Below are 48,767 nucleotides of genomic sequence, written 5' to 3' on the forward strand. Positions count from 1 at the left end.
TGTCCATCATCGCCCTTATGATGGACAGTTCCTCCCTTTTACCGGCAGCTTTTGTCCATCATCGAACTCATGATGGACAGTTTCCCACTTCCTCCGGCAGCTTATGTCCATCATCGCCCTCATGATGGACAGTTTCCCACTTCGCTCGGTGGATTTTGTCCATCATCGCCCTATGTTCTGCCGGCAATGCCTCTCAAGTTTCTCTTAAAGGGACGCCCCTGTTTTTCAATACTCCCTCAAGGGCCTGCCTGAAATCTTTTGCGGCTTTCACCCTCCACTTCTCTTCAGACGGGTAGAACATTTGCAAATAACGGTTTTTGATGATTTTCCCGGTCGTTTTATTATTTGTGCCATCCTGAAATAGCCGGTTTTCATCAATCGTATTCTTCAACGATTGAATCGAGGCCATTGTGCTGGTCCCCATTGTCCCGAATTCAAAGGTAGTTGAATAGACCTTCTTTCCTGGATGTTTCTCTTTTTGGAGCCAGTACATGTATTCAGTGTTGTCTCCGCTTGTCACATAATATTCATCAGAATCCGGCGTGAAAACGAGTGGGTAATCAAACTCCTTTTCAGCTTCCGCTTCCTTCATCGTTTCACTGCTCGAAGCAAAGATGCTCATCTGATATTTTGGGCCATAGCCTGTATGAAGGTCGATATGGACAATATTTGGGTAATCGCTTTTTAAGATTTCCTCATATATTTTTTTTACAATCACCGTTGATGGCTCATCACTACTACCTCCATAATACACACCCTCAGGGGAGCTGTATTGCCCTGTCAATAATGCCTTCTCAATTTTTCCGGTCCCGGAAGCAATGACCTCCTTGCCAAGGCTTCCAAAAAATCCAATTTCGTGCAAGGTACTATTTCTTAAAGGACTGTCTTTCTCGAAAAAGCGGCGTAAATCCGTATAATCCTTATTCGTATTTAATGAGAAGCTGTCCCAATCAGGGATAAAGTTGCGGTTCAAGTCTACATTATTTTCGTTGTATCTGCGGAAATGTTTCATGCCCCATGGGTTGATGGCATGAATATAGATGACCCCGGTCGTTTGCGGGTCGAGTTGTGACAGGTATTCTGCTTGAAAAAGATCGATCATCGCCGAACCCATATGCGCCTCAATCCCATGCACGCCAGAGGTTAAAACTATTAAATTCTCCTTATTGTTATTTGCGTCTGCCCACAAAACATCCATATTTAATTTTGTACTGCCTACCTCATAAGACTCGTGCCGGACTTGTTCCCAACTGTTTTTCAGCCTTTCAGGGTAGGATAAAAAACGGCTCCGTGATTGTTCATATGTATCAATATAGTGCGACAGCTCGTTACTAGCCTTGCCCTTTGAATATGCTTCTGGATGTGACAATTTTAGCAGTGCTGCCGGAATCACCCATTGGATGAGCACGATGGCTATCATTACTGCAACCAAAAACACCTTCCATTTTCTCAATATCCTCATTTCAGCTATTCCCCCATTTAAGCGCAGTTAGTTTTTATAATATTTCGACAAAAGCACCGACAGACCTTTTTCCCCCGTTTTGAAACTAATTGAAATAGCAATATCTTCAACCACAGATAAGGTCAGCAGTGTCACTTTGCAGAACACTATTTTATGTGGGATGGCAGTTAATTTTGGTGTATGATGGAAAAAGTGAGTTTATAAGAAAACTAACTTCTATGAAGACTAGGAGAAACAGCATGCTGAAAAACTGGAAAACGATTTTATCGCTTGCCATTCCGTCAATTGCATCATTCGCATCTATGACAGTTACTGGTATGATCAATCTTATTATGGTTGGAAAATTGGGTGCACTGGCAATTGCCATTGTCGGCGTCTCCAATATTGTCATGTACAATGCCTGGGCCATGTTCTCCGGAATTGGCCACACAGTTAACTATCTTGTTGCACAGAATTTTGGATCAAACGACATGAACAAAGGGGTTGAGCGCACCTATATCGCTTTAATACAGAGCGTGCTGGCTGGCGTGTTCATTTTGGCGGTCGGATTGTTTGCATCAGGATGGATTCTGAGTATCCTCGGAAGCTCAAGCGAGATGATCGAAGAAGGCACCGGCTATTTAAGAATTCGTTTTTTTGCAATGGTCTTTTCAATCCTGACTTTTGCGATGCATGGTTTTTTCCGTGGAATCGGCAATACAAAAACACCGATGGTTACATCCCTCATCGGAAATGCGCTCATGATCTTTTTCACCTATACATTAACCTACGGCAATCTCGGCTTTCCTGAAATGGGGCTGGCGGGCGCCGGCTGGGCCCTATTTATTGGAGAAGTGACTGTAATGCTTCTCAGCGCCCTTGTATTCTTCAGGGAACTGATCCGCCGGTTTGGATTGCTTCCAAAACTGGCATTCCACATGGCTGAATCAAAACTGATGCTGAAGGAAAGCTTCAAGCTTGGCACACAGGAGTTTTCCAAAAGCATGGCGATGTTTGTTTTCACGGCATTTGTTACCCGCCTCGGAACACACGCCCTGGCGGCGAACGAGATTGCCCTCAGTATCATGAGTTTTGGCTTTATGCCAGCTGCTGCGTTCGGCTCTACGGCCACCATTTTGGTGGGCCAGGAAATTGGCAAGGCTAAACCAATGTTAGCCAGGAAAATGGGGACAGAAACAGCGATAATGGGTAGCTTGTTTCTCCTCATCCTTGGTGCTGTTGAGTTCTTCTTTGCCGAGCCGATTGCGCGAATCTATACGGATGACCCGCAGGTTTTTGAACTGACAGCTACACTCATCATGATTTCGGCTTTCCTGCAGCTGTTTGACGGATTTTTTAATTTTTATGGCGGAGGATTGCGCGGAATTGGTGATACAACCTTTTTGCTTCGTACCTCCCTCATCCTCGCCTGGGGGTTCTTCATCCCGTTGGCCTATGTAACGGTTTTCGTATTGGATATGTCGAGCTACGGGGCGTGGATTTCTCTTTACACATACCTTGCCGTGTTTGGCCTGACACTGTTGGCGAGATTTTATCTCAAAGACTGGGAACGGATCCGCGTCAAACTCGCAAGTGAAAGCTGATATCTTTATAGAAATTTTATTAGAAATGCCTCATAGTTTTGTAGTTTGGTGTTACAAAAAAAGAATGGCATCCCTAATGTATAGGAATGCCATTTTTAGCAAGACCAGAATATAATAGTTTTTCAACTTTATCGGAAGGCAACGGCGGACTATAAAAATAACCCTGACCGACACCGCAGGCGTTTTTCCTTAAAAAATCCACTTGTTCCTGATTTTCAATTCCTTCAGCGATGACCTTGAATTTCAAATTATGCCCCATATCAATGATGGTTTTTACCATCGCTCCCTGATTTGAATGATGGATAATATCATCGACGAAGGACTTATCAATTTTAATGCTGTCAATCGGAAGATGCTTTAAATAGCTTAAGGAGGAATAACCCGTCCCAAAGTCATCCATGGATATCTTGACACCAAGATCCTTTAATTGATTGAGCACAAATGTTGATCTTTCGATGTTTTGCATAATGCTTTCGGTAATTTCAAGTTCCAGATAACGGGGATGCAGCCCTGTTTCATTCAATATCGTTTTAACTGTAGCAACAAAATCATCATCCTGGATCTGCCGGACAGAAATATTGACCGCTATTGGAATGGCTGCTAATCCAAGCTTTTGCCAGGCCTTATTATGCTCACAAGCTGTTTTCAAGACCCATTTGCCGATGGATACGATAAGCCCGGTTTCCTCAGCAAGGGGAATAAATTCCAATGGAGAAATGAACCCATGATCCGGATGCTTCCAGCGCAGGAGGGCTTCTACACCAATTATTTTCCCTGTTTCCAAATCCACCTGGGGCTGATAGTACAGCGAAAGCTGATCCTGTTCAAGCGCTTTTCTCAGCCCGTTCTCCAATTCCATTTTTCGTGAGGACAGCCCGTGGAGTTGTGAGGTATAAAATTGAAAATTGTTTTTACCTCGTTCCTTAGCCAGATACATGGCGGTATCTGCATTTTTAATCAAAGTTTCTTCGTCATCACCGTCTACCGGGAACAGGCTGATTCCGATACTTGTCGTGACAAAAAACTCTTGATCATTAATTTCTATAGGGTTGGAAAATTCGTCTAATATCCGTTGCGCGATTTTCGTTACTTCTGGTTTATCAAGATTCTCCAGTAAAATAATGAATTCGTCGCCGCCCTGGCGTGAAACCATACCATCGCCCTGCACAGCTTGCTCGAGCCGTTTCGCAACTTTTTGCAATAAAATATCGCCGACGGAATGTCCCTTTGTGTCATTTATAATTTTAAACCGGTCCAAGTCCAGAAATAAAACAGCCAGCATTTTATTTTCCTGCTGTTGCAACACGTCATTCAGATGCTGACGGAATCTATTCCGGTTTGGAAGTCCTGTCAGGGTATCATGATAGGCCATCAATTGAATCGTTTTTTCCGCTTTTTTTCGTTGGGTGACATCTCTCCCGACAACTTGTGTTGCAGGCCTTCCTTCAAAAAGGATCGGCATTGTCGACATCTCCACATCAATAAACTGACCATCAAGGCGAACAGCTTTAAATTCGAAATTCTTCGTGTCTTCAAGTTCCTCAGCTGCCAGTTCTTTATCGGGAATTTTTTCGAGTATGTGGGGATGGGCAAATTTCCAGATGGAGGTTCCAATCAATTCTTCAGGACTCGAAGCCCCGACCAGCCTGCTGCCTGTCTCATTGATATAGTCGATTTTCCCTTTGCTGAAAACTGCGATGATATCCGGCGATAATTCTACTAAACTCCTGTATCTGCCTTCACTCTCTTTCCGGTCGGTTATATCGAACAGCACGCTGTTAAAATCAACAAGTTCCCCATTCTCATTCAGGGTAGGTATGCCACGATCCTGGATCCACCTGACTTCTCCATCGGGGCGGATGATCCGATAGATGCTTGTAATGGCTTCTCCCTTCGCAAGCACCTTTTCCCTGTGGCTTAAAATGGATACATCCTCAGGATATATAACCTTATACCAAAGGGAATGATTCTGGTAAAATTGTTCCTTGGAATATCCGTATAATTTTTCAATTCCTGGTGTTATGAGCAACGTATCATTTTTCAAATCATGGGACCATATCGCAACATCAAGAGAATCAAAGATATTCTTTAACCTGTTCCTGTTTTTTTGCAATTCATTTGCTGTTTTTTCTATCCCCTTTAACATGAAAAATGTCATCGAGGCTATGATCAGGATAACAGCTGCGTCTAACAGATAATCAATAAAAATATTTGTAGGGAAAATTTCAGTAACCACTTCATGCATCAGTTCCAAACAAACTAAAATACCTAAAATAAAAAACACTCTAAACTTATTTACCGTTTTCATCTGTGTCCCCTCTGGATTCGCTGCCCGAATGTTTGATAATTTCTCCGTTGCACCTTGTTTAAAAATATCAAAAAACTGGTAGCACCACAATGCACTATTGCACACTTTTTAATAAAAAGGGGTCTGACCCCCAGCGCGTTAATGCGCTAATGCAGGGGGGCAGGCCCCAATCCAATTATTTTTTCCTCCAGGCCATTGCGGGAAAAGAGGAATGAGGGATTTTCAATCTATCCACAAAATCTATGACTCTTGTAGAAAGCATTTGGCAAATGGTGGCATATGCGACGATTTTTATGTCTATTACTAATGCATTGAGCACGAAAACTGACATGTTTACCCAAAACATCGCTTTCCCTGGCGACCAGCTGTTATAGGCCGCAATAATAAGGGCTAAGACAACAAGTCCCCCGCTGGACGCCCGGTAGCGTATCAGGATTCCGACGCCTATTCCATATAACAGGGCTCCCAGGAATATTTCCACTCCAAGGTTGATATGCGGGATATGCCAAAAAGCAGTACACAAGCTGACAGTGACAGAGGTGATCGTTACCGAAAACATTGTGCGAAGCGTCCATGTATAGCCAAAATATCTGAAAGCAACAATAAGCGCGATAAAATTGACAAACCATAAAGAAAAACCGATCGACAGGGACAGCCAATAGTTTAGGAGGATCGCTAGCCCGGCTGCCCCGCCGGATGGAATCGTATTAGGAAATAAAAACAGTGCCATTCCAATGCCCTGGATGATTGCACCGCATGCGAGATAGCTATAGGTCAAAATAATCCTTTGGACTATAAAAGCAGGTAGCCTATTTTTCCTCTTTCCCTGTAATGACAATTTTATCGCCAGCCTCCGAATTTTCATCTCTTGTTTGGTAAAACCGCTTCTTGTCCCATTTTATGTTCAAGCCCGGAAAAATATGTTTAGAGGTCGGCTTATGAAAATAGTAATCGGTTCAGGTCATGTTTCAGCACCTAGAGGGGCAACGGTGCGGAAGCGAATCTGGGTAAGATCACCGTCAATTTTCGGTTTTTCTCGATGCACCCAGTTAAATCCATTTCGCCTGAGCAGCCTGTCTCCTTCTAGAAGGAAAACCTCCTGTGTCTATGGTTGACTTCGGTTTGAATTCCATGTCTGATTAATGTTGTTCACGGAGGAACTTCAATGGACAAAGACACACCTGAGTGCCAGTTTCCAGGAAATAACCACTACAGCTAGCATGACTGCCAGGTAAATGTACACACCGAAGTCAAGTAAAGTAACCAGGTAATGCACGCCGGCGAATATCCCGATGAGTACAATGTAGGGAAGCATCATCCACCCATCACTTTGCTGGATTGCTTCGAATGATTCTGAAAAAGGAACTGTACGTTTGATTAACAAAGTGCTTATAAGCGTGAAAAAGATGGCAATCAGAAAGACAAGTATGAGGTCTGGCAAAATCCTCAGCCCATAAATAAAGAAAAATATTATACTGACAACCACGTAAACTGGCAGGAAAAGCTTCACGATAAATGCCTTTAAAGTCCCGCTGAATAATGGGGCAAGATTTTCGAGCGGGACTGTTTTGAAAACCCAGGCTCCTTTGTACCTGCCTGAATACTTCAGCATCATGACGGCGCTAGGAATCATGATCAAGCAGAAATACACATTTAAGTATCCCTTCCCGGTGCTAATTTCTGCAAAAGAACCAGTACTCAGCGAATTAAAGATATATAGAAATGGAAAGAATAGCGAAAATCCTAACGAGGGATAAACCTTAAGCCGGAATTCCCGTTCAGTTCTCATCATATTACCAGCAAAACGGTAGAACGCCCGCTCTTCTTTGCTGGTGCAAACGACTTCCGTGAACATTTTCGATAATGTCCTGTTGGCCCTCCTGCGTTCTCCCCCCTGTTCGGCGAGTTTAAGGAGGTTTCGTTCAAAGGCCGGCATCATTTTTATATAAGCTGCAAAAAAACTGAACGGCGCCAGTATCACCAGAGTTGCCATGGTGATTATGCAGGCGTCTGTGTTACGGTGCAGCAAAACCTCAAACGGGGCTGCGAACCATAACGGCGGAAGGATGAAGTGCCACCACGCAGGGTCAAATACGACCTTGATGTCTACTATTTCAAACGATCTCCCCACAAACTGAAAGCCCACAACTATTGCCACCGATAAGCCGATCTGGACGTAGTTGATGATATCCTTCAGCTTTTCACCATCAAAGAAGCGGAGGATAAAAAAGTAGATAAAGGCAGTCACTGCCACGATAAAAAAACCCAGCAAAATAGTTTCGGCCAAAAAGATTGTGAAAAATATGAGGCCATGCTTAACCAACCCTGCCACCAATGGTCCTATGGCAAGGGAACCTGTCAGAAAAAACAGATAAATACAGACATGCAAGGTCTTGGCCATGCTTACCGTTTTTCCATCAACCGGCTTTGAATTTAAAATCGTTTTATCCCTTATGTCCAGAAGCACAGCTGAAAAATCAGAAACCATTGAAGTCATGACCAGAAACATAATGATCCCGAAAAGGATGCTCATCTGAAATATATAATTCTCGCCAAAAATAACAAGCGGAATCATGAACAGGCCCAGCAATCCATACATCAACAAGGATTTATTGAACTGGTTTTCCTCTGCCGCCTTCTTCTTTTTGTTTGCCTGGTTGAAAATGGTAGGTTTCCTTCTTTGGTCCATCGTCAGCTTGACTTGAAGAATTTTCCTCATCACTGGATAATCAATGTCCAGTTTTTCAAACACTCCATGAAACCGGTCGAGAAATAGAAGTGTCCTAAAATTGTTCATGCTCACGCCCCCTTGACGATGGAAACAAAATCCTCCGCGATTCCCCTGTATGCATCAAAGCCGGTCAATTGATTGAAAATATGCTCCAATGAGCCTTCCTTATTCTGCTCTTTTAAATCATCAAAGCTTCCATCGGCAATGATTTGTCCATCTTTGAGCAGCACAATCCGGTTGCTGATCTTCTCAACGACATCCATGATATGGGAGGAGTAAAAGATTGTTTTGCCTTCGGCAGACAGCAGGGCGAGGATTTCCTTAAAGACCATCACACTGTTTGCATCAAGACCGCTTAGAGGTTCATCAAGGAATAGTAAATCAGGATTATGGAGCAGGCTTGAGATAATCAGCACCTTTTGCTTCATGCCTTTGGAAAAAGATGAAATCCTGGAATCGTACACATCGCCCAGGCCGAATTTTTCCATTAACCTTCTGGCCTTCTCGTCTGTTTTGCCAAAAGCCATCCCGTACAATTCCCCGATGAACGTCAAGTACTCCCGTGCAGTCAGGTTATCATACAGTTCAGCAATTTCCGGGACATAGCCGATTCTTCGTTTGTATTCAATTTGTCCAGCACCAATCTTTTCACCAAAAATCCTCACATCACCCGAATATCCCTCTTCCAGCCCTAAAAGGATCTTTATAGTGGTGCTTTTGCCTGCCCCGTTCGGTCCAATATATCCAATTATTTGCCCCCTGGATACGGACAGGTCAATTCCCTTTAAAACCTGTTTTGCCCCATAATTCATCCATAAGTTTTCAAATGACAGCACTTCTTCCCCTGCGTTTCCGATCACAATCACCAGCCTTTCTATTTAATTTAATTTAATTTTAACATAAATTCCCTTTTTGAATTGCAATATCACCGAAAAACGGGGCTCACCCTATTGTGATGCTATGTACCTGGAGCCTGACCCCCTTCGTTTGCTGGGACCTGAACCGCCGCGTTAATACGTTAATACACATGGGGCCTGACCCCCGGCGCGTTAATGCTTTACCACAACGGTTCATGCATCAAAAAAGCGGTGCTCCTTTCCTGTACGATCACAGGAAAAGACCACCGCTCTATAAATTCCAAACTCTTACGATTGTACCGCCAGATTCTCATGTACATCATGTTTTACAAGGGCATGCTTCTCCCACGCCCTGCTCTTCCAGCGGAGGGACATGATGATCGCACGTGTCCATTCATCTGCCGAAATGGCCAGCCAAATTCCAACTAATCCTAGATCGAGGTGGAACACCAGGAAGTACCCGAGGGGAAGGCTCATCAGCACCATGGAAAGCAATCCGATCCATACAGGATATTTCGCATCCCCCGACGCCCGCAACGAGTTAATGACGACAATATTCAAGGTTCGCCCTGTTTCCAAAAAGATACTGTACAACAAAATATTCGATCCAATCCGCAGAATCTCTGGATCTTTTGTAAAAATCCCCATCAGCGGCTCTCGGAACAGAATCACAACCAATACCATCAACAGTGTTACGGCACTGGCGGACTGGGCACTTTTCCACACCCGCGTGTATGCCTCCCCAAACTGGTTCGCACCCACCAGCCTTCCCACGATGATGGAAGTTCCGACACCGATTGCAATCGCAAACAAGAAGATAAACATCGAAATATTGGATGCATATTGCCTGGCTGCCATCGATGATTCACCAAGGAATGTTGCATAGTACAAAAATACAATCTGGCATGCCTGGTACATGACCTGTTCGAAAGCGGACGGTACGCCAATCTTCAAGATTTTGCCGATAAACTCCTTGGACAGCGTAAAGTAATATTCAAGCTTAACCCTAACTTCCATGATGCGGTACAGGAGCCAGAAGAAAACAACCAGCGCAAGTACACGGCTTACCACCGATGAAACTGCAGCACCTTGAACGCCCATTTCTGGAAAGCCGAAGTTGCCGAAGATAAGCAGGTAGTTTGCAATGACATGGAAAACATTCATTCCTAAGGACACGAACATCGCCTGTTTGGTGAACCCGTGAACCCTTATGATCGCCGCCAGGGAATTGATCATCGCCTGAAGGAAAATCGCACCGCCGACAATGGCTAAATAACTTTTGGCATATGCGAGGATCTGCCCCTGAAGGTTCAGCCCCTCCAGCAGGCTTCCACCAAATAAAAGGAAGAACACACTGATGACCAGGCCAACCATTAAGTTAAGCGTCAACGCCAACGCTGAAATTTGGGCAGCGTCCCTGAATTTTTTCGCACCAATATATTGAGCAACGACAATAGACGCCCCATTGCCAATCACTTCAAGTATTAAAATGGAAATATGGAGATACTGATTGGCCGCACCAACTCCTGAAACGGCATTGTCAGAAATCGCGCTCAGCATCAAAGTATCCGCGATACCCATTAGCATAAACAGAAAAACTTCTAAAAAAATCGGCCAGGTGAGGTAAAACAGGTTAAGATCCTTCGGCCGTTTATCGATTTGAACAACTGACATTTCGTCACCTCTTTACCTTCAAACAAAGAACATAGTAACACAGGTGAACTTCAGTTGCACTAATAATTTTCCAATTAATTTCGACCTGTATCCCAATGGGCTCGTTCCCGGTCTTGTTCAGTTTCATCTGAAATCCGGACACCTTCAGGAACAATTGTCGATGAAATTTCTTCAATTCCATCCGAGCCTTTTTCATAAACAAAAGATGCTTTCGTTGTTATGTCAGCTCCTGGTTTCGTTACGAATGGAACCACCCGGTAATCTGTTTGCCAGTTATCAGGTGTGACACGGCAGCGTACATAGCCGCGGTTGCCGTTAAAGAATTTAATATGGGGGTTTTGTGCGAGAATGCGGTCAGTGTCTTTCCGTTTATCCGCCCCGTTTCCTCCTGATGTAATGGACGTTCCGGCGAATTCAGCACCTATGATCCTCGAGTGGGGATTATTGAAGTTGGTTAATATGTTGGATGCCCAGTTTGAGTGGATATCACCTGTGAGGATGATCATATTTTTCAATTGGATGTATGCGGCGAAATCAATAATGCGTTGCCGTGCGGCCCAATAACCGTCCCATGAATCCATGCTGTATTTTGGAAACGCAGCTGTCCCGTAGTTCCTCTGGCAAAAGAAGACCTGCTGGGCGAGGACGTTCCAGTGTGTTTTAGAATGATAAAGATTGCCGAGCAGCCACTGTTCCTGCCCGGCCCCAAGCATGGTACGCGCCGGATTTAACGAATCATACGTATGAGGCTTGCTTCCGTCACCATTCGCCTGGTCATGCCGGTATTGGCGTGTATCCAGCACATTAAAAGATGCAAGATTCCCATAAGAGAAATTCCGGTACAGCTGCATATAAGCCCCGTACGGAATGTGAGACCTGCGGAGCGGCATATGCTCGTAATAAGCCTGATAGGCAGCGGCCCTCCTGTAGATAAAAGCAGCAACCGACTGCCCCTTCTGTGGAATGATATTGGCGTAATTGTTCTCGACTTCATGGTCATCCCACGTGACTACCCAGGGGAACGCCGCATGGACGGATTGAAGATGTTCGTCTGAACGATATAGTGCATATCGGTTCCGATAACCTAAAAGCGTAGTCACTTCGGGGCTATTGTGTGGCCGGACATTCCCTGTCGGCGATAAGTACTGATTCGGCCCGTATTCATATATGTAATCCCCAAGATGGAATACCAGATCGAGATCCTCTTTGGCCATATGCTGATAGGCCGTATAATAGCCGTGCTCATATTGCTGGCACGAAGCAAATGCGAAGGCCATTTCCGAGACATTGGATCCATGTGCAGGAAGTGTTTTCGTTCTGCCAACCGGGCTCAATTCATTGCCGCTCTTGAAACGGTAGTAATAAACATGGTTCGGTTTCAGCCATTTTGCTTCTATATGTACCGAATGAGCGAGCTCGGGCCTGGCCAATTCTGTACCCTGTTGGACAACATTGCGGAAATTTTCATCCGTGGCAACCTCCCATTTTACAGGCATCGCTTGAGAGGGCATACCGCCTCCGTTAAGTGGGTCCGGGGCAAGCCTTGTCCATAAAACCACGCTGTCCGCAAGTGGGTCACCTGAAGCAACTCCAAGTGTAAACGGGTTATTCCTGAACCTCGGTGCATCATTTACCCCGTAACCTTCCAACCGTGGCCGGCTGGCAGCCTGTCGAAAAAATTGCCATGCAATGCTGTTGGCTGCCTGCATAAAACTTCGCCGGTCAAAAGAATCAACCATCCCCTTCTTCCATTTGTTCAACCAATCATCAAAAGGCATAGGGTTCATCATAAAACACCTCCACAGCTGTTGTTCATAACCTAGATTAAGATATGAAAACGAACGTGAAAGCATGACAGAAGGGTAGACACTGATACTCCCACCCCTAAAGGAGTGGGGTTCCAAGGTACTTTTCACTTACAACAAAGGCTTCCCTAAGTCCGGCAGTGTGTTCTCTTAGACTTTATTGACCAAACCACGTGAAAAGGAATATTAACAATGTACGCACTTAAAGGATAGAGAATGATCCATTGGGAAAGGTACAAAAAAGACCTTGATTGCCCAATTAAGCCTGACCATTCATTCGTAATAGATAAATCTAGACAACTAGCCACCATAGCCGTTAATTATTATGGAGCTAATTGGATTTTAATTGTTAGCATATGCTTTTGGGCGGTTTCTTTATTTTCATCAATACGAATAAAAACAACAAAGATAAAAGAAGCAAAGAAACGGCCGAAATGGGAAGTCATTAAGGCTGGTTGGTATATTCTTTTTAGCAATGGCTCTGTTAATGTTTAATGTTGATTTTTCGATAAAATGTTAGGAAACCATTTTTTGGTTCCCCAATTCTCAATAAACCAGCCTATTATATATTTAATAAAGCTAGTTGTTTTAAATGGGCATACTCATTGTAATGGTTCTATTTTTGAATCCCAATTTTTCATACAGTTTAATGGCTTGATTTCCTGCATATACGCTTAAACGAACCTCTGAAAATCCATCTTGTTTAAGATGTTCGATACCAGTCTCCATCAATCGTTTTGAAATTCCATTCCCTCGAAATTCTTCTAACACAAACAATTCATAAATAAATCCATATATCTTTTCAGTAAATTGGTCTTTACTTGTTCCTATAAGAATCCAACCCATTAGATTATCGCCTACAGTTGCTATTAAATAATAGCTTCCTTTCTGCAATAATGGTTCAATAAGTTGTTTCACTTTTTCATCTGACGGTTTTGCCTCGCCTAATGTACCATCGAATAATGCCTCTGGTGAAAGTGATAAAATCTTTTTATATTCCGAGTCGTTTGGTTTCCTTATTTCCATATATGAGTTCTCCTCTCCCAATATTTTTAAGCCGATTGCCCGTTAATGACTTTTGTAAGCACTGAACTTAGATAGACGTAAACTATCCATAAATTTCTGTCATTTCAAATACAAATGATGTAAACAGAAGCTCTTTTATATGTTGCTTAGTGCTTTCGTTCTGCGGCTAGCTACAATTAAGAACCAAGCAAGGTAATTGTCAAGATATTTGGTAGCGACACCTTTAAAACGGTCAATCCACTTTTTCATCCGAGAGTGAAAACTATTGACATTTTGAATGTGATATAAGCCCTTTATAACGTACTTTCCATCATCGGAGTTGATTCGGTAATGCTCTAATCCTTTTTCTTTTGCATAGGTTTTGTATGCTCTCCAAGCATCGGTAACAAGCACATTATCAGACGACAGTTTAGAACCAATGATATTTTCAACTTTGGTTTTCACAATACGCCCCATACAAGATACTTTGGAGACGGTTGCTTTTGTACGGTCTCTTGCAACAAGAACACATACTTGTTCGTGGCTGATTCCTCTATGTTTAGACTTACCGCCACGCTTACGAGGTTTACGTTCCGTAATGCCAAGTTGCCCTTTTTGAGAGTACAAGAAATAGGTCTCGTCAATTTCAACGATACCTTCAAAATGGTCAAAATCCATTTGTTTTAAGGCGGATAGTAGTTTATGTCTCCAGTAAAAAGAGCGTAACCCAAGTAACCCCTACGATTTCAGCCGATTTCCGCAGGGAGTAGCCTTTGAACATACCACAAATGTAATCCATTCATCACCTTTTCGGGTGCGATAAAGAACAGTGTTAGTCGTATCCGTAAGGGTTTTAAGGCAACTTTTACAACGATACCGTTGACGACCCTTGAATTTTCCGAATCGAACAACGTGTCCAGATGTACAATGGGGACACTCGAAACCATCTTTAAAACGGGTTTCCCGCATTTCGTTAATTAATCGACCACCAACGGAAGAGGTGGGGTCAATATAACGTTTTACCCATTGATATACTTGTTCCTTTTTATTATGGGGTAACTTGTCGATGTACTTTAATAGGTTACTGAACGCTTTGTCCATCATTAACACTCCCGAACCTTTGTTCTAATTGTAATTATAGCAAGAACCTGGATTGGGTTTATATCAACAATATTCTTTAATAGAGCCCTTAGCAATAAAAATCACATGAGAACTATCACTACTATGGATATATTAGAGGGTATTGCCTCGGGAATATGGATAGGTGGTATAACCCTAGTATTTGTAAAGGAAGTACTAAACAAAGGAGAACAATGGTGGGGTTTCATAAATACGAGTTATTATGCTGGCAGTATTTTAGGTAGGATCCTCATCACTTTATTCTCCATTAAACTGCAAAAACACTTAATCAAAGGGATTATAATCAGCTCGTTTATAGTCAGCATATTGGTACTTGTTTATGCCATTAATACTAATGCATGGATTGCTCTTGTCCTAGTAGTTATGATGGGACCTTTTTATCAATTAAGAGATATATCTCAACAGACTTATATACAGAAAGTAATTGTAGACGATACATTATCCAAATTATACGCAGACTTATATTATTTAATCTTTGCCCTTTCTGTATTTTATTACCAGTGTGATTTCTGATTATGTAGGCGTAGTGTATGTATATTATTTGGCGTTTATTTTGTATTTGGCCTCAACAATTTTTGCAGTTGTTACATTACGAAAAGGAAAAAGCCCATATATTGTCAAGGTTAATAATGGGTACCACTAAAAGTTGTAGCAGGCAAGTATGACTAGAAATTAATAACAAAGCTGAGCCTTCCATAGTGTAGGAAAAATTGTTTTTTTTAGTCATATTTGCTTAGAGTATGTTTTCCACCTTTTGTTGGTAGGACACCATCAAGCAGTCTTTCAATACATACCCATTCAAGATGACTTTTAACGCATTGTGTGGCGACACTTTTTGCTTATGATTTCCGGTACGAAACGCCACTTTTAAGAGAATCACTACACAAAAAGCGGAACATTGAGACAGAGCGAAAAAAATGTTTCTAAAGTCACAACCACCAACTTCCCGCTTCCCATTCATAGAAGAATTCTCTTTTGTAAATCCATCTAAAAGTGTTAAAAAAGGATATTGTTAGTGGAAAAATGAAGACAACATACTGGCTAAAGGTGTAGTGTGCAAAATGCTCAAAGCCATTTTCATCCTCTGTGGTGAAGCGCCGATCTGCGGCTAACGGTGCTGACTTGAACAAACAGCTGCCAACTCGGCGGCTTTTTTTAGCCAATGACTAATTTTTTCTAAACGCCCAATAAAGTTCAGTTTTTTTGTAAACATTTGTTTACATAAAATGTTTACATTTGTTTACAAGGATGATATTCTATTTTTACGAGGTGTTAAAAGTGTCTGATTATAGAAAAAAATTGTTTCGCGGAGCCAAGATCGAAGATTGCATTTTAGATTTTATAGATATGGAAAAAGAACTCAGTAGAACGCTTGATACTGCTAATGAACAAGAAAGACAATTGTTGTTAGGGATGAGTAAAGCATACCGTTTAATTGTTAATCGATTAGTAAGAGAATTTGATTATACAAAAGGGGGAGACATAGTGAATACAAAAATCAAGGATTTAATTAATTCGTTAAAAAGAAGGGCATCTGAAGCAAAAGAACAAAGTAAGAATAATGTATTGGATATAGTGAATGGAATGTACTATAACGATATACCTGAAGAAGCCAAGGACGAAATAGCAAGTGTTCCTCAAGAATTACAAAGAGGTTTATTTGAGGGAATGGCTCTTGGTTATGAAAAAATTGTTATTGATCTGGAATTATTATTGGACTCCACCGATAGTGACAAGGTAGTTCAAATCGAAAAAAACCTGGCAAAATATAAAAAACTTGCCGAAATGTTAAAAGACAAGTTTAAAGAAGATGAAGTAGATTTTAGAAGTGGTTATATTCAAGGTGAAATGTCTGTTTATCATATGGTAAGAGAAGAACTCCTAGTGATTTTTAATATTAATGAACAAAAATAATAAAATCCTGTGTTTTAAATACGAAGTATCTTTAATTTAATAATAGGGGTGATTTAATGGACTTTTTACATTGGTATGATTGGATTCAACCGACTAATCCCTATGCCTCAATATTCTTTGGGGTAATTTTCACCTCTATTATGGGATTCGTTGTATGGTGTGATACAAAGAAAATTAAAACAGTTGGTACAGCGATAGCAACAGGATTAAGTGTCACTATTATTGGGGTTATAATCTTACACATGGTCGGTTTTTATGGATGAACTTAAAGAGATAGTCTTATTAAACAAGTGGGTGGAAAGTTAAGAACAGGAGCTGCCGTGAGGGTGGCTTTTTTGCTTATTCAACTATCCTGAAAATAACAAAGGGTCATCGTCGATGTTTTGCAATACCAAACTTTACCCGTAGGGGGAGTAATGTTTGTATGCTCTTATTTTCATTTACAGTGGTCTACTATCTAAGAAAAATGCTGAAGACAATGATGATGAGGAGTAACTGTTTTGTCCAACCTTATTCCACTAACTTTTAATGTGAGTTTTGGCTTATTCGCAGGACTTCAAATATGTACTGAGTACCAGATTTCTTAAACAAAAGGGCACTGACCCATCAGGTTAGCACTAATCATGTCAATACTTTAATTTCTTTGAACACCTGGTAAGTTAATTCACTCACCAGGGTTTTTTAGTTCACGACTGAGTTGTCTTAACACAGGTGGGTACATTACACCATCTCTTTTTCAACTCTTAATTATTCGAAAAATATTCATTTTAGGAACGGATATAGTTTCCGATTGTTTTGCTGGTACGCTGCAGAATGGCAGCGATTTGCTGGTGGTTTTATAATGATTAGTATTTTACAAACGTAGTCACACTTCGCTTAGAAGCAATAGTCCGTCTCACCAGTTCTTCCTTCTACTTTTTTTCACTTAACTGATATTCACCATATTGATCCTTATAAGTCTTTTTTAAAAGGTTTATCGTTCTTGCTTCCTCTGGGTAATTAAAAGACAATGCTTTACCGTGACGGCCTTCTTCATAGATATATAGCTCAATAACGTCACCAATTCCCATTATTTTATCTAAAAAGGTTATAAACTCAAAGTCTTCTCCACCAAATTCATACACATACGGCAGTGTAAACGGTAAATGCGCCTTATAATTTTCACCACTAATAAATGGGAAGTTGTTACCCTCTTGATGGAACTCTTGTATCGGTCTTAAACTTGCAATAAAATAATGACTTGTCATTTTAACACCTGCCAACCTAGAATTTTCCTGATCTATCAATATAGGCCATATAGTGAGTGTATTTTTTGGTCTCTTTAAAAATTCTGAGATAGCTAAATAAGTCACTCCGGAAGGAACCATTGCAAGACCAATAGAAATTAGATGAGCTAATAGGCTTCGCCATTTACAACTCCAATTTGTATAGCAAACCAAACAATTGATAAAGAAGACAGAGCGCGAAAATATACAATATAAAGACATTACTGTGTCGAAAACAGGCATATTCATGTGGTATATTATAAAAAAATACACTCCCCTGGCTATTGCTTTAAACAACGATCAGGGTCCAATATAAATATGCTGGATATAAGAAGGAGAATCCAAATGACAATTGCCATTTCACTAGTCGTTATAACGCTGATTGCATCGTTGATAGGCACTATTTTACTTACCGGCAAATCAGATGAAAACTATGAAACCGCCGCCAGAAGCAATACGCTACGATTAACAGCAATTTATGCTGTAGTCATTTTTCTTTCTCTTGGTGCATTGGCATGGTTTATTAGAAGCTTATAAGTTTTGCAGGGAGAGGGATAGTATGCAATTAGTTCTTATGATCATGCTTGTAGCTGCCATGACAGTGCTGTTTTTTTCTGGATATTATGTTGGAATGTTACGGGAGCGGCACGGCAAAAGCTGGGTAATGGTTGTACCCATCTTCATCGCAGTATTCATGTTCAATATCATTTGGGCCCTGACCGAGTTATCAAAATCAGCACGCTGGCAATAGCAAAAATGGGGCCTGACCCCCAGGGCGTTAATGCGTTAACGCGCCGGGGGCCAGGCCCCTTGTTTCTATTTTGCATTCAATAATTTTTCCATTTTTAATATTGTAATGCTGTTTGAACTTCCCTTTATCCTTCAACATATACGGCAGATAGTAAGGGACCATGGCTGGTATGCCCATATTATCCTTATCTAATATCCAGCTTATATCTTTCCAGTCCAGTATTCCTTCCCTGGTTGCTATTGGAGTAATAAATGATTGATTGGTTTCAATCTCAAAGAGGAAGACATAAAGGCCATCTTCTTCTCCAGAATCGCTGCTCCAGGTAATTATGCCTTCTGATTCTGGTTCTCCCACTTCAATTCCTGTCTCCTCCAAAACCTCCCTGATCGCACCGTCCCTGGGCGTTTCATCCCGTTCAATCTTGCCGCCCACCCCGTTCCAGATCCCCATAATCGGAGCTTTTGCCCGGTTTAGCATTAAAATCCCGTCGCCCTTCTTTACAAAACAAACCGTGTACTTAAACATCTGCAAAACTCCTTTTTAGCAATTGCATCGGCTCAAGATTTACCGCGGGGGCCTGACCCCCACTATGTTAACGCTTTACAGTGCGTTGGGCCTGACCCCCGCCACGTTAATGCGTGACCATGCCGGGCCTGGGACGGCCATCTGGTTGACAACTATATTGTCCATGCTATAGTATTATTCTTCGAGTGCTTGCTCGAGCGTGGTTCGAAAACCTCCCACGGTAAAAAACTAAGGAGAGAAATGCATATGAATATTAAAACACTTACTGTCAATGGCATTCTGGCTGCCTTGTACATCGCTGTCTCCATGCTGATCCAGCCATTTGGCTTTACCAACATCCAGTTCAGGGTATCCGAAATGTTTAACCACCTGGTTGTGTTCAATAAAAAATATATTTACGGAATCGTACTCGGCGTCTTTTTGACAAATCTGTTCTTTTCCCCAATGAAAGCCTATGATTTAGTGTTTGGTGTCGGGCAGTCCGTCATTGCGTTATTAATCACAATTGTGTCCGCACGTTTCATTGAAAATATTTGGGCGCGGATGGTAGTCAATACCTTCGTCTTTACGTTCACCATGTTCCTGATTGCCATAGAGCTGAATCTGGCGTTTGGCTTGCCATTCTGGCTGACCTGGCTGACAACAGCCATTGGCGAATTTGTGGTGATGGCAATTGGCGCACCAGTCATGTATTATTTAAACAAACGCGTGAACTTTAAAGAACTCGTTGAAAGATAACCAAGAGTTGCCGGCGAAACCGGCAGCTCTTTTTTTATCTTAACTCTTGTACAGCAGCTTGCCAATCAATTATGTAATCTAAAAGGCAGCTACCGCCTGCGGTGAGCTGCCTTCTTCCGTTAAAATAATTTCTCATAACAATAGTAAAGCTGATGTCCGGGGCGCTTTTGGCCCATGATGACTTCACCGGTCTTTCTGTAGCCCCTCTTTTCGTAAAACTTAACCGCGCTTTCATTTCCGGAATAAGCATCGAGCCGTAGTGCAGAATATCCTTGCTGCCTGGCAAACTCCTCCGCAAACTGGAGCATTGTCCCGCCGTAGCCTCCTCCCTGTGAGGATGGGTGCACGCAAAAGGAGTGAAGGATCAAAGGCTTCCCATTTAATTCAGTCCAACCGGCCTCTGACCATTCCGGAGCCTGCCATTCGTCAAGCACCATGGTGCCAAGTATTTGGCCGTCCATTTTCAGGATAAAAATTTCTTCCCCTTCTAGCGCTTTTTCAAAATACTCCCTGTTGGGATATGTCTCATCCCATTGCAAAATGCCCCTGCTTTCGAGGTATTCCTTGCAATCGCCAAACATGACATCAATCGAAGCCAAATCTTCGTATGTGGCCCGAACGATCCTTTTTTCTGCCATTGCTCTATTCTCCTTTAATTCGTCCCACAATTTCCTTTGTTGAAAAGTCCAATTCATCGTTTTTTAGCTTGTCCATATCTCATTAGGGGATACATAACGCCCTGCGCCATACTCTAAACCCATAATCCCCAATGTTTTATGAAAATTTAACAAATATTAGTGTTTACTTTACAAATAATGGTTGTTGCTTCATATTCCCTTTAAATACGCATGCTACTCTGTTGTAGAGACCAGGCAGTCGGTGACCAGCCTCCGTCTCAAATGCAAAAATCGCCAGACTGCATAAATGATGAGACAGGGGGGGTTGGCGTGAGACGTCCTTCAGCTTTAATCCTTACAGCCCGTTACGGTAGCGGCCATATCCAGGCAGCAAAAGTAATTGCCAGTGAACTGCAAAATCAAGGATTTCAGCCTGTTATATCCGATTTATTCGGGGAGTCTTATCCTGCAATCTCTAAATTCACCCAGTCATTATTAATAAAAAGTTTCAATAATGGACCTTATTTTTATAAGTGGTTTTATTATGGGACAAATAAAATCAACTCTAAGGGGCTGGCTCAATTCTCGTGTTTCCTCGGACGTAAAAGGCTCATGCAGCTGATCGCCGGGCATCGCCCCCAGTTTGTGATTTCAACTTTTCCCCTTCACTCAGCACCTTTTCTAATTAATAAATACAATGAATCGATACCGGTTTATACCGTCATAACAGACTATTGCGTGCATCCCTACTGGATCAACCCTCTCATTGACCACTATTTTGTCAGTTGCGATTCTGTTAAAAGCGGTTTGTTAAAACAGAACGTGTCTGAAAAACAGGTTACAGTAAGTGGAATTCCCATTCGGGCTGATTTTGAAAAGCGGATGGATACAGGAGCAGTTTTTCAAAAACATGAACTTTCCCCCTATAAAAAAGTGGTTACGATTCTGGCCGGCGCCCAGGGGGTTTTAAAGAATGTCAAGGAGCTATGCCTGGCTTTGCTGCAAAATCCATCGGTACAGGTCATCGCCGTCTGCGGAAAAAACCGGAATTTATACGAAAAGCTTCTGCCGCTAATTTATGTGTTTCCGGGTACATTCCGTTTATTCGCTTATACAGAGGACATCCAAGAGCTTTTTGCCATATCACACTGCTTAGTCACCAAACCTGGGGGGATAACAGTGACTGAGGCAGCTTCATTGAAGCTTCCCCTCATTCTTTATAAGCCCGTCCCCGGCCAGGAAGCTGAAAATGCCAGGCATTTCGCAGAAAAAGGGGCCGCCCTCGTTTCCCATACATTGGTCGACACCATTGACCACGTCCAAAGGGTTTCCCGAAACGAAGAATTGGCAAACAGCATGAAATGGGCATTACAGCAGATTCACAAAGCCCATTCTGCAAAAACCATTACTGACTATGCGATACAGCAAACACATATGGCATCCGACATACCAGGCTAGGAGGAACTGAATTGGATACAATGTCTCACATTATCATCGGATTAGGTTTAGCTGCGCTGGCGCAAATTGATCCAGTGGTGGCTAGCGATGCAATGCTGTCACAAGCCGTCACCATTGGTGCGGCAGCCGGGGCAAATGCACCTGATTTTGGCTTTTTTTATAAACTGAAAGGGAATGGCAGCTATTCACAGAATGACCGACATTGGTCTCACTCATTGCCTGCACTTCCTTTGTGGGGGCTCGCGGTTTCCGGTGCCGTGTATCCATTCTTTCCGGGCATTTCCTTCCTTCATCTGTTTATATGGACGCTGTTTGCGGTACTCATCCACGTTGTATTGGATTTATTCAATGCATACGGTACGCTGGCGGTTCCCCCTTTTCCATCGAAATGGATTGCCTGTGACTCAACCCGATCATTCGATCCGTCTATCATTATCCTCCATGCCATCGGATTTAGCTTAATCTCGTTTTTCGACACTGGTAAGATATTTTTATTTGTGTACATAGCAATGTTTTTCTACCTTTTTGGGCGGACATATTACGCAGGAATGACGAAGAAATTGCTGCAGGAGCACTTTCACAGCGCAGTCCAAATAAAACTGACCCCGCGGACTTCCATATTTAAGTGGGATGTATTAATTGAAACGGAGACAGATTATTTATTTGCAGTTTATTGTTGCAGGGAGCTGTCTGTCGAGCACACAATCCCTAAAATAACAGAATTCCCGGCATTAGACTCAACAGCAAAAATGACACCGTTGAGGAAAGTAAATCATATAACTGGGTAACTTGTATTCTTTCCCCAACCTGTGCCCAGCAAAGGCTATTCTCCACAAGGTCATTTGCTATTCAAAAGTAACGAAGTCCTGAAATAAATAAAAAAAGGAAAAAAGCTGCAGGAAAACCGTGCAGCTTTCATACGCTTACTTGAATTTCTTCTCTTTTATTACCTGATGAAGCCTGTCGGGGTAATTCGTGAACATTCCTGTCACTCCCCAGTCCAAAAGTTTTCTCATGTCTGCCTGCTCATTGACTGTGTACGGATGGATCAGCAGGCCGTGCTGCCGTACCTTCTGGACATATGCCTGGTCGATCATGTTGAAGTTCATGCCGACTCCGATTGCATATTTTTTGACTGCCTCCAGCTCAGCATCAGAAATAACAGCAGGGCCGGTATACCATAAAAGCTGTACGAGAGGAATCGTCGGGTCCATTTCGTGTACCTTCAGCAAACTTTCCGGGCTGAATGACTGGATGAGTACCTTGCTTGAAGCAGCATTTTTTCCGATCAGCTTATACTCACGCAAAATCTCCAGCAGCTTTTCTTCCATGCCCGGATACACTTCAGGTGATTTTGTTTCAATATAGTAGCGCTCTCCCCGGCCGAACCTTTCAATGACTTCCTGAAGAGTCGGAACCTGTAGGCCAGCGTATTCCGGTTTCGCAAACTCCGGATATGCTTCATTAAACCAGGACCCTGCATCAAGCTGCTTGATTTCTGCAAGTGTATAATTTTTGACGAGGCCGGTGCCATTTGTGGTGCGGTCGAGTGTTTCATCGTGCATCGCGATGAGCTCTCCATCCTTGGTCATCTGAAGGTCGATTTCGATATAATCTCCCTTCATCCTTTCTCCGAGTTCATATGCCGGAATGGTATGCTCTGGTGCGTATCCGGAAGCTCCGCGGTGTGACACATTCAAAATCTGCTTTGGATTAATTGATGGTTTAGCATCATCCGCTGCTGCCTCAGATTGTAAAAATGTGCCTGATCCTGCTGCTACTAATGCTGTTGATAAAATAATGCTGCGAAATATTCCTCTCATTCAACTTCTCCTCTCAATATTTAGTTCGTTAATAGAATAACTATTTGATTTTGAGAAGCCATGAATTTGATTTTAAGAAATAATTACAAATCTGTATCAGCTGGACCATTTTACATAGGTGAAAACGACCACAAGGGACATCTTTTGATAGGAAGCTAAACGAAAATCCCGGTAAGTCTGATTTTTTTCCCAGTAACGGAAAATATAATGCCGGTAAGTCTCGTTTTTATCCCGGTAACTTCTATTATATTCCCAGCAGCTGTAATTTAATTGAAAATATTACAGTGGCCACCCAATAAAAAATCAAAAAAAAACTGATCCAGAAAAAAATAAATTACCCTTGGATGGCCAAGGGTTGGAGATAAAAACATAAAGCACCCATCATTTTCTCGAAATCGCTACTACTGACGGCCGCGGGATGTCCCCGTGAGGCCAGCGGCTTGTTGGGTTGTCTGGATCCTCCGTTTCTTCACCAGGATGCTGTACTGATAAAAACAAGGTTTTTTCATCGGGGGTGAACCATGGCCCTGTCAATTCAGCCTGCACTGGCCCTGAAGCAAACTGAAAAGCTTTCCCACGGTCACGGCCCGCTGTCGGTATCATAAATAACCCGTTATTGCCAAAATGCCTGTAAGCCCCTTCATTTAATGAACCCGAAGAAATATCTGTTGTTACCCACAGGTTTCCTGCCGAATCGAAGGCCATGTTGTCCGGACACGCAAAACCGCTTTGCGGACCACCAGCAGCAAATATTTCATAGTCGAAATTAACGCTTTCGTGGTTGTTATTCCTTTCAACCAGCCGGATGATTTGGCCGTAATAGTTGCCGTGCTCAATATTGTTGGTCAGGGCGATGTATACTGAGCCGTCCCTTGGGTGGATTTCAATATCTTCCGGACGGTCCATTGGAGTTCCTTTGACCATTTTGGCAGCTGCCCTCGTATTGACAAGGACTTCCCCCTGGGTACGATATTTTTCCCTTAGTGCAGGTGTTTTTTCCAGATCAAGCGGAACCCAGCGCCCCGATCCGAAGTCCGCTACATACAGCGTGCCTTCTTCAAGAAGCCGGCTGTTTTCTTTCCCCGCATCACGGCGGTATACGCCGTCACTGATAAATTTATACACACATTCATCATTCGCATCATCCCCTGAGTACACCACAACCCGTCCGTTCCTGCCGACAGTCATTACGGCATTCTCATGGGCAAAACGGCCAAGCGCTGTATGCTTTTTCGGGATTGAATTAGGATCAAGTGGGTCAATTTCAACGACCCAGCCGTAATGGGTCGGGTCAAGTTCACCCGCCGGCGCCCAGTCCTTGATGATGCCTTCATAATTTTCTTCACCACTCAGCGCGGTATTCCACCACGTTTTGCCTCCGGAACAATTGGCAAACGTCCCTGTTACTGCTGTTGCGCCCTGGACGGCAGCATCTCCCCGGGCCGGGCCGGTGAGCTCAATAGGAGTGTTGGCCGTAATCCTCCGGTTATAACGGGAACCTTTTACAATATGCCATTTTCCATCATCGGTTCCCTTTCTAATGTGGATAACGGAACCGCCAACATTGTATTTTTCAATCCTGATCTGTTCCGGCGTACGCTCGCCCTCGCCAGTGTAGCCGGTAACGTACATGCTTAGATTGCCGATATACTCATGATTCACCCACAATACACCATCATTCGGGTTGTTTCCAAAATAACAGGTGAAATCATTGTTGAAACCAAATTTTTCATCGTTTCCGAGGTCATCGCCCCAGCTTGCGACGATATCATATTTGTACCCTCTTGGCACAATCAGCTGGTCCCTGGTCGAATGTTTAATCGGCCTGAACTGGTGGAACCTTTGCCGTGCCCGTTCTTCAGACTGGTCCGCCCAATAAGGTGTTTGGTCATGTGGATGATAAACAGGGACTGGTGAATAATAGAAGCCTCCATCCGCCGGGTTATACACAAACATTCAGCAACACTTCCTCATTATTTTCTCTAAAATGCATCTGTACTAAATTATGCCAGGACATTCAGGAAGTTGTTTTGTACATATTTTTGGGCGTGCAAAAAAAGCCTGCGAGGACTGTAACTGCAGGCTTTGAAAGGATTATAATTATTGCCGCTTATTAATTTGGCTCTATGTGGACATGCACATCATAGACGTCATGTTCTGCAACCAGCGCTTTTTCAACTTTGGTTGATATGTCGTGTGCATTACGAATATCCAGGGTGGAATTTACTAAAATGACGACATCGACGACTGTATTATTGCCATAATTCCTCGCTTTAATATTTGTAACGCCTTTTACTCCTTCGATGCTTTCAATTGTTTCTTTATAACTCTCCATCTTTTCCTGATCAAAACCATCCGTCAATTGGTGCGATGCAATCCGGAAGATTTCCCATGCGGTTTTGCAAATGAGCAAACCTACGATGAAGGCAGTTAAAGGGTCCAGCCAGGGCAGATTAAATTGGGAACCGAAAATGCCGATGGCGGTCCCGATACTTACCCATGCGTCAGAAAGATTGTCCTTGGCCGCTGCCATAACTGACTGGCTATCAATTTTTTCGGCCAGCGCCTTATTAAACCGATACACAGCGTACATCACAAAAGCAGAAAATACGCCTGTCCATGCAGATATGACATCAGGTGACTGGGCATCGCCTTCAAACACAGACCTGATTGCGTCAACCAGTACTTGGATGCCGACAACCGCCATGACAAATGATGCCATCAATGAAGCGATCGTTTCAGCTTTCCAGTGGCCGTACGGATGGTCCAGGTCTGCAGGTTTCCGGGATAATCGAAGCCCAATTAAAACGGCGACTGAAGCGATAATATCAGTCATATTGTTCAAACCATCCGCTTTTAAAGCATCCGAATGGCTGTTGATTCCGACAAACAGCTTTAATGCCGACAAACTGATATAAGCAATAATGCTGATGATGACCCCGCGTTCACCCATTTTCAAATTCTTGAATTTTTGCTCATCCATGCTACTCACCCTTCAAACTGTATCACTTGCCCATCTTATCAATGCAGATGCGTGTGGGTCTATAGCAATCTTTTTTCGGCATCTCACAATTGTAAAAACTGACTAAAAATGTTTCTCCAGGTCAATATATAGGGTGTCCTTTGTTTTGCCCGGCCAAACTGCATCACAGGGTTATGCTGCACACTTGCAAAATCCGTTTTTGTCAGCTCCAGCATTCAAAATTGGATTCTCCCTTACTCCCTATCATCATCAGCCGCCTGGTATGCCATGCCCAGAAATATCATTTGACTGTCGGTCTCGAGGTCGTCAGCACATTTTGAAACATAATAATAATTTCCATATTGGTCTTGTATGCGGGCTTTAACATTATCTCTTAATTGGATAGAAAGTATTTGTTTAATCCGGTCCTTCTGTTCATTGTCCAAAACAGGGAATGCAATTTCAACCCGGTTTTCCATGTTCCTCGTCATTAAATCTGCAGATGACAGGAAAATCTTTTCCCGGCCGTTGTGATGAAAATAATAGACCCTGCTATGCTCTAAAAACCGGCCAACAATGCTGATGACCCTAATATTTTCACTCACCCCATCGATGTCCGGGCGGAGGCAGCAGATTCCGCGCACAATCATGTCGATCCTGACACCAGCCCGCGAGGCTTCATACAGCTTCACAATGATTTTTTTGTCGGTCACAGAATTCATTTTAGCAATGATCCTGCCATTGCCAAATTGCTGATGGAATTCTATTTCCTCGTCGATCAGCTGGATAAAATGTTCGCGAATATCGATAGGTGATACATAAAAATGCTGAAAGTCCGGCTTTTCCATAAAACCGCTCAAATAATTAAAGAAATTGGTTGCGTCCACCCCAAATTCAGGGTTTGACGTGATCAATCCCAGATCAGTGTAAACCTTGGCTGTTTCTTCATTATAATTTCCGGTTCCAAGATGCACGAACCGCTGGATGGTATCATTCATTTTACGGACGATGAGCGTGATTTTGCTATGGGTCTTCAAGAAAGTCTTCCCGTAAATCACGTGGCAGCCCGATTTCTCCAGTTCCTTTGCCCAGTGTACATTATGCTCCTCATCAAACCGCGCCTTCAGTTCAACCAGGACAAGCACTTGCTTCCCGTTTTCAGCCGCTCTTTTCAAATTTTCAATAATCGGCGAGTTTCCACTGACCCTGTAAAGAGTTTGCTTAATGGCGAGTACATTCGGGTCCTCGGCAGCACTTCTGACTAAATCAATAACAGGCTCAAAAGATTCATAAGGGTGATGCAACAGGATATCTTTAGTTTTGGCAATATCAAAAATATTTTTTTCTCCCCCGTTCACCACCTGGATAATATCCTTCACAGGCTGGGGGTTATACTTTTCAAAAATGAGGTGTTTCTTTAAAGGCGCAAATTGTTTATAAAAACTGAATAAAAACGTTAAGTCAAGAGGGCCGTTTATCAAATAAGCATCTTTTTGATGTATTTCCAGTTCATCCAATAAATAAGATAATATGTCGGGATCAAAGAAGTTTTTTGCTATTTCCAACCGGACGGTAGCGCCCCATTTTCGCATTTTCAACTCTTCTTCAATTTCCTCCAGCAGGTCTCTTGCGCCCTCCTCGTGTATTTCCAGATCTGCATTCCTTGTAATTCGGAATTGTGTTACGGATTGCACATGCAAACCATGAAAAAGTTTATGTACAAAGTGGCTGATCACATCTTCAATTAATACAAACTGCTTCCTGCCATGTTCTCCATAGCCTGCAACCTCCACAAATCGCTGGAACCCTCTTGGTACTTGCACAATAGCTAATTTTTCCGGGTCTGTGGATCCTTCTTCATGTTCAGACAGCACAACGGCAAGATTCATGCTTTTATTAGCCAACAACGGAAAAGGCCGGTAAGCGTCGATTGCCATCGGTGTCAATACAGGAAAAATAACCTCGTCAAAATGCTTTTCCAGATAAATTAACGCATCTTGGGGAACTTCCCTGATTGAAAGAAGGGAAACATCCTCTTTTTCCAACAAATCTAGCAGATGTTTATAATTGCTGTATTGCCTGGACATATTGTCATGGGTGATTTTTGTAATTTCCGTTATCTGTTCCTTCGGTGTCAGTCCCGCCTTATTTTCAGGTTTCATAAACCTTGCTTCTATCTGATCCTTGAGACCGGCAACCCGGACCATAAAAAACTCGTCGAGGTTCGAGCTGAATATGGCCAGGAATTTGAGCCGTTCTAGCAGCGGATTACGTTCGTCCATACTTTCTTCCAGGACTCTGTCGTTAAAAGCCAGCCAGCTGAGCTCCCTGTTATTGAAAAAAGCAGGTTGATTCAAGTCTGCGTTGTCTTGCACTTTAATCTCTCCCTTTACGGATCAAGAATTTTTACGTTGAAAGCTACCTGCGTGAAGTAAAATGCAGGGTTATATTTTTGCCTAACGCATGCTCCAAATGCTTCACCTGTTTGCTGGCTGCCTGTTGTTCCACCTGCCAGCTTTTATTGCAATAAATCTCCATAGCAACCATATCTTTTCCTTCTGAAAAGCGTATATCCTGAATAATTTCTCTCTTCGTACTGCTTAAAATGAATGAAAATTTTAATATTGCTCCAAGCAGCTTTATTTTTTGTTTTTCCTCATTTGTGTACCATTCTTTAAACGGTTTTATATTCTCTTTAAAAGAATTTTTGGAATGGTAGGCAGCCAATAAAGCAAGTTTGATCCGGTCGCGATGGGAAATCCCGTCCAGGCTACGGTTTGACAACAAATAAAATGTATGTGAACCCGCAGAATCTCTATCGAAAAATTCTCCTAATTTATAAATCGATCCCGCATTTCTCAGGTCAATTAATTCATTCCCGTTTAATTCACACACATCGCTTTCACGGATGGCATTGAAGATCATCTCGGCGGTTTTAACTGTCTGCGACCGTTTATCTACATCCACATCATGCTCAAATGCCAATTGATAAAGGCTTTTCTCAAGCGGCTCCTGATTTTCGTCTTCGGCTCCATCGTTCAGCAGCTTTTCATATAAAATCCCGTCCCTGATTCCTTTTTGGGAGAATTGAAAAAAAGGTGCATTAACAATCCGGTACATCGACAGAAAAACTTCAATAGCAGGGATTATGATGTCTGAACGTTCTTTGGACAGCCCTTCGACCCGTTGTATTTCTTCAAACGATAAAGAAGACAATTTTTCTTTTACCGCCACGATATCATTGAGATTAATTTCATACTGATGGATCGAGTCAATTGGATAGTTCCTGCCGGCCTGATCCATTTTCGCTAAATTCCGCGCACTGCCGCCAATACCGATGATTGGCAGCTGACAATCTATCAGCCAGTCAATTTCCTGGAATTTAGTCATTAAATAAGCAGACAACCTGTCTAATTCTTCGATGGAAGGAGTTTGTCCTTTGATAAACTGCTGCTTTAAGCTGATGACCCCAAAAGGAAAACTGTGGGCGTGCACCATTTTTCGATTTAAGAATAGGGTAATTTCCGTGCTGCCCCCGCCAATGTCAATCGTGACGCCATCTTTCAGGTAAGTTGAGTTAATGACACCAAGGAAACCATAATACGCTTCGGATTGTCCTGGTAAAACCTCCACGGAAAACCCTGTTTTCTCGTGTATCACTTGTTTTATTTCCAGCTGGTTTTTCGCCTTCCTTATTGCTGCGGTGGCAAACACTTTAATTGATGTCACTTTATGCAGGGAGACAATTTCTTTAAAAACAGCTAATGAGTCGAGCAGGATATTAAGACCTTCAGAGGTTAACATTTGATCACTATCCAGGTAGCTTTGCAGCCGAGCTGAAACCTTGATGTTCTCAATCTCTTTCAAAATACTTTTCGCTTTATAATTGTACACAGTCAGCCTGATTGTGTTAGAACCAATATCAATCACTGCCAGTTTTCTTCCCATCTTTATCATCCTTGCTTTCTTTATTTCCCTCTCCATGGTGAAAGTGCCGGTTTTGAGGCCTCCATTGATTTTCATATATATACATTTAAGATACCCAATGGCCATCATTTTGAAAAGCAGCGTAACTGCGTACAAGCAATATAATACAGATGGATAAAAAAAGGCTGCTTCATTCAAGAAGCAACCCGTTCTCAGGAATCGTACATTGATTCCTGCTCCTTACAATTTTCTTGCTGTAATGGTCCATTTATACATCTTCCAGATAATTGACAGGAAAAAGAGATAACCGAAAAAAGAATAGGCATGGCTCCATGCTTCACCATGGCGGAACAAGCCCAATTGTTCCGCGATCCTTTCAGCAGCCGGAGCAGCGGCACTCACTAGGGCGATGATGGCCCATCTTTTCCAGCGCTCTAGCCTTTTTACAAAATTAAGAAAACAAACCGTCAACAGCGGCAGCGCAATAAGGGTAAAAGCAATATTGACATGAAATATACCGGCAAAAGGCCTTGCAGGGAATTCATATGCCCCTTTCCCGACAAAATAAAGGTCTGAATACGTCCCAAACAGGGAAGCAAACATCATCGCTGGAAAATAGGATAGTAAACGGTTAAATATAGATCGCTTTTTTCGCGAGGGCGGCAAGTTCGAGCTTTTCAAGGGTTGAACAATATTCATCGGTAATCCCCCCGTCGATATTTTCCTCTTGTTCCTCAAGGTAATCCACAACATTTAAATCTTCGAACCAATCCCCGGGCTCAGCATCCGGATGGTTCACGTTTTTCCAGGCAAATTCTAGCCTTGGGCTATACAGGCGCCCGGCACCTTTGCGAAGCTGGCAGCCTTTGAGCCGCCGTTTTAGTCCTGTCCCTGGCAACCCTTCATTCAGGTCGTTAAAGATATGCGGCCAATAATCCTTTCGCGATCCGGTATGTGGATGTGCGTACGCCCACTTGATAACATTTTGGAGTTGGGCCTGGTCGTGAAAAAGTATTTTGTACAGCCGTTTTCCGAGCAAAATCCGTTCGTTGAGTGACCCAAAATGGTCCAGGGTCTGGCCGGCCAGTTCAGCTTTTCCCGTCTTTCCTCCAAACGGAAACAATATATGATTGAACGAAAGAAGCTCCTGAAGCAGGAATTCCACCGTATAAAATACTTTATCCTTGTACACCGGGTTTTGGACTATTCTTTTTTCCAAATAACTCTGCTCATTTATAACGAGGCCGATTGTTAAAATGTAGTGGTTGCGGCATTTCCAAAAATGCTCCCAGATTGTTTCCATAAAGACCGAAATATTGAGATAGCGCAACAGGTAAAACAGATTCTGTTTTCGCTTCATGCATACATCGTAAAGCAGGAATTGCCGGTAAGCATCCTGGAAGATGAGCCAGTTGCCCCTTTCCAAAAACGCGAAAAAGTCTTTCTTTGTTTGTTCACTAAGAAGCCGGCAAAGCAGCTCCCCCCTTAAATCGGTCATATTCCATCCCCCGTTCCGTGACACCATATGCCCGAGAAATGCCCAGTGAATTTCAGGATAGTGACGGTAAAAATCGAGGTATGCCTTTGTTCGCGTCACATTGTTGATATTCAGTTCCTCTGTTTTTTTTCGAATTTCCTCAATTAACAGCCTGTCTTTTTTTGAAAGGGCAATGTCTGCTGATAGCTGTACCTTTGCCGCCGCCCGCTTTTTCTTCAAATCCTGCTTTATTTCCAAAAGTGTTTTAGAGGGCTTCCGCTTTTTTTTAAGAAAAAAAATGATAGCTCCCCTCCTTGATGTATTCTTTTTTATAGCAAGAATATGTTTTAAAAAGCAGGTCATTGAAGTGGGGTGAGAAGAATGAAGCTAGAAACAGAAGCCGTGATACGCAGGATTTTTGAAACGCTAAAATCCGGCCAGGCCGAGGATGGTTCCTGGAAATACCCGTTTGAAACAGGCATCTCGACAGATGCTTATATGATCATTTTATTAAGGACATTGGAAATAAATGATGAAGAATTAATCTGCGAATTAACTGAAAGAATCATAGGCAGGCAAGGGCACAATGGCGCCTGGAAGCTGTTCCATGACGAGGGTGGCGGAAATTTATCTGCTACAGTAGAAGCCTATTATTCTCTTCTATACTCCGGCTTTGTGTCGAAGGAAGATAAGAGGATGAGGGCGGCGAAACGGTTTATATTGGCGAATGGCGGCATGGAAAAAGCCCATATGTTCACAAAAATTATGCTCAGCTTAACCGGCCAATACAGATGGCCGCGGTTTTTCCCGCTTCCGGTTGAAATGATCCTGCTACCGCTGTCATTCCCGGTCAATTTCTTCGATTTCTCTGTTTACGGGCGGGCCAATCTGGCGCCGATGATGATTTTGGCTGACAAAAAATTCAGCAGCAAAACAAAAAGAAGTCCCGATCTTTCCGATTTAGTTGTTTCAAGAGCGGACGGTGACGAGTACTTTAACTGGAGCCGGAGCCAGGAGTGGAGGCCATTTTACTCGGCTTTCGAACAAGGAATGAGCCGCCTGATCGGATACCCGGAACGCATCCACAGGGCCGCCATTGAACGTGCCAAGGAATACATGCTTAACCGGATTGAACCGGACGGTACCTTTTATAGTTACTTCAGTTCGACCTTCCTGATGATTTTTGCGTTACTCTCGCTCGGGTATTCAAACAGGGATCCTATTATTTTGAAAGCTGTGGACGGGCTAAAAGCGATGAAGTGCGAGATTTACGGACAAACCCATATGCAATATACGACTGCATCTGTCTGGAATACGTCATTGATCAGCTATGCGCTGCAGGAAGCCGGAATTTCACCATCAGACCGTGTTATTGCTGATGCAAACCGTTTTTTGATGGAGCGCCAGCATTTTAAATATGGAGACTGGATGATCCATAATCCAGATGTCCTGCCGGGTGGCTGGGGATTTTCAGAGGTGAACACGATCCACCCCGATGTGGATGACACGACTGCATCACTTCGGTCGTTATCCAGAAAAGTCCGGCTGGATTCCGCTTTCCATCAAGCCTGGGACAGGGGAATCAATTGGCTGTTCTCGATGCAAAATGATGATGGCGGCTGGCCTGCCTTTGAAAAAAATGTGGACAAAAAAATATTGAATTTGCTTCCTATTGAAGGTGGTAAATTTCTGCTCACGGATCCAGCCAGTGCAGATTTAACTGGCCGGACACTTGAATTTTTAGGGAGATACACCAATTTATCGAAAAACCATCCATCGATGAAACGAGGTGTTGATTGGCTGGTGGGAAACCAGGAAAAGGATGGTTCCTGGTACGGACGCTGGGGGATTTGCTATATTTACGGTACATGGGCAGCGGTTACTGGGCTTATGGCATCTGGAGTATCCCAGCATCACCGGTCGATTCAAAAAGCGGCCAGCTGGCTGGTGCGAATCCAAAATGACGACGGGGGCTGGGGCGAGTCCTGCAAGAGCGATATCATGAATACGTACATCCCCCTGGGAGTGAGCACTGTAACACATACCGCCTGGGCAGTCGATGCTTTGATCGCCGCTTCTCGCAAGCCGACCCCCGCAATCCAGTCAGGAATAAAATATTTGCTTGAAAATCATAGCAAAAAGGACTGGACGAGCGACTATCCAAAAGGACAGGGAATGGCGGGCGCATTCTACATCCACTACCACAGCTACGACTACATTTTCCCCTTGCTCACGCTCGCCCATTACAAGCAGAAATATTAAAGGCCCTTTCACACTATACTCAAGTGGGGGTCAGGCCCCCACTGTGTTAACGCGTTACTTGGCTGGGTGTCAGGCCCCCACCGAATTAGGGGCTTATAGTCACACAATAACTACTGTTCCGATGGTAAATCATAATATAATGTAATCAGCAATTAATCAGTCAAAGGGGCTTAAATCAGATGACTATGGCACCAAACAGCAAACCTTGTGCAGAATCAAGAGTATTCCAGACAAACAGAGTACTGCCTCCGGATACAAATAACCACCAAACACTATTTGGCGGAAAATTGATGGCATCCATCGATGTGGTGGCTTCCATTTCGGCAGCTAAGCATTGCAGGTCTGAATGTGTAACAGCATCAATGGATTCAGTTGATTTCCTGCATCCAATCCGACCAACAGATGCAGTGCATCTGGAATCCTTCGTTACCTTTACAGGCAGCAGCTCAATGGAAGTGTTCGTGAAAGTAATAGCGGAACATTTAATAAGCGGAGAAACAAAAGTCGCGGCCACAAGCTTCATTACCTTTGTTTCATTGGATGAACATGGTAAAACAAAAAAAGTCCCCGCTGTATATCCGGAGACCGACGAAGAAAAATACTTATTTGATTCCGCACCGGACAGGATGAAGTTAAGGAAAAACAGGCGAAAATTAAGCATCTACCTTGCCGAACAGATTGAAAAATACTAACGGGCCAGCATCGGTGTTCACGCATAATATAACGCTAATATGATCGGCGGATACCATATAAAAAGGGTAAAGGCACGGATAACGTGCCTTTCTCCTTTACGCTGGCAAATCACACAAACTAATTTATTTGTTCTTTTAAAAAAGAATCTATTTGTTCTTTATGCTTTTGATCATGCTCAATCATCCCGCTAAAATATTCTTTTACTGTTAAATGTTCCTTGCCGGGGCAGGGCTGGTCAAACAGGGCATCCGGGATTTGCTCCAAATGCGATACTAATCGTTCACGGACAGAGACAAATTCATCAATTAAATCATCCTTCAGAATCCCGGCACGTGCGTAGTCAGACGCTTTTTTATTCATCTCCTCTACATCTACAGGAACACTTGGAAAGCTTTCATCTTTCAATAAGTAAGATATCCTGTAATCAATGATAAATTGATCCCAAGAAATAAAATGCGATATCACATCTGCTGTTCCCCAGGAGCCATCTTTAAGCGGTTTGAACCACACATCTTCGGACAAGCTCTTTAAAGTATCAGCCCATTCGGCCAGTTTGACTTTTTCTGCTATAATCTTTTCTTTATTCATCCATAGCTCCCCTGGTTTTTTATGTTTATTCTATCGTATGTTTCATAATATTTCCATTATTTTCTTGAGTGGAATCTCCGAGTACTAACAACAAAAGAGGCACAGCCCAATGTATGAAGGCTGTGCTCCCCTTTTATTCAAACAGCCGTGTGAACTGTCCATATCCCTCTTCATCGAGCTTTTCCTTCGGCACAAAACGGAGGGCTGCGGAATTAATGCAATAACGTGCCCGGTCAGGTCCTGGTCCGTCATCGAACACATGGCCGAGGTGCGAATCGGATGTTTTAGCCCGAACCTCGATCCGCCGCATTCCGTGTGACGTATCAAACCTTTCCTCGAGCTCAGTGCGGCGCAGCGGCTTCGTAAAGCTTGGCCATCCGCAGTGTGCGTCATACTTGTCCTTTGAACTGAACAGCGGCTCCCCTGAAATGATATCAACATAAATGCCTTCTTCAAATTGTTCCCAATATTCATTACGAAAAGGTGGTTCTGTCGCATTATTTCTTGTGACATCGTATTGAATTGAAGTCAGCTCCTGCCGCAATTGCTCATCACTTTTTCGGTTTTTCCAGTTTTCACGGATAAAGGGCGCGCGGCCGGAACCTTCCTTGTAAATATTATAGTGAAAGGGATTCTTTTTATAGTATTGCTGCTGCTTTTCTTCGGCCGTGTAAAAACGGCCCGCCGGCAGAATTTCAGTTACAACCGGCTTTTGAAAACGGCCGCTCGACTCAAGCTCGTTCCTTGATGCTTCAGCCATCTCCCTTTGTGCCTCATTATGATAAAAAATGGCCGTCCGGTACGCAATCCCCGATCATTGAACTGGCCGCCCGCATCAGTCGGGTCAATTTGCTGCCAAAACAGCTCAAGCAATTTTTCATAAGGGAAAACAGCAGGGTCATACACAATCTGGACCGCTTCATAGTGGCCGGTTGTATCAGAGCACACTTCCTCGTAGGTTGGGTTTTCGGTATGACCGCCTGTATAGCCTGAGACAACTTCTTTAATCCCTGGCTGCTCCTCAAATGGCTCCACCATGCACCAGAAGCAGCCGCCCGCGAATGTGGCGAGTTCGGTTTGTTCCGACATTATGATACCCCCTTGCTTTGTTTAACGTTTCAGTATTATAAAACCATAAATCATAAGGTCGATTTGTCGCCATCAATCCCGTTTTTATTACCATTTTCACCGTAAATTTTACAATACATCATTTTTCCTAAAAATAACAGAAGCAGGCACTGAGTATGTGTCCTGCTTCCTGAACGACTATCTGTGAAAACACTCCAGCCAATTGAACGCGGAGGCTTCGTCTGCATGTACCCACCCATCAGACCTTTTGGGGTGCAGTCAATCACCGATAGATTTCTTTATGCAACGTTTTTAATATCTCTGTTTTTTCCTTGCTTACGCCGCTCTTTAAATTCAGCTGCTGCTGTGAACAGTACATCTGTAGATGAGTTAAGTGCCGTTTCAAAAGAGTCTTGTAACACCCCGATGATAAAGCCTACACCAACTACCTTCATCGCAACATCATCCGGGATCCCGAATAGGCTGCAAGCCAGAGGTATCAGCAATAGGGACCCTCCAGCAACCCCTGAAGCGCCACAGGCACATACAGCTGCCAGCACACTGAGGATTAATGCAGTAGGTATGTCCACCTGAATGCCCAGTGTATGGACCGCAGCCAGTGTCAAAACAGAAATGGTCACCGCGGCACCGGCCATATTGATGGTTGCGCCTAATGGAATAGATACTGAATAAGCATCCTTACTCAAGCCTAGATTTTCACACAGTCTCATATTTACAGGAATATTTGAAGCTGAACTGCGTGTAAAGAATGCTGTAATGCCGCTTTCCTTTAAGCACTTAAATACAAGTGGGTATGGATTCTGGCGGATGGCAGTGAACACAATAATTGGATTCACAACAAGGGCCACAAAAATCATGCAACCAATCAATACCGCAAGTAATTTTCCATAGCTTAGCAGCGACTCAAGCCCGTTTGTCGTAATGGATTCAAACACCAGGCCCATGATTCCTAATGGAGCAAACCTGATCACCCATGCAACGAATTTAGATACTGCATCTGAAAAATTGGCAATCATCGTTTTTGTCGTATCAGCGGCATTTTTCAGGGCAACACCAAGAAGGATTGCCCAAGCTAAAACGCCAATATAGTTAGCATTGATAACAGCATTCACCGGGTTATCGACAATGTTCAGCAATAAAGTTTTCAGGACCTCTACAACACCGCCCGGAGCCGTCACGTCCTCAGGGCCCGCTGCAAGTTGTAGGCTCACTGGAAATATAAAACTTACAATAACTGCTATAAGTCCTGCCAGGAAAGTGCCTAAAAGATAAAGCACGATAATGGTTTTCATATTTGTCTTGTTGCCGCGCTTGTGCTGGGCGATGGCCGACATAACCAAGAATAGTACTAATACAGGTGCAATTGCTTTCAAAGCACCTACAAACAAAGACCCTAAAATTACAACCGGTTTTGCAGCTTCCGGGATTGTTACAGCCAGTATGATCCCAATAATCAAACCTACGATAATTTGTTTAACCAAACTCCCCTGACTCAACTTTATCAGTTGACTTTGCATAGAAATTTCCCCTTCTAGTCTAGTGACTTTTATTCGATGTGTTCCACATTCCCCTTTAGTAGAGCTGTCTGTGCGATTTTATTATCTTTTCGATTCCGCTCCAAAGGCACTATTAATCAGGATGTGAAGGATTGATGATTCCGTGGATGCCAATACAATAAAGTCCACCCCAGAAAAACAAATGTCCTTATTGAATAGTATTATATGAGTATTTTAGCGATGTTACAATATAATTGTTTTAGGAAAATAATGTTTTAACTATCAAAATATTAGAATAACTAAAATTAAATCAAGTATCGGTAATTTACTTTAAATGAGCAATGACTATTTCAAGTCCTGAATCTCAGGGGTTTTTTACCATAAACAAATAAAAGCAGTGCTTTCATTTTTCAAAAGCACTGCCAGTTTTACAATGAACACTAAAATCGGTAATTTCCGTCACTAATACTTTGCTCCTCATACGCTACACAGTCAGGTCGCTAATCATCCCGGACAGGTCAGAGGGAATAATTTACCCCGATATGTTACTTATGGGTAGTTTGCCAAAGGAAAGGTTCACTGTTCTGTGGGATGTGTTATCAGAAAATGAACCGGCATGTATTTCCCCATGCCCAAATCATTCAATAGGAACACCTGAAAAGCCATGTATGTCATTATTTTAGCGAAAGGCACTATTAACTCATTCTGGAGAACAATGTAAATTTCCTGCTCTTATGCTTTGTTATCTTTCAGTTTTAGGTTAGAGCATCCCGGGTTTTTGTCAGAGTAAAGTTGAAAATCGAGACTAAACAAACGGGCTGGTGGCAAAAACAAAAGACCCGGAAATCGTAAAAGATATTTTTCACGAAAACCGAGGCAGAATGGGAAATGTTATTAAGATTATGCTTTCAAAATTAGCTGCGTGACACACTCGACATGTGTGGACTGTAATTGACAACACAAGGAGATGTTGGTGGGTTTATCACAAATCCTATTTGGAACCTTACTAAAAGGAGCGACTAATAACAGACATATAAAGCAAAAATTGCAGGAATGAGTCCGGTTCAATACCGCCTTCACACCAGACAATTAACTGCTTGGTATATCCTCTAACTTTTGTAGGCACACCAGTTTAACATCCTACTTCGCTTTTATCCTCGAATTGGGACACTTCTACTGGTCCCCCATTCAATCCAGATTCTTTGACGCAAAATTATCCAGCAATTCACGTACTTCATCTGTCGACTCTGTGCTCATTAATTGATTTCTCAATTCACTTGCCCCTCGAAATCCTTTGACATAGATCTTAAAAAAGCGATGAAGAGCCTTGAACGGTCGCAGCTCTAATCCTGAGTATTTATCATGGAGATCCATATGCAATCTTAAGAGATCCAACAATTCCTGACTGCTATGGTCTTTCGGCTCCTTTTCAAAGGCAAATGGATTATGGAAAATTCCACGCCCAATCATAACCCCATCAACACCATATTGATGGGCGAGCTTTAAGCCAGTTTGACGGTCAAGGATATCCCCATTGATCGTCAAAAGGGTATCGGGTGCCACCTGGTCACGAAGTTTTTTAATCTCCGGGATCAGCTCCCAATGAGCATCTACTTTGCTCATTTCATCCCTTGTACGCAGATGAATGGAAAGGTTTACAATGTCTTGTTCCAATATGTGTGTCAACCAGCCGCGCCATTCGTCTAAATCCGAGTAGCCAAGCCTTGTCTTTACACTTACGGGCAACCCTCCTGCTTTTGCTGCCTGTATTAAATCTGCTGCAACTTCCGGACGACGGATAAGGCCGCTTCCCTTCCCATGCTGTGCCACATTAGGAACAGGACAGCCCATATTAATATCCAGACCCTTAAAGCCCATTTTCGCCATACCAATACTCATTTGCCGAAAGTATTCAGGCTTATCTCCCCATATATGGGCTACTATTGGCTGTTCATCCTCTGTAAAAGTCAAACGCCCACGCACACTATTGATCCCCTCTGGGTGACAATAACTATCACTGTTTGTAAACTCTGTAAAAAAAACATCCGGTCTGGCTGCTTCACTCACTACATGGCGAAAAACAACATCCGTCACTTCTTCCATTGGTGCCAATATAAAAAATGGTCGTGGTAAATCACGCCAAAAATTATCTTTCATATTTTGATTCAAATCCTCTCATCATGGGATACCAGGCCAACCCATTATCCCAAAATTGTCCCGCTTCTTTTACACTTATACCATGCTTAAACACTTTTTTTCAAACTGATCGGAAATGTTTAGTTTAACTTCACAATCTCTGTACAACCAATATTCCACTGTTCGAGTTAAAATAAAGTTTTACTAAAAAACGACTAAAAAGAAAATTGGAAGAACACTGAATTGACAAAGGTTTAACAGGAAAAGACCCCGAAATCGCAAAAGGATTTTACGCAATCAGGGTCGGACTTGCAAATGTTTATTTTAACCAGCAAGAGCATTTATTAATTAGACATCTTCAATTCTAAAGCCGTGACGGCTTCTACATGCGCGGTATGCGGGAACATATCAACCGCCTGGATGTACTCGACTTTGTACTGGCCACTTAAGGTCTGGATGTCCTTTGCCAGAGTCGAAGGATTGCATGATACATAAATGAATTTTTTCGGCTTTACCTTTAACACGGTTTTCAGGAATTCCTGGTCGCAGCCTGTGCGGGGCGGATCGACGACGATGACGTCGGGCCTCCAGCCTTCTTTTGCCCATTTGGGCAGCCATTCCTCAGCTTTCCCGACTACGTATTTAGCCTGCTTTACCCCGTGCCGTGCGGCGTTTTTCCTGGCATCCTCAATCGATTCCGGAATGGTGTCCATTCCCCTGATTTCTCCGGCTCCACCTGCGAGCCAGAGGCCGATTGTTCCCACACCACAGTATGCATCAACAATTTTTTCCGTACCTGTGAGGCTGGCTGCGGCTTTGACTTCGTTGTAGAGCTTTACTGTCTGCTCAGGGTTCAGCTGGAAAAATGTCCGGGCGGAAAGTTCGAATTGCAGGTCACCAAGCGTTTCCTGGATGAAGTCACTGCCTTCCAGAGTTTCGGTTTTGTCGCCGAAAATGACCGATGTCCGCTGGCCATTGATGTTTTGGACGATTGATTTTATATCTGGCAGCCGTTTTTTGATCTCCTGGATGATGATATCTTTTTTCGGCAGTTCTTTTTGTGCAGTGATCAATACGATTTGCAGTTCCCCAGTCTGAACACCGGTGCGGGCAACAATCGTCCTCACAATGCCTTTTCGTGACTTTTCATTGTAAATGGGAATCTTCAGGTCCTGCAGGATGGATTTAACGGCTTCTGTAGCTTTGGTGGTTGCTGGATGCTGGACAGCGCACTGCTCGATATTCACCAGTCTATGTGAGTTTATGCCGTATAGGCCGGCAAGTACTTTACCATCTTTTTCGCCGACCTGGAACTGGCTTTTATTCCTGTAGCCCCATGGATTGCCCATGCCGATCGTTTCACGGATATCAAGGTCGCCGATTGGCAGCTTTGTATGGCGCTCTAGTGCCTGGATTACGATATCGCGTTTTTCCTTCAGTTGCTGTTCATAACGGAGATGCTGAAGCTGGCAGCCTCCGCATTGCTCATATACCGGACAGAGAGGCCTGACCCGGTGCTCGGATGGCTTGCGGATTTTTTTTATTTTCGCTTCGGCAAACTTCGGATGCACTTTCGTAGCTTCAACGACGACTTCCTCTCCGGGGAGGGCGCCGGGAACGAACACGACCTGACGCTTGAAATAGCCCACGCCTTCCCCATTGATGCCGAGCCTTTTGATAGTTAACGGGAAGGTTTGCTTCGGTTCTATTTTAACTGTTTGTTGTTTTTGCATTATTTTCACTCCAATTATGCATAAGCCGAGAACATCCGCGGCTTGTGCCGTGGGATGAATCGGCTTATTATTCAATGCTCCTCCACAGATAAAGAGAAGCATAGCTCAAGTAAGGCTCCCAGCCTGCATTTCACTAATCCACTTGTGAAATCGTCGGTTTCTGCTCCAGGTTTCAGTCTTTTTCAACGCGTTTTGAAGCCAACCCAGCCGCCGGGAAAAGGTTGAGCGTGAGGTTACTGCCACACCACAATCCGCCTTTACATTTTTCCCGTATTATAGCATGTTTTATCAGGCCTTACCGAAATGTGTGCCTTTTTATCGATTTTTAACAGTCTCCACACATGTCCGTTTCGCGAAACATCCGCTTTACATAGCATGTATTATCTGCTCATAAAGGAGGTGGCACACTATGAGTTACGGAGGCGGTTCTGGATTTAATTTTGCACTGATCGTTGTACTTTTCATCCTCTTGATTATCGTTGGAACAGCATTTGTACGCTATTAACCAACAGCTGATTGTGCATCAACATTAATTGTTTCCTGGTCGAAGCGCCGGTGATGGCGCTTCTTATGCCATAGATAAAGCACCGCTAAATCGTTCCGATATGACGGGCAGTTAGCGTACATAAAAAGGCCCGAAGCGGGGTTCGGGCATATGCTTCAATGCAGCATTGGTTCTTTAATAGCCTGGCTGATCATCAGGTCATCGAGGGTTTTAAAAGTATAGCCCTGCTTCTTGAGATCTTTCACCACTTTTTCCAGCGCGTCGGCATTGTCTTTGGAAACTGTGTGGAGAAGAATGACTGCACCTGGATGGATTTGGCTCATGATTTTATCGTAGGAATATTTCCATCCTTTTTGCTGGTCGGTATTCCAGTCGACAAACGCGAGTGACCAGAATACATGGGTATAGCCAGCCTGCTTCGCAATATCCATCGTTCTTTCACTGAAAATCCCGCGCGGCGGCCGCAAGTAAGCCATTGTTTTCTTACCAGTCAGTTCTGCCGTTGCGGCACGGACTTTTTCCAGCTCTTCCTTAATCCTTTCATCACTGATCCTCGTCATGTCCGGGTGGTGCCACGAATGATTTCCAATCGTATGGCCTTCATACACCATTTGCTCGACGAGCTCAGGCGCACTTTCCAAATAATGCCCGGTTACGAAAAACGTGGCCGGCACCTTTTCTTGTTTTAAAACGGCCAGGATTTGCTCGGTATAACCATTTTCATAACCATTATCAAACGTTAAATAAATATCCTTTTTATTCGGATCACCTTTATAAACGGCCCCATGCTTTTCGATAATTTTTTCCAGTGGCTTGCCGGCATCTGCGGCTTTTCCGTCGCTTCCCTTTTTAAAACCCCAATGGATTGGCTCGTTTGAGTATTCAGCCTCTGCAAAAGGTACTGCGCATAGGAATAGCACATTTAAGATCATCAGGATTTTGTAAAACTGTTTCATGTTGTTTCCTCCAAGATGTTTTTTCTTATTGTTTGTTGGAGGAAAGAAAAAATGCATAAAAGTGCCTGCCCCCAGTGCGTTAATTCATTAACGCATTGGGGGCCTGACCCCCGGCGCGTTAATACTGTAACGTGCCGGGGGTCAGGCCCCTGTTTTATTTAAACACGGGTTCTTTAAATTGGCTTAGTTTTTCCAGTGATGATTTTTCAACGTCCTCATGAAGGCTGTTGCCGTGTGAATCCATGGTCACGACTGCGGTAAAATCCTCGACCTTGAGATGCCACATCGCTTCCGGTATGCCGAAGTTCATCAAATCAACGCCTTCTACTGATTTGATGCAATCTGCATAATATTGGGCTGCCCCGCCAATGGCGTTCAGATAAACCCCGCCATGTTCCTTCAATGCCGCAAGCGTTTTTGAGCCCATTCCGCCTTTGCCGATCACGGCGCGGATGCCAAATTTTTTCATGATGTCGCCCTGGTACGGCTCCTCGCGGATGCTTGTTGTCGGCCCTGCTGCTTTCACATGCCACTGTCCATCAGCGTCCTTCAGCATGACCGGTCCGCAATGGTAGATGACCTGCCCGTCCAGGTCTACCGGCGCATCGTGGTCCATCAAATATTTGTGGATTGCGTCTCGCCCGGTGTACATCATTCCGGTAATTTTTACGACATCACCGACTTTAAGCTGGCGGATTTGTTCTTCCGGGATAGGCGCAGTAAGCGTCACTACATCCTGTGCAGCTTCAGTTGCAGCCGCAATTTCCTGTACCGTCTCAATTGGCACTGAGAAGTCGACTTCTTCGCCTTCCTGGTACATCCATTCAACGATGTCTCCTGTTTCAGGGTTAACCGCTACACCTAAGCGGCGGAACGCCCAGCAATTATAGGCAACGGAAACGAAAAAGCTTGCAGGAATCCTGTTAATCACGCCGGCCTTGCAGCCTAACAGGGTCGTTTCCCCTCCGAAGCCCATTGTGCCAATTCCGAGTTCGTTGGCATTTTCCATAATATATTCTTCAAGCTTGCGAAGGTCTTCATGCGGATTTATGTCATCCACTGAACGGAAAAGCTGTTCCTTTGCGAGATCGTACCCGGACGAACGGTCGCCGCCAATCCCTACACCAATGAAACCGGCGCTGCAGCCCTGTCCTTGTGCCTGGTAGACGGAATGGAGAATGCATTTACGAATCCCATCAAGATCACGGCCGGCGCGGCCAAGGCCATCAAGTTCACATGGCAGGCTGTATTGGATGTTTTTATTTTCACATCCGCCTCCTTTTAAAATCAGGCGGGCATCGATAAAATCATTTTCCCACTGTTCAAATTTAATGACAGGGGTGCCGTCGCCAAGATTGTCACCGCTGTTATCCCCTGTCATGGAGTCAACCGAGTTAGGACGCAGCTTGCCATCCTTTGTCGCCCTGGCAATCGCGCTTTTAATCGCTTTTTTCATTTCGATCTGGTTCGCACCGACTGGTGTTTTAATTTTAAAAGTCGGCAACCCTGTATCCTGGCAGATCGGCGACACATTTTCATCCGCCATTTTGATATTGTTTGTGATGGTGGCAAGGCTCATCGCTGAGCGGGTTCCTGCGTTTTCCCGTTCCTTTGCCGCTTTTATTGCGCGGCGCACGTCCTTTGGAAGCTTTGTTGAAGTTTCAACAATAAGCTTGTACATACTTTCCTCAAACTTTTCGATGTTCATCTGTCTGCCCCTCTCTCCCTGGATCCCTAGATAGTCAATATCTCTTTGTGAAAATTTTTCAAACATTTCCGATTATATTATACTCCTCACAAACAATGTTTGAAAGACAAAAAGCGTAAACGGTTACACAAACGTATGGTTATGAGGAATATTTGATATATAATTAAAATGATATCGGAGCCTCGGTGTACTATTTAAAAGCAATCCCTTGGCAACCAGATTTCAGCATAGAAATATCATGATCAATTAATTGCAATACACCAGTCAATTAAACAAACAGGCTATTTACTGCAAGACCAGCACCGGTTTTATGCTGTAGCGAGAGCTGTTTAACATTATTAGAAAGGAACCTTCTTTCGCGAAGGTTCCCTTTTTGAATCCAATATTGACTACTGTGCTCTATGTATCAGCTTAATTTAACTCTCAAAGGTCACGGTGTTTGAATTCACGGCATTTTGATTCCATTTCATCCACAATTGAGATCATTCGGTCAATATCTTCAATATCCGTATCTTCCGGATCAATGGCATCCAATAAGTCCAGAAACATATTTAACTTGTGCTTTAAAAAATCTACCTGGCCGTTTTTTTCATTTATCGGGTTACCCAAACTGCTCTCTCCTTTCATGTCCGTTCCCATACTATCGTAAAAATATAGGTGTGCGCAATATACAACAGTGTTAAAATCTCCCTGAAAAGTATTCCCGGATATGCATTGTCTCAATCTCAGGATTATTTTACAAATTAAAAACAGACCACGTGTAAAGTGGTCTGCCATAAGGGTTTCACTTTTTTCATATTCACAGGACAAGGCATACTTTTCCAAAAAATTATATATGGTTTTTTTTATTATCCTGTGTTGACACATCCCTGTCCTATTCATCCAGCCCGGACGCTTTTCCTTCCCGGCTTGAATCTGCAGCACCAAACAGGCGATTGTTTTTGCGGTCTATCTGGATTCCCTGGACGTTGCCGATCGGGAACGGGCCGTCACCAAAATTAAAGCCCATCGCTTCCATTTTTCCTTTGCTGACCATATCGATCCCTGCTTCCCAGCCGATGAGCGGGCCGGTGCTATTAAAGATCCTTGGTTCTTCAATGGCTTCTTTTAAATCAAGCCCGAAATCCAGCATATTTACAATCGTTTGGAAAACAGAACCGACAATGGTTGGGCCGCCTGGAGAACCGAGCGTCAACACTGGCTCATCGTCTTTAAAAACAATGGTTGGGGTCTTGCAGCTGACAGGGCGTTTCCCCGGCTGTACTTCATTAAGGCCACCGGGAATTGCATCAAAGTCCGTCAGCTCATTATTTAATAAAAATCCATATCCGTTCACCATGATACCTGTACCAAACGGATGCTCGACCGTAGAGGTGCAGGCAGCGATATTGCCCCATCGGTCCACTACCGTAAAATGGGTTGTCTCACTTCTCTCCCGCTCAGGTTCAAAAGGCTGCCGCACAACCAATGATTCTTTTGCAGTATCATATTTCCATGGGTTACCGAAATCTGCCGCATCGTTGCGGAGTTTCCAATTGATCAGATTGCGGCGCTCTGAAAGATATCTTTCATCAAGAAGTCCTTTTAACGGGACATCGGCAAATTCCGGATCGCCCGCGAACGCGATTTTATCAGAAAATGCAATCCGCATCGCTTCTGTAAACAGATAATATTTTTCCCATGACTTGACGTTATATTTGCTGAGGTCGAAGCCTTCCAGGATTTTAAGTATTTGAAGCAGTGTAGTACCCCCGGCACTTGGCATATTGGAGGACGCAATCTTGTAGCCACGGTAATCCCCCCACACGGGTTCGTCGACAGAAATGCGGTAGCTCTGAAGATCTGACAGCTCCATGAACCCTCCCAGTTCTTTCAGCGTTGAAACAATCGCTTCGGCAATTTCCCCTTCGTAAAAAGCATCAATGCCTTCCCGTTGTATGATGCGAAACGTTTTGGCCAGATCTTTTTTGTTAATGACGTCTCCTTCTCTGACAGGTTTCCCATTAGGAAAGAACAGCTCCCGGGCGTGGTCTCCAAGCCGGTATTCAAATGTTTTTAAAATGTCGCCAAACACCCAGTTGATTTCAACACCCTGTTCAGCGGCCTGGGCTGCCGGCTCGATCAATTCGGCAAGCGGCTTGGAACCATACTCCTTCAATGCAGCGTCCATTGCTTTTAAAATTCCGGGTACACCAGCCGCTGTCGCATGGGTCGACCTCTTTCTGAAATGAATGACCTCGCCCATCTCATCCATGAACATTTCCGGGTATGCAGCCGCCGGGGCTCTGGTATGGCCGTCAAAAATTTTAGTCGTTTTCGTTTCATTGTGGTGCACCATGAAAAAACCGCTCCCCCCGATTCCTGTGTTCATCGGCTCGCCTACATTCAAGGCAAACTGGACAGCAATGGCAGCATCAATGGCGTTGCCCCCAGCCCTGAGGATTTTTTCTCCTGCGTCAGTGGCTACAGGATGTGCGCTCACCACCATTCCCGCTGTACCGACCGCTGTCTCTCTATCATGTGAACTCTTGGCTGAGCGCGTAAGAATTTTGCCCTTTGACATACAACCTTCCTCCTATATCATGCGTCATATGGTTTATTGGTAAATACCCGCTCACAAATGAAGAGAAACTATATAAAAATGGTATGGAAGAACGGGGCAGTTTAGCTAAAGAAGGAGAAATAGTGCTGTAGAACGAAAATAGTATGGAATAATTCCTAAGAGGTGAACCTGTTGGATATAAAACATAATGAGATTAAGTTGGTTATTGGTGCAGGGGAATATTATAATAATCCAGGTTGGGTACATACACAGGAAGAAGAATTAAATTTATTAGATGAAAATACGTGGCAAAACAGATTCGATAAAAGTTCAATAACAGCTATTCTTGCTGAACACGTATGGGAACATCTTACGTATGCAGAAGGTATACAGGCAGCGGAAATGTGTTTTAAATATCTAAAGCCTTTGGGCTATATTCGTTGTGCAGTACCTGATGGTTATTTTCCAGATGAGTCTTACCAAAATATTGTACAGGTTGGAGGACCAGGACCAAAAGACCACCCAGCAGCTAGTCATAAAATAGTTCACAATTATAAAAGTTTGAAAAAAATTTTTATAAGTGCTGGATATGAAGTTAAATTGCTTGAATACTGTGATGAGGAAGGGAATTTTCATCAGAATTATTGGGAGGGACTTGATGGTGTAATTTTCCGTTCCAAGAAGTACGACCCTCGAAACCAAGGTGATAAACTTGTTTTTCCTTCTCTGATTATTGATGCTGTGAAACCATAATATATATCCATAAGTTTGTGAATTATTGTACATAAGCTAACGGGTGCCAGAGTTTAAGAACCAGCTGCCATTTTTGGCGGCTATTTTCTTGTGCTAAACCAGCTAATAGTTTGTCAATATTTTTCATTAAAAGTTCGAAATCCATCGTGATATACTAAAAAAGGGTATACCAAATAACCTTCTTATTTTCTGAAATGGAAGGTTTTACGTTATTTAGTTAAATGTTGTTTCTATACTATATCCTGGAAAGTAGTTCTGTTCTTTAAAAGGGCAAATATCCAATG

General features: G+C 43.3%; 40 protein-coding genes, 2 pseudogenes and 1 riboswitch. Of the genes and pseudogenes, 13 read left to right on the forward strand and 29 right to left on the reverse strand.

From position 1 onward, the window contains the following. Positions 1–193: 193 nt before the first annotated feature. The gene (locus tag CVD19_RS19690) at positions 194–1,462 is read right to left on the reverse strand and encodes a M14 family metallopeptidase (protein ID WP_101584796.1); all 1,269 of its coding nucleotides are present in this window, start codon (positions 1,460–1,462) and stop codon (positions 194–196) included. A 239-nt stretch (positions 1,463–1,701) separates the two neighbouring features. Here CVD19_RS19690 and CVD19_RS19695 point away from each other — a divergent pair, with 239 nt between their 5' ends. Next, the gene (locus tag CVD19_RS19695; RefSeq protein WP_101584797.1) at positions 1,702–3,045 is read left to right on the forward strand and encodes an MATE family efflux transporter; all 1,344 of its coding nucleotides are present in this window, start codon (positions 1,702–1,704) and stop codon (positions 3,043–3,045) included. 73 nt (positions 3,046–3,118) lie between these two features. On the opposite strand, the gene CVD19_RS19700 is transcribed toward CVD19_RS19695, so the two are convergent. The 8 genes and pseudogenes from CVD19_RS19700 to CVD19_RS19740 form a co-directional block, all read right to left on the reverse strand. After that, positions 3,119–5,353: a GGDEF and EAL domain-containing protein gene (locus tag CVD19_RS19700; protein ID WP_101584799.1), complete on the reverse strand. Its 2,235-nt coding sequence runs from the start codon at positions 5,351–5,353 to the stop codon at positions 3,119–3,121. A gap of 175 nt (positions 5,354–5,528) precedes the next feature. After that, positions 5,529–6,131 carry a YitT family protein gene (locus tag CVD19_RS19705; RefSeq protein ID WP_257985208.1) on the reverse strand — a complete coding sequence of 201 codons (603 nt, stop codon included), beginning with the start codon at positions 6,129–6,131 and terminating at the stop codon, positions 5,529–5,531. A 384-nt stretch (positions 6,132–6,515) separates the two neighbouring features. Then, complete coding sequence (locus tag CVD19_RS19710; protein WP_101584803.1) at positions 6,516–8,150, reverse strand: hypothetical protein; 1,635 nt, start codon at positions 8,148–8,150, stop codon at positions 6,516–6,518. A gap of 2 nt (positions 8,151–8,152) precedes the next feature. Then, positions 8,153–8,896 (reverse strand): ABC transporter ATP-binding protein, encoded by a 744-nt coding sequence (locus tag CVD19_RS19715; RefSeq protein WP_101584861.1) that lies wholly within the window; start codon positions 8,894–8,896, stop codon positions 8,153–8,155. Between the two features lie 333 nt (positions 8,897–9,229). After that, positions 9,230–10,615 (reverse strand): MATE family efflux transporter, encoded by a 1,386-nt coding sequence (locus CVD19_RS19720; RefSeq protein ID WP_101584805.1) that lies wholly within the window; start codon positions 10,613–10,615, stop codon positions 9,230–9,232. A gap of 74 nt (positions 10,616–10,689) precedes the next feature. Continuing rightward, complete coding sequence (locus tag CVD19_RS19725; RefSeq protein WP_101584807.1) at positions 10,690–12,405, reverse strand: alkaline phosphatase D family protein; 1,716 nt, start codon at positions 12,403–12,405, stop codon at positions 10,690–10,692. A gap of 603 nt (positions 12,406–13,008) precedes the next feature. Continuing rightward, positions 13,009–13,446, reverse strand: coding sequence for a GNAT family N-acetyltransferase (locus tag CVD19_RS19735; protein WP_101584811.1), 438 nt, complete (start codon positions 13,444–13,446; stop codon positions 13,009–13,011). A 42-nt stretch (positions 13,447–13,488) separates the two neighbouring features. Beyond that, positions 13,489–14,526, reverse strand: a pseudogene (locus tag CVD19_RS19740) (IS1595 family transposase). Positions 14,527–14,649: 123 nt separating this feature from the next. Between CVD19_RS19740 and CVD19_RS19745 the strand changes: the two are divergent. The 3 genes from CVD19_RS19745 to CVD19_RS19760 all read left to right on the forward strand — a co-directional run bounded on the left by CVD19_RS19745 (position 14,650) and on the right by CVD19_RS19760 (position 16,742). Continuing rightward, complete coding sequence (locus CVD19_RS19745; protein ID WP_101584812.1) at positions 14,650–15,078, forward strand: hypothetical protein; 429 nt, start codon at positions 14,650–14,652, stop codon at positions 15,076–15,078. 765 nt (positions 15,079–15,843) lie between these two features. After that, complete coding sequence (locus CVD19_RS19755) at positions 15,844–16,479, forward strand: hypothetical protein (protein ID WP_101584815.1); 636 nt, start codon at positions 15,844–15,846, stop codon at positions 16,477–16,479. A gap of 56 nt (positions 16,480–16,535) precedes the next feature. Beyond that, positions 16,536–16,742 (forward strand): hypothetical protein, encoded by a 207-nt coding sequence (locus tag CVD19_RS19760; RefSeq protein ID WP_101584817.1) that lies wholly within the window; start codon positions 16,536–16,538, stop codon positions 16,740–16,742. Between the two features lie 648 nt (positions 16,743–17,390). On the opposite strand, the gene CVD19_RS19765 is transcribed toward CVD19_RS19760, so the two are convergent. Beyond that, a complete protein-coding gene (locus CVD19_RS19765) occupies positions 17,391–17,741 on the reverse strand; it encodes a hypothetical protein (protein ID WP_142383550.1) in 351 nt (116 codons plus the stop codon). Between the two features lie 348 nt (positions 17,742–18,089). Here CVD19_RS19765 and CVD19_RS19770 point away from each other — a divergent pair, with 348 nt between their 5' ends. After that, positions 18,090–18,281: a hypothetical protein gene (locus CVD19_RS19770; protein ID WP_101584820.1), complete on the forward strand. Its 192-nt coding sequence runs from the start codon at positions 18,090–18,092 to the stop codon at positions 18,279–18,281. 22 nt (positions 18,282–18,303) lie between these two features. Continuing rightward, on the forward strand, positions 18,304–18,495 hold the full coding sequence (locus CVD19_RS19775) for a hypothetical protein (protein ID WP_101584822.1): 192 nt from the start codon (positions 18,304–18,306) through the stop codon (positions 18,493–18,495). A gap of 27 nt (positions 18,496–18,522) precedes the next feature. Here the strand turns inward: CVD19_RS19775 and CVD19_RS19780 are convergent, their stop codons facing one another. After that, positions 18,523–19,020 carry an NUDIX hydrolase gene (locus tag CVD19_RS19780; protein ID WP_101584823.1) on the reverse strand — a complete coding sequence of 166 codons (498 nt, stop codon included), beginning with the start codon at positions 19,018–19,020 and terminating at the stop codon, positions 18,523–18,525. 193 nt (positions 19,021–19,213) lie between these two features. After that, positions 19,214–19,258: riboswitch (PreQ1 riboswitch) on the forward strand. Positions 19,259–19,266: 8 nt separating this feature from the next. On the opposite strand from CVD19_RS19780, the gene CVD19_RS19785 reads away from it, so the two are divergent. Next, on the forward strand, positions 19,267–19,758 hold the full coding sequence (locus tag CVD19_RS19785) for a QueT transporter family protein (RefSeq protein ID WP_101584825.1): 492 nt from the start codon (positions 19,267–19,269) through the stop codon (positions 19,756–19,758). A gap of 119 nt (positions 19,759–19,877) precedes the next feature. Here CVD19_RS19785 and CVD19_RS19790 read toward each other — a convergent pair whose 3' ends face one another. After that, positions 19,878–20,396 carry a GNAT family N-acetyltransferase gene (locus CVD19_RS19790; RefSeq protein ID WP_180953715.1) on the reverse strand — a complete coding sequence of 173 codons (519 nt, stop codon included), beginning with the start codon at positions 20,394–20,396 and terminating at the stop codon, positions 19,878–19,880. Between the two features lie 309 nt (positions 20,397–20,705). On the opposite strand from CVD19_RS19790, the gene CVD19_RS19795 reads away from it, so the two are divergent. Further along, positions 20,706–21,833, forward strand: a complete 1,128-nt coding sequence (locus CVD19_RS19795) for an MGDG synthase family glycosyltransferase (RefSeq protein ID WP_101584828.1) — start codon at positions 20,706–20,708, stop codon at positions 21,831–21,833. 20 nt (positions 21,834–21,853) lie between these two features. After that, a complete protein-coding gene (locus CVD19_RS19800) occupies positions 21,854–22,621 on the forward strand; it encodes a metal-dependent hydrolase (protein ID WP_257985213.1) in 768 nt (255 codons plus the stop codon). A gap of 135 nt (positions 22,622–22,756) precedes the next feature. On the opposite strand, the gene CVD19_RS19805 is transcribed toward CVD19_RS19800, so the two are convergent. The 7 genes from CVD19_RS19805 to CVD19_RS19835 form a co-directional block, all read right to left on the reverse strand. Continuing rightward, positions 22,757–23,656, reverse strand: a complete 900-nt coding sequence (locus tag CVD19_RS19805; protein WP_101584833.1) for a glycerophosphodiester phosphodiesterase — start codon at positions 23,654–23,656, stop codon at positions 22,757–22,759. Between the two features lie 381 nt (positions 23,657–24,037). Beyond that, the gene (locus CVD19_RS19810) at positions 24,038–25,612 is read right to left on the reverse strand and encodes a PhoX family protein (protein WP_101584835.1); all 1,575 of its coding nucleotides are present in this window, start codon (positions 25,610–25,612) and stop codon (positions 24,038–24,040) included. 157 nt (positions 25,613–25,769) lie between these two features. Next, on the reverse strand, positions 25,770–26,639 hold the full coding sequence (locus CVD19_RS19815; protein WP_101584837.1) for a cation diffusion facilitator family transporter: 870 nt from the start codon (positions 26,637–26,639) through the stop codon (positions 25,770–25,772). 233 nt (positions 26,640–26,872) lie between these two features. Continuing rightward, entirely contained in the window at positions 26,873–28,993 is a 2,121-nt protein-coding gene (locus tag CVD19_RS19820; RefSeq protein ID WP_101584838.1) for an RNA degradosome polyphosphate kinase, read from the reverse strand. Positions 28,994–29,036: 43 nt separating this feature from the next. After that, entirely contained in the window at positions 29,037–30,566 is a 1,530-nt protein-coding gene (locus tag CVD19_RS19825; protein ID WP_257985209.1) for a Ppx/GppA phosphatase family protein, read from the reverse strand. A gap of 219 nt (positions 30,567–30,785) precedes the next feature. Continuing rightward, on the reverse strand, positions 30,786–31,244 hold the full coding sequence (locus tag CVD19_RS19830) for a CBO0543 family protein (protein WP_101584840.1): 459 nt from the start codon (positions 31,242–31,244) through the stop codon (positions 30,786–30,788). Continuing rightward, positions 31,177–32,262, reverse strand: coding sequence for a DUF2515 domain-containing protein (locus CVD19_RS19835; protein WP_257985210.1), 1,086 nt, complete (start codon positions 32,260–32,262; stop codon positions 31,177–31,179). The genes CVD19_RS19830 and CVD19_RS19835 overlap by 68 nt, the downstream gene beginning before the upstream one ends. 141 nt (positions 32,263–32,403) lie before the next feature. Here CVD19_RS19835 and shc point away from each other — a divergent pair, with 141 nt between their 5' ends. Further along, on the forward strand, positions 32,404–34,284 hold the full coding sequence (shc, locus tag CVD19_RS19840) for a squalene--hopene cyclase (protein ID WP_101584845.1): 1,881 nt from the start codon (positions 32,404–32,406) through the stop codon (positions 34,282–34,284). 179 nt (positions 34,285–34,463) lie between these two features. Beyond that, positions 34,464–34,976 (forward strand): acyl-CoA thioesterase, encoded by a 513-nt coding sequence (locus CVD19_RS19845; protein ID WP_374702908.1) that lies wholly within the window; start codon positions 34,464–34,466, stop codon positions 34,974–34,976. A 118-nt stretch (positions 34,977–35,094) separates the two neighbouring features. On the opposite strand, the gene CVD19_RS19850 is transcribed toward CVD19_RS19845, so the two are convergent. From CVD19_RS19850 to rlmD, 6 genes and pseudogenes are all read right to left on the reverse strand, one after another. Further along, positions 35,095–35,565, reverse strand: a complete 471-nt coding sequence (locus CVD19_RS19850) for a DinB family protein (protein WP_101584846.1) — start codon at positions 35,563–35,565, stop codon at positions 35,095–35,097. Between the two features lie 133 nt (positions 35,566–35,698). Next, on the reverse strand, positions 35,699–36,109 hold the full coding sequence (msrB, locus tag CVD19_RS19855) for a peptide-methionine (R)-S-oxide reductase MsrB (RefSeq protein ID WP_374702909.1): 411 nt from the start codon (positions 36,107–36,109) through the stop codon (positions 35,699–35,701). Between the two features lie 24 nt (positions 36,110–36,133). After that, positions 36,134–36,654, reverse strand: a pseudogene (gene msrA, locus CVD19_RS25605) (peptide-methionine (S)-S-oxide reductase MsrA); the annotation flags it as partial. A 278-nt stretch (positions 36,655–36,932) separates the two neighbouring features. Next, positions 36,933–38,171 (reverse strand): serine/threonine transporter SstT, encoded by a 1,239-nt coding sequence (sstT, locus tag CVD19_RS19860; protein WP_101584849.1) that lies wholly within the window; start codon positions 38,169–38,171, stop codon positions 36,933–36,935. Positions 38,172–39,338: 1,167 nt separating this feature from the next. After that, a complete protein-coding gene (locus CVD19_RS19865) occupies positions 39,339–40,307 on the reverse strand; it encodes a tRNA dihydrouridine synthase (RefSeq protein WP_101584851.1) in 969 nt (322 codons plus the stop codon). A gap of 323 nt (positions 40,308–40,630) precedes the next feature. After that, the gene (gene rlmD / locus CVD19_RS19870; protein WP_101584868.1) at positions 40,631–42,019 is read right to left on the reverse strand and encodes a 23S rRNA (uracil(1939)-C(5))-methyltransferase RlmD; all 1,389 of its coding nucleotides are present in this window, start codon (positions 42,017–42,019) and stop codon (positions 40,631–40,633) included. Between the two features lie 409 nt (positions 42,020–42,428). On the opposite strand from rlmD, the gene CVD19_RS19875 reads away from it, so the two are divergent. After that, the gene (locus CVD19_RS19875) at positions 42,429–42,524 is read left to right on the forward strand and encodes a YjcZ family sporulation protein (protein ID WP_101584853.1); all 96 of its coding nucleotides are present in this window, start codon (positions 42,429–42,431) and stop codon (positions 42,522–42,524) included. 155 nt (positions 42,525–42,679) lie between these two features. Here the strand turns inward: CVD19_RS19875 and pdaA are convergent, their stop codons facing one another. From pdaA to ggt, 4 genes are all read right to left on the reverse strand, one after another. Beyond that, positions 42,680–43,480 (reverse strand): delta-lactam-biosynthetic de-N-acetylase, encoded by an 801-nt coding sequence (gene pdaA, locus CVD19_RS19880; RefSeq protein WP_101584871.1) that lies wholly within the window; start codon positions 43,478–43,480, stop codon positions 42,680–42,682. 154 nt (positions 43,481–43,634) lie between these two features. Next, positions 43,635–45,188, reverse strand: a complete 1,554-nt coding sequence (locus tag CVD19_RS19885; protein WP_101584872.1) for a fumarate hydratase — start codon at positions 45,186–45,188, stop codon at positions 43,635–43,637. 423 nt (positions 45,189–45,611) lie between these two features. Further along, the gene (locus tag CVD19_RS19890) at positions 45,612–45,797 is read right to left on the reverse strand and encodes an SE1561 family protein (protein WP_101584855.1); all 186 of its coding nucleotides are present in this window, start codon (positions 45,795–45,797) and stop codon (positions 45,612–45,614) included. A 265-nt stretch (positions 45,798–46,062) separates the two neighbouring features. Continuing rightward, positions 46,063–47,751 (reverse strand): gamma-glutamyltransferase, encoded by a 1,689-nt coding sequence (gene ggt, locus CVD19_RS19895; protein WP_101584857.1) that lies wholly within the window; start codon positions 47,749–47,751, stop codon positions 46,063–46,065. A 171-nt stretch (positions 47,752–47,922) separates the two neighbouring features. On the opposite strand from ggt, the gene CVD19_RS19900 reads away from it, so the two are divergent. After that, positions 47,923–48,483, forward strand: a complete 561-nt coding sequence (locus CVD19_RS19900; RefSeq protein WP_101584859.1) for a class I SAM-dependent methyltransferase — start codon at positions 47,923–47,925, stop codon at positions 48,481–48,483. The last annotated feature ends 284 nt before the right edge of the window (positions 48,484–48,767 follow it).

Origin of the sequence: Bacillus sp. T33-2, assembly GCF_002860205.1 — a bacterium.
Classification (GTDB): domain Bacteria; phylum Bacillota; class Bacilli; order Bacillales; family Cytobacillaceae; genus T33-2.

Coding starts and splice junctions, on each gene's coding strand:
- CVD19_RS19690 (WP_101584796.1), bottom strand. CDS start 1,462: ATGAGGATATTGAGAAAATGGAAGGTGTTTTTGGTTGCAGTAATGATA.
- CVD19_RS19695 (WP_101584797.1), top strand. CDS start 1,702: ATGCTGAAAAACTGGAAAACGATTTTATCGCTTGCCATTCCGTCAATT.
- CVD19_RS19700 (WP_101584799.1), bottom strand. CDS start 5,353: ATGAAAACGGTAAATAAGTTTAGAGTGTTTTTTATTTTAGGTATTTTA.
- CVD19_RS19710 (WP_101584803.1), bottom strand. CDS start 8,150: ATGAACAATTTTAGGACACTTCTATTTCTCGACCGGTTTCATGGAGTG.
- CVD19_RS19715 (WP_101584861.1), bottom strand. CDS start 8,896: ATGAATTATGGGGCAAAACAGGTTTTAAAGGGAATTGACCTGTCCGTA.
- CVD19_RS19720 (WP_101584805.1), bottom strand. CDS start 10,615: ATGTCAGTTGTTCAAATCGATAAACGGCCGAAGGATCTTAACCTGTTT.
- CVD19_RS19725 (WP_101584807.1), bottom strand. CDS start 12,405: ATGATGAACCCTATGCCTTTTGATGATTGGTTGAACAAATGGAAGAAG.
- CVD19_RS19735 (WP_101584811.1), bottom strand. CDS start 13,446: ATGGAAATAAGGAAACCAAACGACTCGGAATATAAAAAGATTTTATCA.
- CVD19_RS19745 (WP_101584812.1), top strand. CDS start 14,650: ATGGATATATTAGAGGGTATTGCCTCGGGAATATGGATAGGTGGTATA.
- CVD19_RS19760 (WP_101584817.1), top strand. CDS start 16,536: ATGGACTTTTTACATTGGTATGATTGGATTCAACCGACTAATCCCTAT.
- CVD19_RS19770 (WP_101584820.1), top strand. CDS start 18,090: ATGACAATTGCCATTTCACTAGTCGTTATAACGCTGATTGCATCGTTG.
- CVD19_RS19775 (WP_101584822.1), top strand. CDS start 18,304: ATGCAATTAGTTCTTATGATCATGCTTGTAGCTGCCATGACAGTGCTG.
- CVD19_RS19780 (WP_101584823.1), bottom strand. CDS start 19,020: ATGTTTAAGTACACGGTTTGTTTTGTAAAGAAGGGCGACGGGATTTTA.
- CVD19_RS19785 (WP_101584825.1), top strand. CDS start 19,267: ATGAATATTAAAACACTTACTGTCAATGGCATTCTGGCTGCCTTGTAC.
- CVD19_RS19790 (WP_180953715.1), bottom strand. CDS start 20,396: ATGGCAGAAAAAAGGATCGTTCGGGCCACATACGAAGATTTGGCTTCG.
- CVD19_RS19800 (WP_257985213.1), top strand. CDS start 21,854: ATGTCTCACATTATCATCGGATTAGGTTTAGCTGCGCTGGCGCAAATT.
- CVD19_RS19805 (WP_101584833.1), bottom strand. CDS start 23,656: ATGAGAGGAATATTTCGCAGCATTATTTTATCAACAGCATTAGTAGCA.
- CVD19_RS19810 (WP_101584835.1), bottom strand. CDS start 25,612: ATGTTTGTGTATAACCCGGCGGATGGAGGCTTCTATTATTCACCAGTC.
- CVD19_RS19815 (WP_101584837.1), bottom strand. CDS start 26,639: ATGGATGAGCAAAAATTCAAGAATTTGAAAATGGGTGAACGCGGGGTC.
- CVD19_RS19825 (WP_257985209.1), bottom strand. CDS start 30,566: ATGGGAAGAAAACTGGCAGTGATTGATATTGGTTCTAACACAATCAGG.
- CVD19_RS19830 (WP_101584840.1), bottom strand. CDS start 31,244: ATGAATATTGTTCAACCCTTGAAAAGCTCGAACTTGCCGCCCTCGCGA.
- shc (WP_101584845.1), top strand. CDS start 32,404: ATGAAGCTAGAAACAGAAGCCGTGATACGCAGGATTTTTGAAACGCTA.
- CVD19_RS19845 (WP_374702908.1), top strand. CDS start 34,464: ATGACTATGGCACCAAACAGCAAACCTTGTGCAGAATCAAGAGTATTC.
- CVD19_RS19850 (WP_101584846.1), bottom strand. CDS start 35,565: ATGAATAAAGAAAAGATTATAGCAGAAAAAGTCAAACTGGCCGAATGG.
- sstT (WP_101584849.1), bottom strand. CDS start 38,171: ATGCAAAGTCAACTGATAAAGTTGAGTCAGGGGAGTTTGGTTAAACAA.
- CVD19_RS19865 (WP_101584851.1), bottom strand. CDS start 40,307: ATGAAAGATAATTTTTGGCGTGATTTACCACGACCATTTTTTATATTG.
- rlmD (WP_101584868.1), bottom strand. CDS start 42,019: ATGCAAAAACAACAAACAGTTAAAATAGAACCGAAGCAAACCTTCCCG.
- CVD19_RS19875 (WP_101584853.1), top strand. CDS start 42,429: ATGAGTTACGGAGGCGGTTCTGGATTTAATTTTGCACTGATCGTTGTA.
- pdaA (WP_101584871.1), bottom strand. CDS start 43,480: ATGAAACAGTTTTACAAAATCCTGATGATCTTAAATGTGCTATTCCTA.
- CVD19_RS19885 (WP_101584872.1), bottom strand. CDS start 45,188: ATGAACATCGAAAAGTTTGAGGAAAGTATGTACAAGCTTATTGTTGAA.
- ggt (WP_101584857.1), bottom strand. CDS start 47,751: ATGTCAAAGGGCAAAATTCTTACGCGCTCAGCCAAGAGTTCACATGAT.